Source organism: Variovorax ureilyticus (genome assembly GCF_037889935.1).
In the GTDB taxonomy this organism is placed as follows: domain Bacteria; phylum Pseudomonadota; class Gammaproteobacteria; order Burkholderiales; family Burkholderiaceae_C; genus Variovorax; species Variovorax ureilyticus.
In genome coordinates this window covers 1-57671 of sequence record NZ_JBBKZU010000011.1, presented here as the reverse complement: position 1 = coordinate 57671, position 57671 = coordinate 1, and the positions used below count along the sequence as shown (strand labels likewise).

48 protein-coding genes and 4 pseudogenes (1 of these 52 running past the window's edge) are annotated in these 57671 nt (G+C 64.4%); 29 read left to right on the top strand and 23 right to left on the bottom strand.

The window, feature by feature from the left end; all coding sequences use genetic code 11:
• Both WKW77_RS23245 and WKW77_RS23240 read left to right on the top strand, forming a co-directional pair.
• A protein-coding gene (locus tag WKW77_RS23245) for a site-specific integrase (protein ID WP_340359250.1) crosses the window boundary here: on the top strand, positions 1-592 show its 3' portion. It extends 530 nt beyond the left edge of the window; only the last 592 of its 1122 coding nucleotides appear in the window; the start codon falls outside the window, past its left edge; it ends in the stop codon at positions 590-592.
• Between the two features lie 86 nt (positions 593-678).
• On the top strand, positions 679-942 hold the full coding sequence (locus WKW77_RS23240; protein WP_340359249.1) for a hypothetical protein: 264 nt from the start codon (positions 679-681) through the stop codon (positions 940-942).
• A 689-nt stretch (positions 943-1631) separates the two neighbouring features.
• Here WKW77_RS23240 and WKW77_RS23235 read toward each other — a convergent pair.
• Positions 1632-2156 (bottom strand): thermonuclease family protein, encoded by a 525-nt coding sequence (locus WKW77_RS23235; protein ID WP_340359248.1) that lies wholly within the window; start codon positions 2154-2156, stop codon positions 1632-1634.
• Positions 2157-2765: 609 nt separating this feature from the next.
• Positions 2766-3218, bottom strand: coding sequence for a pyridoxamine 5'-phosphate oxidase family protein (locus WKW77_RS23230; RefSeq protein WP_340359247.1), 453 nt, complete (start codon positions 3216-3218; stop codon positions 2766-2768).
• An 802-nt stretch (positions 3219-4020) separates the two neighbouring features.
• Between WKW77_RS23230 and WKW77_RS23225 the strand changes: the two genes are divergently transcribed.
• Positions 4021-4563 carry an H-NS family nucleoid-associated regulatory protein gene (locus WKW77_RS23225; RefSeq protein WP_340359246.1) on the top strand — a complete coding sequence of 181 codons (543 nt, stop codon included), beginning with the start codon at positions 4021-4023 and terminating at the stop codon, positions 4561-4563.
• Positions 4564-4887: 324 nt separating this feature from the next.
• Here WKW77_RS23225 and WKW77_RS23220 read toward each other — a convergent pair whose 3' ends face one another.
• The 3 genes from WKW77_RS23220 to WKW77_RS23210 all read right to left on the bottom strand — a co-directional run bounded on the left by WKW77_RS23220 (position 4888) and on the right by WKW77_RS23210 (position 6990).
• On the bottom strand, positions 4888-5154 hold the full coding sequence (locus WKW77_RS23220) for a DUF1214 domain-containing protein (protein WP_340359245.1): 267 nt from the start codon (positions 5152-5154) through the stop codon (positions 4888-4890).
• A gap of 166 nt (positions 5155-5320) precedes the next feature.
• Entirely contained in the window at positions 5321-6571 is a 1251-nt protein-coding gene (locus WKW77_RS23215) for a bifunctional alpha/beta hydrolase/OsmC family protein (protein ID WP_340359244.1), read from the bottom strand.
• Entirely contained in the window at positions 6568-6990 is a 423-nt protein-coding gene (locus WKW77_RS23210) for an OsmC family protein (protein WP_340359243.1), read from the bottom strand. Before WKW77_RS23210 ends, WKW77_RS23215 begins: the two co-directional genes overlap by 4 nt.
• An 862-nt stretch (positions 6991-7852) precedes the next feature.
• Between WKW77_RS23210 and WKW77_RS23205 the strand changes: the two genes are divergently transcribed.
• A complete protein-coding gene (locus tag WKW77_RS23205) occupies positions 7853-8500 on the top strand; it encodes an alkane 1-monooxygenase (protein ID WP_340359242.1) in 648 nt (215 codons plus the stop codon).
• 103 nt (positions 8501-8603) lie between these two features.
• Positions 8604-9463, top strand: a pseudogene (locus tag WKW77_RS23200) (transposase); the annotation flags it as partial.
• 62 nt (positions 9464-9525) lie between these two features.
• On the opposite strand, the gene WKW77_RS23195 reads toward WKW77_RS23200, so the two are convergent.
• The 3 genes from WKW77_RS23195 to pdxR form a co-directional block, all read right to left on the bottom strand.
• On the bottom strand, positions 9526-9888 hold the full coding sequence (locus tag WKW77_RS23195; protein ID WP_340359438.1) for a helix-turn-helix transcriptional regulator: 363 nt from the start codon (positions 9886-9888) through the stop codon (positions 9526-9528).
• 84 nt (positions 9889-9972) lie between these two features.
• Positions 9973-10311, bottom strand: coding sequence for a N,N-dimethylformamidase beta subunit family domain-containing protein (locus tag WKW77_RS35000; protein ID WP_422823255.1), 339 nt, complete (start codon positions 10309-10311; stop codon positions 9973-9975).
• Between the two features lie 262 nt (positions 10312-10573).
• Positions 10574-12079, bottom strand: coding sequence for a MocR-like pyridoxine biosynthesis transcription factor PdxR (gene pdxR / locus WKW77_RS23190; RefSeq protein ID WP_340359241.1), 1506 nt, complete (start codon positions 12077-12079; stop codon positions 10574-10576).
• Positions 12080-12197: 118 nt separating this feature from the next.
• Between pdxR and WKW77_RS23185 the strand changes: the two genes are divergently transcribed.
• From WKW77_RS23185 to WKW77_RS23150, 8 genes and pseudogenes are all read left to right on the top strand, one after another.
• Positions 12198-13466, top strand: coding sequence for a 4-aminobutyrate--2-oxoglutarate transaminase (locus WKW77_RS23185; RefSeq protein WP_340359240.1), 1269 nt, complete (start codon positions 12198-12200; stop codon positions 13464-13466).
• 23 nt (positions 13467-13489) lie between these two features.
• A complete protein-coding gene (locus WKW77_RS23180) occupies positions 13490-14599 on the top strand; it encodes an ABC transporter ATP-binding protein (RefSeq protein ID WP_340359239.1) in 1110 nt (369 codons plus the stop codon).
• 43 nt (positions 14600-14642) lie between these two features.
• Positions 14643-15677 (top strand): ABC transporter substrate-binding protein, encoded by a 1035-nt coding sequence (locus WKW77_RS23175; protein ID WP_340359238.1) that lies wholly within the window; start codon positions 14643-14645, stop codon positions 15675-15677.
• Positions 15678-15763: 86 nt separating this feature from the next.
• On the top strand, positions 15764-17023 hold the full coding sequence (locus WKW77_RS23170) for an ABC transporter permease (RefSeq protein WP_340359437.1): 1260 nt from the start codon (positions 15764-15766) through the stop codon (positions 17021-17023).
• Between the two features lie 5 nt (positions 17024-17028).
• Positions 17029-17862 (top strand): ABC transporter permease, encoded by an 834-nt coding sequence (locus WKW77_RS23165; RefSeq protein ID WP_340359237.1) that lies wholly within the window; start codon positions 17029-17031, stop codon positions 17860-17862.
• Positions 17863-17898: 36 nt separating this feature from the next.
• Positions 17899-19362: an NADP-dependent succinate-semialdehyde dehydrogenase gene (gene gabD / locus WKW77_RS23160; RefSeq protein ID WP_340359236.1), complete on the top strand. Its 1464-nt coding sequence runs from the start codon at positions 17899-17901 to the stop codon at positions 19360-19362.
• 496 nt (positions 19363-19858) lie between these two features.
• A pseudogene (locus tag WKW77_RS23155) lies at positions 19859-20164 on the top strand (site-specific integrase); the annotation flags it as partial.
• A gap of 472 nt (positions 20165-20636) precedes the next feature.
• The gene (locus WKW77_RS23150; protein WP_340359235.1) at positions 20637-21590 is read left to right on the top strand and encodes an AraC-like ligand-binding domain-containing protein; all 954 of its coding nucleotides are present in this window, start codon (positions 20637-20639) and stop codon (positions 21588-21590) included.
• A 3-nt stretch (positions 21591-21593) separates the two neighbouring features.
• On the opposite strand, the gene gabT is transcribed toward WKW77_RS23150, so the two are convergent.
• From gabT to capB, 8 genes are all read right to left on the bottom strand, one after another.
• A complete protein-coding gene (gene gabT / locus WKW77_RS23145; protein WP_340359234.1) occupies positions 21594-22910 on the bottom strand; it encodes a 4-aminobutyrate--2-oxoglutarate transaminase in 1317 nt (438 codons plus the stop codon).
• Positions 22911-22945: 35 nt separating this feature from the next.
• A complete protein-coding gene (locus WKW77_RS23140; protein WP_340359233.1) occupies positions 22946-24142 on the bottom strand; it encodes an ABC transporter substrate-binding protein in 1197 nt (398 codons plus the stop codon).
• A gap of 56 nt (positions 24143-24198) precedes the next feature.
• Positions 24199-25266 carry a branched-chain amino acid ABC transporter permease gene (locus tag WKW77_RS23135; RefSeq protein ID WP_340359232.1) on the bottom strand — a complete coding sequence of 356 codons (1068 nt, stop codon included), beginning with the start codon at positions 25264-25266 and terminating at the stop codon, positions 24199-24201.
• A 23-nt stretch (positions 25267-25289) separates the two neighbouring features.
• A complete protein-coding gene (locus WKW77_RS23130) occupies positions 25290-26204 on the bottom strand; it encodes a branched-chain amino acid ABC transporter permease (RefSeq protein WP_340359231.1) in 915 nt (304 codons plus the stop codon).
• Between the two features lie 9 nt (positions 26205-26213).
• Complete coding sequence (locus WKW77_RS23125) at positions 26214-26936, bottom strand: ABC transporter ATP-binding protein (protein WP_340359230.1); 723 nt, start codon at positions 26934-26936, stop codon at positions 26214-26216.
• Positions 26933-27742, bottom strand: a complete 810-nt coding sequence (locus tag WKW77_RS23120) for an ABC transporter ATP-binding protein (protein WP_340359229.1) — start codon at positions 27740-27742, stop codon at positions 26933-26935. The genes WKW77_RS23125 and WKW77_RS23120 overlap by 4 nt, the downstream gene beginning before the upstream one ends.
• A 2-nt stretch (positions 27743-27744) precedes the next feature.
• Positions 27745-29817, bottom strand: coding sequence for a caprolactamase subunit alpha (gene capA, locus WKW77_RS23115; RefSeq protein WP_340359228.1), 2073 nt, complete (start codon positions 29815-29817; stop codon positions 27745-27747).
• An 81-nt stretch (positions 29818-29898) separates the two neighbouring features.
• Positions 29899-31653 (bottom strand): caprolactamase subunit beta, encoded by a 1755-nt coding sequence (gene capB / locus WKW77_RS23110; RefSeq protein WP_340359227.1) that lies wholly within the window; start codon positions 31651-31653, stop codon positions 29899-29901.
• 757 nt (positions 31654-32410) lie between these two features.
• Between capB and WKW77_RS23105 the strand changes: the two genes are divergently transcribed.
• The 8 genes from WKW77_RS23105 to WKW77_RS23070 all read left to right on the top strand — a co-directional run bounded on the left by WKW77_RS23105 (position 32411) and on the right by WKW77_RS23070 (position 41848).
• Complete coding sequence (locus tag WKW77_RS23105) at positions 32411-33592, top strand: FAD-dependent monooxygenase (RefSeq protein WP_340359226.1); 1182 nt, start codon at positions 32411-32413, stop codon at positions 33590-33592.
• A gap of 452 nt (positions 33593-34044) precedes the next feature.
• The gene (locus tag WKW77_RS23100) at positions 34045-34560 is read left to right on the top strand and encodes a hypothetical protein (RefSeq protein WP_340359225.1); all 516 of its coding nucleotides are present in this window, start codon (positions 34045-34047) and stop codon (positions 34558-34560) included.
• Positions 34561-34844: 284 nt separating this feature from the next.
• On the top strand, positions 34845-35729 hold the full coding sequence (locus WKW77_RS23095; protein WP_340359224.1) for a LysR substrate-binding domain-containing protein: 885 nt from the start codon (positions 34845-34847) through the stop codon (positions 35727-35729).
• Between the two features lie 168 nt (positions 35730-35897).
• On the top strand, positions 35898-37559 hold the full coding sequence (locus tag WKW77_RS23090) for an L-lactate permease (RefSeq protein ID WP_340359223.1): 1662 nt from the start codon (positions 35898-35900) through the stop codon (positions 37557-37559).
• A 17-nt stretch (positions 37560-37576) separates the two neighbouring features.
• Entirely contained in the window at positions 37577-38731 is a 1155-nt protein-coding gene (locus WKW77_RS23085) for an alpha-hydroxy acid oxidase (protein WP_340359222.1), read from the top strand.
• Positions 38732-39023: 292 nt separating this feature from the next.
• Entirely contained in the window at positions 39024-40364 is a 1341-nt protein-coding gene (locus WKW77_RS23080) for an FAD-dependent monooxygenase family protein (RefSeq protein ID WP_340359221.1), read from the top strand.
• A complete protein-coding gene (locus WKW77_RS23075; protein WP_340359220.1) occupies positions 40361-41356 on the top strand; it encodes an alpha/beta fold hydrolase in 996 nt (331 codons plus the stop codon). The genes WKW77_RS23080 and WKW77_RS23075 overlap by 4 nt, the downstream gene beginning before the upstream one ends.
• A gap of 114 nt (positions 41357-41470) precedes the next feature.
• On the top strand, positions 41471-41848 hold the full coding sequence (locus WKW77_RS23070) for a cupin domain-containing protein (RefSeq protein WP_340359219.1): 378 nt from the start codon (positions 41471-41473) through the stop codon (positions 41846-41848).
• A gap of 220 nt (positions 41849-42068) precedes the next feature.
• Here WKW77_RS23070 and WKW77_RS23065 read toward each other — a convergent pair whose 3' ends face one another.
• From WKW77_RS23065 to WKW77_RS23040, 6 genes and pseudogenes are all read right to left on the bottom strand, one after another.
• Positions 42069-42776: a GntR family transcriptional regulator gene (locus tag WKW77_RS23065; RefSeq protein WP_340359218.1), complete on the bottom strand. Its 708-nt coding sequence runs from the start codon at positions 42774-42776 to the stop codon at positions 42069-42071.
• Between the two features lie 87 nt (positions 42777-42863).
• Positions 42864-43443, bottom strand: a pseudogene (locus WKW77_RS23060) (aspartate/glutamate racemase family protein); the annotation flags it as partial.
• 27 nt (positions 43444-43470) lie between these two features.
• Entirely contained in the window at positions 43471-44892 is a 1422-nt protein-coding gene (hydA, locus tag WKW77_RS23055; protein ID WP_340359217.1) for a dihydropyrimidinase, read from the bottom strand.
• Positions 44893-44898: 6 nt separating this feature from the next.
• Positions 44899-46086, bottom strand: coding sequence for a serine hydrolase domain-containing protein (locus WKW77_RS23050; protein WP_340359216.1), 1188 nt, complete (start codon positions 46084-46086; stop codon positions 44899-44901).
• Positions 46087-46138: 52 nt separating this feature from the next.
• Positions 46139-47386, bottom strand: a complete 1248-nt coding sequence (locus tag WKW77_RS23045) for a serine hydrolase domain-containing protein (RefSeq protein WP_340359215.1) — start codon at positions 47384-47386, stop codon at positions 46139-46141.
• Between the two features lie 20 nt (positions 47387-47406).
• The gene (locus WKW77_RS23040) at positions 47407-48720 is read right to left on the bottom strand and encodes an MFS transporter (protein WP_340359214.1); all 1314 of its coding nucleotides are present in this window, start codon (positions 48718-48720) and stop codon (positions 47407-47409) included.
• Positions 48721-49032: 312 nt separating this feature from the next.
• Between WKW77_RS23040 and WKW77_RS23035 the strand changes: the two are divergent.
• From WKW77_RS23035 to WKW77_RS23005, 7 genes and pseudogenes are all read left to right on the top strand, one after another.
• A pseudogene (locus WKW77_RS23035) lies at positions 49033-49753 on the top strand (maleate cis-trans isomerase family protein).
• 432 nt (positions 49754-50185) lie between these two features.
• Complete coding sequence (locus WKW77_RS23030) at positions 50186-51085, top strand: LysR family transcriptional regulator (protein ID WP_340359213.1); 900 nt, start codon at positions 50186-50188, stop codon at positions 51083-51085.
• A 174-nt stretch (positions 51086-51259) separates the two neighbouring features.
• Positions 51260-52201 carry a Bug family tripartite tricarboxylate transporter substrate binding protein gene (locus tag WKW77_RS23025; RefSeq protein ID WP_340359436.1) on the top strand — a complete coding sequence of 314 codons (942 nt, stop codon included), beginning with the start codon at positions 51260-51262 and terminating at the stop codon, positions 52199-52201.
• Between the two features lie 79 nt (positions 52202-52280).
• Positions 52281-52967 (top strand): RraA family protein, encoded by a 687-nt coding sequence (locus WKW77_RS23020; RefSeq protein ID WP_340359212.1) that lies wholly within the window; start codon positions 52281-52283, stop codon positions 52965-52967.
• Positions 52964-53890: a hydroxyacid dehydrogenase gene (locus WKW77_RS23015; RefSeq protein ID WP_340359211.1), complete on the top strand. Its 927-nt coding sequence runs from the start codon at positions 52964-52966 to the stop codon at positions 53888-53890. Before WKW77_RS23020 ends, WKW77_RS23015 begins: the two co-directional genes overlap by 4 nt.
• A 10-nt stretch (positions 53891-53900) precedes the next feature.
• Positions 53901-54962, top strand: coding sequence for a cyclase family protein (locus WKW77_RS23010; protein ID WP_340359435.1), 1062 nt, complete (start codon positions 53901-53903; stop codon positions 54960-54962).
• A gap of 90 nt (positions 54963-55052) precedes the next feature.
• The gene (locus WKW77_RS23005) at positions 55053-56018 is read left to right on the top strand and encodes a tripartite tricarboxylate transporter substrate binding protein (protein ID WP_340359210.1); all 966 of its coding nucleotides are present in this window, start codon (positions 55053-55055) and stop codon (positions 56016-56018) included.
• 289 nt (positions 56019-56307) lie between these two features.
• Here the strand turns inward: WKW77_RS23005 and WKW77_RS23000 are convergent, their stop codons facing one another.
• Positions 56308-57039: a GntR family transcriptional regulator gene (locus tag WKW77_RS23000; RefSeq protein WP_340359209.1), complete on the bottom strand. Its 732-nt coding sequence runs from the start codon at positions 57037-57039 to the stop codon at positions 56308-56310.
• A 151-nt stretch (positions 57040-57190) separates the two neighbouring features.
• Here WKW77_RS23000 and WKW77_RS22995 point away from each other — a divergent pair.
• The coding region (locus WKW77_RS22995; RefSeq protein ID WP_340359208.1) for a tripartite tricarboxylate transporter substrate-binding protein at positions 57191-57671 on the top strand (481 nt) is incomplete at its 3' end.

Below are 57671 nucleotides of genomic sequence, written 5' to 3'. Positions count from 1 at the left end.
CTTCGACCTGTACAAGTTGACGAACCAGAAAAAGCGCGGCGCCAAGAGCGGGCCGCGCCGCGCGTCGACGCTGGGTCTCATGCAGTACACCTTGGACACCTACCAAGAAGGGATCAAGGGAGCGTCAATCGCCTCAATCACGCCGAGGCTATGTGCCAAGATCTTCGACACCATCACGACCGGTGGACTGCGCGCCATGCGCGAACGCCCGGGTTGGCACACCCCACCGGAGCCCGAGGACCGGCCCCGGCACCGGCACTACAACGGCATCGAGGGGGCACCCACGACCGCCAACCAGGTCATGCGGACGTTGCATACTCTGCTCGAATTCGCCCGCAATGAGTTTCGCGATGCCAAGACGGGGCTCTACCCGATTCTGGCCATGGCTGCGCAGGCTGGTCTTGCCGGGCACTACTCCGCTCGCTCGCTACGCTCCGGCTTTGTCACCGAGGCGGGCCGGCGCCAGATGCCGCCCGGCGAGGCCATGAAGATGACGGGCCACAAGAACTGGAATGTGTTCATGGGCTACTACCGGGCCGGGGATCTCCTCTGCAGCGCGACCGCGCGGATGCTCGAAGCTCCAGAACGGTAAGAGGACCTTCCCTTCGGGCGAGAAACGACGTTGGCCAGTGGCGACAACCCCGATGCGATCGGTTTTCGGCAAGGCATCATCGGCGCATGGCCGTCGACGACTCCATCCCCCTTCTTGATCCGCTGCTGCCGTCACTGAGCCTTTGCGCGCAGCGTGCCGGCAAGGCGCTCACGAAACTCAGCGAACCGGAGTTGCTCGCCGTACTGGGGATCGAGTTGCAGCGCCGCGGGCTGCAGCAACTGGGCACCCTGCCCAAGCCGCGGATGCGATCGCCCAAGCGAATAAAGCCGATCGAGCGCGAGCAGATGCTTCTGCTGCTGCCGGTCCATGACGACATGGGCGATCGATAGAACGAACCGGCGAAAGGCACGCGCGTGCCTCGTCACAGGGTGTTGCGCCCCCGCAGGGAGAGATTATCAACAGGCAGCACAGCGATGAGTCCTGGCGTGGCCGAGCGATTTCGAAAGAAACGCCTCGACACTACGCCCAGACGCCCAGATGAAGGCCACCTTCCATCGGCGAGTGCACGCGGTCCCTGCCCTCTCCCTCACATCCTTTCGAGATGCATCCACCCGCGGCCAATAAGAAAAGCCCGCGTAAGGCGGGCTTTGCTGAAATTGGTCGTGGGCACTTACGCGACCCACGTCACGGCACATTCACATGCAGGAGTCACCTATAGTTTTTCTCGTCGTGGTGGCTCTTGTCCGACGTGCCGCCGTGAGATTCGGCGTTGCCTGCGCAGGCGCTTCGAGAAAGTTCAGTCTCTCGAAGGACCGAACATTATATCAGGCGCCGCGCGGTGTCCTTTCCCGGCCACCGGTATAGCGGTCGATCAGGTGTCGCTCACAGCGTTCCGGGTCGAGCAAACTTGGAGTGCCTGTTTGGCAGGCATCGCGTTGGGAGCCAACGGGGATGCGGCTTCGGAACGATGCCCGATGGGTTTTCCCCAGGGTCATCCACAGAAGGCGGGGACAGAAACGGACTTTGACACATGGACCAGCGGAAGCTCGGCTGAGGGCAGACCGGCGCGTCACTGAGATCAATGGTCCCGTTGCGCCTTCCGCCACTCCCAAGGAGGCACCGGCTCGGCGTCACGCCACAGGCCCACGCGCTTTGCGCGCGCCTCCGTCTCGGCGTACTCGTACTGGCCGCGCTCCTGCGGTGTCTGCTCCTTGGCGTAGGCGCGATACCACCAGGCCACCCCGACCGTGACCATCGCGAGCCCGGCATCAAGCGTCTTGGGGCCGTTCGGTGCTGACTGCGCCGGGACCATTACACGGCATACGCTGCGGCCGTAGCGGTCGATCTTGCGGCAGTCGAGTTCGGCGTCCTTCATGTAGACCAGATCGGACATCGCCTGCTTGGCGCGTTCCCCGAAGGCTTGCCGCTTCTCGGGTGCATCGATGCCGTTCAGCCGAACCTTGATCTCTTCGTAGCTGCCAGGCTGGCCGCAGCGCGCCTTCAAAGTGTCGCCATCAGGGACGCCGACGATCAGACAGGTTTGAGGGGTCGCGTGCAGGGCGAACGGGAGGGCCACAAGCAGCCAGAAGAGCAAACGACGCATCGCGGAATTTTCGCGGATGCACCGAGGTCATTTCTCGTTCGGCCGAATCTTCAGGTGCTCCCGGTCCCTGGCGGCTCGCAGGCAGAATGGTGCTCAACTGGACCCACCCCGAACGTGCCTCATGGTCTGTTTTCGGTTGCTGCTTGTCGTGTGGCTTGCCTCTTGTGGCGGCCTGGCTCACGAGGCGCTCCGTCTGGCGGTGCACCCTTCGCCACGTGTACGAGGTCAAGCCTGACGGCGCGCTCGAGCAGCAGAAAGAAGATCCAGTCCTGATGCACTTCCAGCGCGTGGGTGAAATGCTGCTCCATGACGAGGCCACTGGATCGGTTCGCTACCTGAGCGCCGAAGCACCGTGTGGAGACTGACCCTCCAGGTCAAGCAAAGGGGTGACGATCACGACCACTCTGCGATGGCGCTCTTCATCGACCCCGCCGGTGGCTCGGTGATCGTGCTGAGAATCTATACCGGCAACAAGGAATCTGGTGCCGCGAACAGGTTCTCTTTCGTGGATATGAGAGGTCGACCGGCACCGGAACTTGCGCGCAGATGGCCGGCGGCTGATGGCGGCGGTCCGCACCTTTTTCGGCAGCGCCCCCAAAGGCGCGCCGGTCAGCAAGTGACGAGATCCGCATGCCCGAAGCCCTTGGAGTAGTCGAGCACCGATATGACCATGGGCGTAACGCGGAACAGGCGGATTTCGTCCGGCGTTGGCATCTTCAATGGAAGAGGCGGCGCGTCCGGGTATTTGAGCGGCAGCATGCGCAGCACTTTCTCCGCTTCTTCACGATCATCTACCATGCGCGCGCGTGCGGCCATCGACAGGCCGGTGATCGCCATCAGATCCGCCGTGTCGTGATCGATCGTCAGCGAGATTCGATCATCCCGCGCCAGGTTCCTGGCCTTCTGGCTATCCAGGCCGCAGAGAAAGTACAGGGTCAGGCCTTCATTCACGTAGCCAACCGTCGTGGCCTGCGGCCAGCCATCAGGGCGCAGCGTTGCGAGGGTCATGATTCGATGCCGATCCAGCAGCACCAGGATCTTTCGTCTGATGTCGTCGTCCATGCTTCGCCTCGGTAGGAAGGAGCAGCGATTGAACGACATTCTGGGATAGCTGGGCCGCGCGGCCTTGACTTCGATCAAGGATCGGGGCCTCAGCTCGGCGACGCGCCGGTGGCCTCCCATCGCGCGCAGTAATCGAGTGCCAGCGAATGCACCTACCAAGTGCCCCTTCGCGACGGCACGGAACGGCTCTAGGTGATCCATCTTCCGGAGAACATAGTGGCGCGCCTTTCGCCAAGCAGGCGGAGGGCGAGTTGCTCGTCGTTGCGCGGCAGGTGGCGATGGAAAAGCGCACCGCCGTCATGCTGACACTCCAGTCTGGTCGCCATCCGGGTTCGGCCCGTGTCGCCTACCGCGGGGCCGATGCAGAGCAGCCGACGGCCACTGTGCTTGCGCAGCCGATTCGCGCGACATCCACCGTCGCCCTCCAGCACGGGGGCACCCCGCGCGGGCCATCGCGCCCGCTTTTCGCCGCCACTCTTTCGCGCCGCCAAGCTGAGTCGGGGTCCGTTATTTTTAAGCCCCCCCGAATCGGGATCATCTATTGGCCAAATTCACAGAAGAGCCAAGCGTTTGTGTCGCGCAGAACGCATGCGGGGCTGATTTCGCCTTCCGACCAAAGCGCCCTACCTATCTGACGAGCCACTGCGCCGCGTCCTGAAAACCGAGGCAATCATTGACGTGTCGGAGGGGCCGCAGCCTGGACGTTCATAGCTTCTTCATCATGAACGCCAGGTAGTGCCGAATAGATTCGTCAGCTTCAAAGGATACAGTCGGGCACGTAGCGACATTGCAGGAGAAAGTCATGGCTCAAACATATCTTCAAGTTCAAAAACAAATCCAGACCTTGCAGCGCGAGGCAGAAAAGCTACGCATGCGAGAGATGAGCGGAGTCATCGATCGCATCAAAGTCGCAATCGCCGAATACGGCATCACGGCCAAGCAACTCGGCTTCAGTTCCGCATCGAGGTCTGTCGCCGTCAAGAAGAATTCAGGCAAGGCTCCGAGTTCAGGCAAAGCCAAGTATGCCAACGGGCAGGGACAAGCCTGGGGAGGTATGGGGCCCCGCCCGGCGTGGTTGCGCGCAGAACTGGATGCAGGCAAGGAGCTCGAGGATTTTCTGGTGGGGAAGGCCTCGGCCAAGGCCAAGCCGGCTTCCAGCAAGACTCGGCCTGCGGCGACAAAGCCGGTTTCTGCCAAGGTCTCAAAGGGCGCACAAAAGCGTCGCGCGAAGAAGCAGTATGCGGACCCGGCGAGTGGCAAGAGGTGGGCAGGCATGGGGCCTCAGCCTAAATGGCTCAAGGACTTGGTCGCCTCTGGCAAAACGCTCGAGGAGCTCGCGGTTTAGACCAAGGAATTCCGCGCCTGCCGCGAATGTCTGCAGTTGGCGGGTTGCAGCTGGCTGTCACGGAGAAATGCCGCAACCCTTCTTGGCAAGGGTGGGTCAACAAACCGTTGAGGGCTCGCCAGGGAATGGCTCTTTCGCCAAACCACCGATAGGCGAATCGTCATGCACGCAAAAAGCCCCGGCTGTTTCCAGTCGGGGCAACAGGTCGGTGGTCGACCTTGGAGAAAAATTCCCACGAGAGGACTCATCATGGGTTCTTTGGCGGCGCCTTACAACGGTGCTCTCCGCTTAAGGCGACGCAGCGCCACCCGAATCGGAACTACTTCACACCGAACCAATTATTTTCGGCTTACAAACCCGTGCTGCGGGCGGACCGCTCCGGCCGCATTCTGCTGCACGAGCAATTGGCTCCAGCGGACCCGCGGGAAACCGCGCCAGCAGCCAATTGGTCTCCTTTGCATTGCCAGGCGACTTCGCGCTCACGTAGAGCGTGAGAGACCCGTCGCTGTTGCGCTCCAGGTTCTTGTTCTCGGTGCCGGGCGAATAGCGCTTGAGAGGGTTCGGGTGGAAGAAGTGATGCTCGTTGTACATGGTGAGCGACCCAGAAGCCGTTCACCGGCGGGTCCTGCCCGGGCTCGAACCGGATACAGTCCTCACCTTCAAGGACTGGCGTAGCCGCTTGTGGCGCAAGTTAGATGGCGGCGGAGCGCCGACTCCTGGCGACCCGTGTCTCCGAAACGAACCCGACGGCCACTTTCTAGTCTTCCGTCATGTCCCGGGCGTGCTGGCCAGCCTCCTCCACGCCCGCAAGCCGGATGATCTCGCGCACCTGCTGCGTGCTGACGCGGGCGCCTTGCTCAAGCGAACGGTGGACTGGACAGCGCTCGGCAATCTCCATCAGTCGCGAGCGTTGTTCGTCCGTCAGGTCGCCCTCCAGCGCGACTTCGCGGCGGAACTCGTCAGGCGGCTCTTCCCCTCGCGTCCGTGCATGACCCACACAGACGCGCACGCGCTGCAGAGGCCACGCCTTGTGGCGAGCGTACATTCGGATCGTCATGGCGGTGCACGCGCCCAAGCCGGCACACAGGAGATCGTAGGGGGTGGGCCCCGATCCCAGCCCGCCCACCTCGATCGGTTCATCGGCAAGAAAGCGCACCCCGCCCGCCAACACCTCGACCTGGAAGTCGCCTTCGCCGGTCTCTTCGACCACCACCTCGCCTGGCTCGATGGCACTTCGAGGAGGCGGCTTGCCAACGTAGCGCGTGGCCCACGCTGCAATGACCTCCGCCGCGTAGGCCGAGTCCGCGGACCGCGTGAGCAGGTGGTCGGCATCGTCCAGGGACACGAAGCTCTTCGGGTGCAGCGCTGCCTGAAAGATCTGCCCCGCGTTCTCGATGTCGACCGTGCGATCCATTGGCGCATGAATGACGAGGAGGGCCCGTCGCAGGTCATGGATGCGTTGTGCCTGATCGTGCGCGCCGAGATCGTCGACGAAAGAACTTCGGATCTTGAACGGCCGCCCCCCCAACTTCACTTCGGCCTCGCCCTTTTCCAGAAGCTTCTCGAGATCGTCGCCGAACAACCGCGTGACGTGCTGAACGTCGAAGGGAGCTCCGATGGTCGCGATGGCCTTCACGTTCGGCAAATCGGCCGCTGCGGCCAATACGGCGGCCCCGCCGAGGCTGTGGCCAATGAGCAGGGTTGGTTCGATGCCCGCATCCCGCATGGCCTGCGCTGCCGCCACCACATCTTTCACGCTACCGCTGAAGGTGCTGTCGGCGAATTCGCCACCACTCTGGCCCAGCCCAGTGAAGTCAAAGCGCAGAACGCCCAGTCCCTGGCCAGCGAGCGCACGACCGATGCGAACCGCTGCGAGCGACTCCTTGGTGCAAGTGAAGCAATGAGCAAAAAGTGCGTAGCCGTGCGGCGACCCGTCCGGCAGGTCGAGCTTGCCGACCAGCCTCGCCCCTTTCTCGCCTTCGAACTCGAACACTTCGTTGCGCATCATGCGCCTCCGGGCTGATCGAGCACCGTCCGGATCTCGATGCCTCCCTTGAGCGCTAGCGTGACGGGTGTCTTCTCGCTCACCGCGAGCAAGCGAGCGGTCTGCGCCTCGTCGATCTCGCCACGCAGCGAGATGCTCCGGTCGATGTGGAACTTGGCGCCTTGGCGAAAGATCTGCGCTCGCACATCAATCGCGGTGAGGTTCCAGCCTTTGTCTTGCGCGTACATCCGCAATGTGATGGCTGTGCACGCTGCCAAGCCCGATAGCGTCAGCGAAAACGGCCCGGGCCCGGCATCTGAGCCGCCGTGACTGGAAGGCTCATCGGCCAGCAGCCGGTGTTTGCCGGCACGCAGGTCGACTGCGAAATCGACTTCGCCGAGATGGGCACTCACGCGTCCCACGAGGGTCTGTTCGTCTGTCATGCACAAAGAGTACGCCCCCGGCTGGTGTGCGTCCAGCGCAAAGGACGAGCATGAGACGCCTCACGTTGACCCCTGGTGCCGTGCTCGACAAGTTTGATGCGCCGACGTTCACGGCGCGGGCCATGATCGGATCCTTCTCAAATGAACAGATCGACGTCTTGCACGTCAGCGAGCCTTTCACCGGCATACCGAGCGAATGGCGACTCAGATCACCGACCCGGATTTCTAGGCATCGTCGCCTTCGTCCATGGCGCACCGAAACGCCAGGTTCGCCGCGAGTGCGGGTGGCGGCTACATCGGCGGGCAACGCTACGGTGAGCTAGGTGTCCCCAAGACGAAAGATTGCCTTACGGGGCGGTTGGGCGAAGAATGGCGAGGTCTCTCCGAGGTGCCTCAGCATGACCAAGCTGTATCTTTCCGTCGGTCCCGACGGCCAGCGCGTCGAGTACCGCGACAGGAAGCGCTGGTGGTGGCTGCTCTCCGTGGTCTATCCGCTGTAGCCGTTCACTGGCATTGCATTGCACGCTGCCACCGGCTACGAGATCGCCCTGGGCCTACCGTTGCTGATCAGCTACGGCCTGATGCCGCTGCTAGATGTGCTGATCGGGGAGGACCAGAACAATCCACCAGAGGCCGTCGTGCCGCAGCTTGAGCAAGAGCGCTACTACCGCTGGCTCACGTGGCTCACGGTACCGCTTCACTTCGTCGCGCTCATCGGTTGTGCCTGGTGGGTGGGAACGCAGAACCTGTCGTGGTGGGCTGTGCTGATGCTCGCTTACGTGGCGGGCACCGACTCGGGGCTGGGCACGGGCGCGGGCACCATCGCTCGGTATCGACGCCCGAGGACCACGCGAGCGCGCGCATGGGCGAGAGCATCCATCGCTTCGCGTGCCGGGAGCTGCCGGGTGGCATCCGCCGCGCATGGACATTGGAAAAGGAGCGCCTCGCCCAGCAGCGGAGGTCGGTCTGGAGCGTGCACAACACCATGCTCCAGAGCTATGCCGTGACGGCGGTGTTGCAGGTCTCGCTGATCATCGCTTTCGGATGGGTGATGGTGCCCTTCCTGATCGTGCACAACATGGTGGCGTGGTGGCAGCTCACGTCGGCGAACTATGTCGAGCACTATGGCCTGCTGCGCGAGCGACTGCCGAATGGCAAGTACGAAACGCCGCAGCCTCACCATTCCTGGAACACCAACCACCTGGTCACCAACCTTGCGTTGTTCCACCTGCAGCGGCACTCGGACCACCATGCGTACCCGTCGCGCCGCTACCAGTCCCTGCGGCACTTCGAGGATCTTCCGCAACTGCCGAGTGGCTACTTCGGCATGTTTCCGCTCTCGTATGTTCCCGCGCTATGGTTCCGCGTGATGGACCCGCGGCTACTGGCACTGCCGCATGTGAATGACAACCTGGCGCGCGTCAACCTCGACCAGGATCCGGAACGCCGCGCGAGGATTCTTGCCAAGTACGCCGCCGCTGGAGAAGCGCGCAGGAGTTTGCAGGCTTGAGTTGTGGCGTCGGGGGATTGGCTTGCTGGACTGCTGCTTCAACGCCAGGTTCGTACAGCAGCGAGGCTGTGTGAAAACGGTTGAAGGATTCACGCAACTCGCCCGGCTGAGCGTAAAGGTGCACGATCTTCGGCAGAAGATGAAGGCGTTGCGCGGCATGCGCGAGCAGGTTCGGGCGGCGCCTGACGGCCAGGTCTCCTGACCGACCCCGATGCCCGTGCAATGACCACACACAGCAACACCGGCATGGCGATGGTCGGCTACAACGTGCAGGCGGCGGTCGACGCCAAGCACCACTTGGTGGTGGCCCATCAGGTGACGAACACGGGCAGTGACAGGGCCCAGCTCAGCAAGATGGCGCATGCTGCGCGCGAAGCCATGGGGAAGCGGCGCTTGAAGGCCATCGCAGACCGTGGGTACTTCAGCAGCGCGCAGATCAAGGCGTGCAGCGATGCGGGAATCGAAGCGTACGTCCCCAAGCCAACGACCTCCAACGCCAAGGCAGAGGGCCGGTTCGACAGGGCAGACTTCGTGTACATCGCTCGCGACGATGAATATCAGTGCCCCGCTGGGCAGCGCGCGATCTACAGGTTCACGCGCGAGGAGAGCGGCCTACAGATGCGCCGATACTGGACCAGCGCCTGCCTTGAATGTCCGATGAAGGCGCGCTGCACACCCAGTGACTACAGACGAATCTCACGATGGGAGCATGAAGACGTTCTCGAGGCAATGCAGCGACGCCTTGATCGCCAGCCGGATGCGATGTTGACGCGTAAGAAGACCATCGAGCACGTCTTCGGCACGTTGAAACACTGGATGGGCTGGACGCACTTCCTGACGCGTGGCATCGAGAACGTGAGTACAGAGTTCAGCCTCGGCGTGCTCGCTTACAACCTCAAGCGCGTCATCTCGATCTTGGGTATCGCCAAAACGATGAAGGCGATGAGGCTGGCGGGTGGGTGACCACCCATTTATGTCGTAAACGGCCCCTTCCAACCTCAAGCGAGCATCTCGGCCTCGCCGTACTACTGGACGACCACCATGGCCGGCGATCGCCTACTGGCGCGCGTGACCGCCATGGCGGCCGTTCTCACACAGGCTCCAGCAGCGTTTGCGGTCCTTGACTGCCACGGCGTGAATTCACGCTGTGAGGCCCGACACCGGTCGCTCAACAGCGATGGACGCCCCGGCATCAACCGCCGGTCCCGAGGCATTGCAGTCATAGCCCTGCCCTTTGGCGACCGTGCCCTGGAAGTATCGAATTCGGAAGGCGTCTGCTCGAACTGACTGATGAACCAGCGGGTGAACGAGCTGAGCTGGCCATAGCCGAGCTCCTCCAAAACGCGCGTGAGGCTGTAGTCGGGCTGGGCCAGATAGCGCAACGCCAGGTCGCGCCGGGCTCATCCTAGGCCCACGTCGTAACGGTCGATTTTCGATGCCGACTGCCCCGCCGATGCGAACGTCATGGTCGCCTATGCGTTCGGATTGAGAGATACCTTCGACCGCGAAAGCCATGCGAGGGTGCCTGCGTCTTCTGTCAGCAGGTAGTAGCCAGCATGGTCGTAGACCATGGCAGCGAATCCAACATCAATTAGCTTCTGCGGCGCGAAACCGCTATGGCGCCACAGGGCACCTGGTTCCCCCGTGCAGGCAAGGCGCACCTCACCCGGCTGTGGTTCTCGCGTTCGCGTGCCAGCCATACCGCGTCGCACTTCGACCGCGGCCGGAGCATTCGGAGGAAAGGCGCATCGCCAATAGAAACCATTGGCCGCAAGTGTGAGGTGTCCCCCACCGGCGTTCTGGAAAGCCATGAGTTCGCCGACGGCGCTGCACCTGAGCAGCGGGGACCAGCCAGCGGTAGAACTCCACGGCCTGCACTGCCTCAGGTTCTTCGTCTTCTTGTAGATCATTGATGCCCTTGAACGCCGCAGCGAATGCGTTCCGTACTCGACGGTATCCAAGCCAGTTTCCTCTGCCCACGTGTGGAGGATCCACCCATACCGACGCGTCGGACGGAACGCTTGTTCGGGTAATTGAGTTTCCGCTCGCTGATCGCATTGGGTGCTCTCCAATTCATGCCGCCTTGCGCCGCGGCTCGTGCGCCGCGCCGCTGATCTCTTCCACCACGTCGGCCAGGATCTCGAATGCCGGCCCGATCTTCTCGCTCGGCACGCAGCCGTAGCCCAGCAGCAGCCCGGCCTGGGCGGCCTTGGCCGTGCTGTAGTAGGCGCTCAGGGGCCGGGCGATGATGCCGCGCTCCATGGCCTTGCGGCACACCGCCCAGTCGTCGCGCAAATGCGGCAGGCCCAGCACCAGATGCAGGCCAGCCTCATCGCCCATTACGGGCAAGACCTTGTCGAAGCGGCGCTCGACGGCGGCGATCAGCAGGCTGCGCCGCTCGGCGTACAGGCCGCGCATGCGCCGGATATGCGAGGTGAGGTAACCCTCGTTGATGAACTCCGCCAGCACCGCCTGCTGCATCAGCTGGCCTTCGCGGTAGAGCTCGGCCAGGCCGAGCGAGAACAGGTCGGCCAGCGGCGCCGGCACGGCCATGTAGCCAACGCGCATGCCGGGAAACAGGGTCTTGCTGAAGCTGCTCAGGTAGATCACCTGCCCGTTGTTGTCCAGCCCCTGCAACGAGGCCAGCGGGCGGATGCCGAAGCGGAATTCACTGTCGTAGTCGTCCTCGATGATCCAGCAGTTGTGCTGGCGCGCGTACTCCAGCAGCATGCGCCGCCGCGCCAGGCTCATCACCATGCCCAGCGGGTACTGGTGCGAAGGCGTGCAGATGATCAGCCGCGGTGGGCTCGCCAAGTGTTTCGCGTCGGGGTTCATACCCTCGGCGTCGACCGGTATCGGCGTCAGCTTCAGCCCGGACGACAGCAGGATGCCGCGCAGCCCCCAGTAGCACGGCTCCTCGATCCACACTTGGTCGCCCACGTCACAGAGCAGGCGCACCGCCAGGTCCACAGACTGGTGGATGCCCGTCGTGATGACGATCTGCTCGGGCTGGCAGTTGGCCGAGCGGGCCACGCGCAGGTAATCGGCCAGGGCGCGGCGTAGCGGCCGGTAGCCGCCACCGGGCGCGTAGGTCAGGAGTTCAGGCTTGGGGTCGCGCCAGATGCGGGCTTGCAGGCGGTTCCATGACTTGAACGGGAACTCGTTCACGTCCGGCACGCCGGGCATGAAGGCACCCCACTGCAGTTTGGACACGCCGCTGAGTTCGATGGTGCGCTTGCCGCGCGCCGACAGCTGGTGGCGGTCGCGCACGGCGCGGCGCGACGCGCCGCCCTGTCCTTCGTCCACGCGGTCGGGCGAAGTGTCGGCCACGTAGGTGCCGCTGCCGCTCTGGGTTTCGACGTAACCCTCGGCCAGCAGTTGCTCGTAGACCTGGATCACGGTGTTGCGCGCAATCGAGAGATCGGCACCCAATGTGCGCGAGGACGGCAACTTGGCACCGGCGGCCAGCCGCCCGGAGAGGATGGCCTGCTGAAGCAGGCGGAACAACTGGCGGTAGGCCGGCTCCTCGGCAGCGGTGTCCAGACGCTCAAGCAGCCAATCGGACAGGATGGAGTCCATGCTTACCCCTAGAAAGTGGTTCCATGAGAACGCTCGAAATGGCTCTTCAGTATAGGACCGAAAGTCTCGACACTGCGGCCACGCTTCAACCGATGCCAGCCGAACCGAGGACCACCCAATGAACAACCAGACACTGCAACAACGCAAAGACGCCGCCACCCCGCGCGGCGTGGGCGTGATGTGCAACTTCTACGCCGACCGCGCCGAGAACGCCGAGCTGTGGGACGTGGAAGGCCGCCGCTACATCGACTTCGGCGCCGGCATCGCCGTGCTCAACACCGGTCACCGCCACCCGAAAGTGGTCGCCGCGATCCGCTCACAACTCGACCGTTTCACCCACACCGCCTACCAGGTCGTGCCCTACGCCTCGTACGTGGAACTGGCCGAGCGCATCAACAGCATCACACCTGGCACCCATGCCAAGAAGACCGCGTTCTTCAGCACCGGCGCCGAGGCGGTGGAAAACGCCGTCAAGATCGCCCGTGCCGCCACCGGCCGCCCCGGCGTGATCGCCTTCGGCGGCGGCTTCCATGGCCGCACCCTGCTTGGCATGGCGCTGACCGGCAAGGTCGCCCCATACAAGGTCGGCTTCGGCCCCTTCCCCAGCGACATCTACCACGCGCCCCTGCCAAACGCGCTGCACGGCGTGACGGTGGAGGCGGCATTGAAGGCCCTGCAGCAGTTGTTCAAGGCCGACATTGACGCCACCCGTGTGGCGGCCATCATCATCGAGCCGGTGCAGGGCGAAGGCGGCTTCTACATGGTGCCGCCCGAATTCATGCGCGCCCTGCGCGCGGTGTGCGACCAGAACGGCATCCTGCTGATCGCCGACGAGGTGCAGACCGGTTTCGCCCGCACCGGCAAGCTGTTCGCCATGGAGCACTTTGACGTGCTGCCCGACCTGATGACGCTGGCGAAAAGCCTGGCCGGCGGCATGCCGCTGTCGGCGGTGTGCGGCCGCGCCGAGCTGATGGACGCCGCGCAGCCCGGCGGCCTGGGCGGCACCTATGCGGGCAACCCGCTGGCGGTGGCCGCAGCGCATGCCGTGCTCGACGCGATCGCCGAGGAGCGGCTGGTCGAGCGTGCGCAAGGCCTTGGAGAGAAGCTCAAGGCCCGGCTCAACCGCATCCGCAAGGAAGTGCCGCAGATCACCGACGTGCGCGGCCCTGGCGCCATGGTGGCGGTGGAGTTCAGCCACCCCACCACCGGCGAGCCCGACGTCGAATTCCTGCGCAAGGTGCAGTCACACGCGCTGGCCCATGGCCTGCTGTTGCTGAGCTGCGGCACCTATGGCAATGTGATCCGTTTCCTGTTTCCGCTGACCATCGCCGACGCCACCTTCGACGAGGCGCTGGACATCCTGGAAGGCGCGCTGCGCCAAGTCTGAAGCCAACCCCGGGGACCCTCATCATGCGCAACGACAACCCCAGCGACAACGACGTCCTCGTCAGCTTTCGCGGCGTGAAGAAGACCTACGATGGAGAAAACCTGGTCGTCAAACAGCTCGACCTGGACATCTACCGTGGTGAATTCCTCACCTTGCTCGGCCCTTCGGGTTCGGGCAAGACCACCTGCCTGATGATGCTGGCCGGGTTCGAATTCCCCACCAGCGGCGAGATCCGGCTTGACGGCAAGCTGCTCAACCGCGTGCCGCCGCACAAGCGCAACATCGGCATGGTGTTCCAGAACTATGCGCTGTTCCCGCATATGACGGTCGCCCAGAACGTGGGCTACCCGCTGCAGGTGCGCGGCATCGGTGGCGAGGCGCGCCGGCGCCAGGTGCACGAAGCCTTGCAGATGGTGCGCATGGAAGCCTTCGGCGAACGTTTCCCGGCACAACTGTCGGGCGGACAGCAACAGCGCATCGCCCTGGCCCGCGCGCTGGTGTTCAAGCCGAAGCTGGTGCTGATGGACGAACCGCTCGGCGCGCTCGACAAGCAGCTGCGCGAGCACATGCAACTCGAACTCAAGGCGCTGCACCGCCAGCTCGGCGTGACTTTCGTCTACGTCACGCACGACCAGGGCGAGGCACTCACCATGTCGGACCGCGTGGCCGTGTTCGACCAGGGCATCATCCAGCAGATCGATCCCGTCGGCGCCTTGTATGAAACCCCAGGCAACGCTTTCGTGGCCGGCTTCATCGGCGACAGCAACCGCCTGCAAGGCCAGATCGACCAGCGCGACGGCGACCGCTGCACGCTGAAGCTGCCCGGCGGCGATGTGCTGTTCGGCATGCGCATTGGCGAAGCGACGCCGGGCCAGTCGGCCACCGCCAGCATCCGCCCCGAACGCATGCGGCTGGTGGACGCAGCCGACACCGCGGCAGCCGTCAACATCCTGCGCGGCAGAGCCGCCGGCATCATCTATTTCGGCGACCACGTACGCCTGCAGTGCGACTTCGCCGACCAGCCGCAATGCTTCGTCAAGGTGCCGCTCGACACGCCCGCGCTGGCGAGTCTCGCGCCGGGGCAACCAGTCGCCCTCGCATTCGAACCCGCACACCTGCGCATCTTCTCCTGAGTCTTCTTCCCGCCGCCCCCGCCAAAACTGAAAGGCAATCACCATGCAACGCTTCACCCTCTACTCCGCCGCGGCTGCCGTGCTGCTGACCTGTGGCTCGGTCAGTGCCAAGGACCTGACCGTCGTCAACTTCGGCGGCGCCAACGGCAATGCCCAGAAAGTGGCATTCAGCCAGCCCTATGAGAAACAGACCGGCAACAAGATCGTCGGTGTCGAGTACAACGGCGAACAGGCCAAGGTGAAAGCCATGGTCGAAGCCAAGCGCGTGACCTGGGACCTGGTCGAAGTGGAAACCGGCGACCTGGCGCGCGGCTGCGACGAAGGCCTGTACGAGAAGCTCGACTACAGCAAGATCGGCGCGAAGAGCAGCTTCATCCCCGGAGCCCCGCAGGAATGCGGCATCGGCATCTTCGTCTGGTCCACCGTGCTGGCCTACGACAGCGACAAGCTCAAGACCGCGCCCACCGGCTGGAAGGACTTCTGGGACGTGAAGAAGATCCCCGGCAAGCGCAGCATGCGCAAGACCGCGCTGTACAACCTCGAATTCGCCTTGATGGCCGACGGCGTGCCCGCAAAGGACGTGTACAAGGTGCTGGCCACCAAGGAAGGCGTGGACCGCGCCTTCAAGAAGCTCGACGAGATCAAGCCCTACATCCAGTGGTGGGAAGCCGGCGCGCAGCCGCCGCAGTTCCTGGTGGCTGGCGACGTGGTGATGAGCACCGCCTACAACGGCCGCATCGACGCCGCGCGCCGCGAAGGCAAGGCGCTGAACGTGGTGTGGGACGGCGGTATCTATGACCTCGACTACTGGGCGATCCCCAAGGGCTCGCCCAACAAGGACCTGGCGCTCGATTACATCGCCTTCAGCGTGGCGCCGGCGCAGCAGGCCGCCTATGCGAAGAACATCGCCTACGGTCCGGTGAACCAGGCCGCCATCAAGCTGCTAGACGCCAAGACCCTGGCCGACATGCCTAACGCGCCGGCCAACAGCAAGAACGCGGTGCTGTTCGACGGCACCTTCTGGACCGACCACGGTGAAGAGCTGCAGCAGCGCTTCGCCGCCTGGGCTGCCAAGTAAGCCGGTCACTTGTCAAGACTGCCAAGATGAGCGCCGTCATCGCCCTGCCGCCATCGCCGCCGGGCGGTGCCGCGTCCGCCCCGACCATGAACGACGAGCCCACCTCCACTACAGCGACGGCCGCCAGCCAGCGGCAGCTCAAGCAGGAGCTGCGCCGCGCCGAGATGCGCAAGAGGGCATCAGCGCTCGCGCTGATCGCCCCGCTCGCGCTGTTTCTGCTGGTGGTGTTCGCCGTCCCCATCGCCGCGCTGCTGCAGCGTGCCGTATCCAGCCCCGAGATTCCGAACGCACTGCCGCAAACCGTGGCCGTGCTCGCCAAGTGGGACCGCCGGGCTCTGCCGCCCGATGCCGCCTACAGTGCCTTGGCCACCGACCTGGCCACCGCCCGCCAAGGCAACAGCGCAGGCGAACTCGCTCGCCGGCTCAACAACGAGATCAGCGGCTACCGCTCGCTGGTCATCAAGACCGCGCGCGCCATGCCGGTCGACAGTGATGCGACACACGCCAGGGAAGCCCTGATCGCCATCGACCCGCGCTGGGGCGAATTGCCCTACTGGCAGGCCATCGCCAAGAACGGCAGCCGCACCACGCCCTTCTTCCTGCTGGCCTCCCTCGACCTGCAGCAGGACAACTTCGGCAACATCCACAAGGCTCCGCCAGAAAGCGCCATCTTCCTCGACATCTTCGGCCGCACGCTGTGGATCGGCGCGCTGACCACCGGCCTGGCGTTGCTGATCGCGTTTCCGCTGGCTTATTGGGCTTCCACCCTGCCGGCGCGCCAGGCCAACCTGGTGATGATCTGCGTACTGATCCCGTTCTGGACGTCGGTGCTGGTGCGCATCGCCGCCTGGGTAGTGCTGCTGCAGCAGTCGGGCCTGGTCAACACCGGGTTGATGGCGCTGGGCATCACGAACGCGCCACTGGCACTGCTGTTCAACCGCACCGGCGTGACCATCTCCATGGTGCACATCCTGCTGCCATTCATGATCCTGCCGCTGTACAGCGTGATGAAGGCCATTCCGCCGACCTACCAGCGCGCGGCCATCTCGCTGGGCAGCCACCCGTTCGCCGCGTTCTGGCGTGTCTACGTGCCGCAGACCTATGCCGGCATCGCCGCCGGCGTGCTGCTGGTGTTCATCACCGCCATCGGCTACTACATCACGCCCGCGCTGCTCGGCGGGCCGGGCGACCAGATGGTGAGCTACTACATCGCCTACTTCACCAACCAGGCCGTCAACTGGGGCATGGCCTGCGCGCTCGGCGCCCTGCTGCTGGTCGCCACACTGGTGCTGTACGCGGTCTACCAGCGCATCTCCAAGACCAATGCCAACGCCAATGTGAGGTGAACCCGATGCGCACGCTGCTCCCCACCTTCCCGCCCTACACCTCGCTGGCCGAGCGGGTCTGGTACTACGCACTGCGTGGCCTGTGCGCGCTGGTGCTGCTGTACCTGGTGCTGCCGATCCTGGCCATCGTGCCCCTGTCCTTCAGCGACAGCAGCTTTCTGGCCTATCCGATCACCGGCTTCTCGATGCGCTGGTACCAGAACCTGTTCGAAGCCGAGGAGTGGATGCGCGCGGCCAAGAACAGCTTCATCGTGGCACCGGCCGCCACCCTCATCGCCACCGTGCTCGGCACCTTGGCAGCCACTGGCCTCAGCAAGGCCGAGTTCCGCGGCAAGGGCCTGCTGATGGCCGTGCTGATCTCTCCGATGGTGGTGCCGGTGATCGTGGTCGGCGTGGGCATGTATCTGTTCTTCGCGCCACTGGGCCTGTCGGACAGCTACACCGCGCTCATCCTGGCCCATGCCGCACTCGGTGCGCCGTTCGTCGTCACCACTGTGCTCGCCACGCTGCAGGGCTTCAACCACAACCTGGTGCGTGCCAGCCTGAGCCTGGGTGCGGGGCGTCTCACCACCTTCTTCCGCATCACCCTGCCGCTGATCGCGCCGGGCGTCATCTCGGGCGCGCTGTTCGCTTTCGCCACCTCGTTCGACGAAGTGGTGGTCACGCTGTTCCTGGCCGGTGCCGAGCAGGTGACGCTGCCGCGCCAGATGTTCACCGGCATCCGGGAAAACATCAGCCCGACGATTGCCGCGCTGGCGACCATCCTGATCCTGTTCTCCACCTGTCTCCTGCTCGCGCTCGAATGGCTGCGCGGTCGTGCCGCCAGACGTGGAGGGTGATGCGCGCCCCCCGACTTGATTGACTGAAGGATTTGTATGTTGAAACTCCGCAAGCCCGAACTCTTCCGCCAGCAGGCTTACCTGGATGGCCGCTGGTGCGATGCAGACAGCGGGTCCAGCTTTGCCGTGACGAACCCGGCGACCGGCGACGTCCTCGGCCATGTGCCCCAGATGGGCGCAGCCGAGACCCGCCGCGCGATCCTGGCCGCGCAGGCCGCCTGGACGGGATGGCGCCGCAAGACGGCCAAGGAGCGCAGCGCCATCCTGCGCCGATGGAATGACCTGATGCTGGCCAACGCCGACGACCTGGCTGCCATCATGACGGCCGAACAGGGCAAGCCGCTGGCCGAAGCCAAGGGCGAGATCGCCTACGCTGCGTCGTTCATCGAGTGGTTCGCCGAAGAGGGCAAACGCGTCAACGGCGACACGCTCCAGTCGCCGGCGAATGACAAGCGACTGCTGGTCGTGAAGGAGCCGATCGGCGTCTGCGCCGCCATCACGCCCTGGAACTTCCCGGCCGCGATGATCACCCGCAAGGCCGGGCCCGCATTGGCCGCTGGCTGCACCATGGTGCTCAAGCCCGCCGAAGGCACGCCGTTTTCCGCGCTCGCGCTGGCGGTGCTGGCCGAAGAGGCCGGTGTGCCGGCCGGCGTGTTCAGCGTGTTGACGGGCGATGCACGCGCCATCGGCGGCGAACTGACCGCCAACCCGATCGTGCGCAAGCTCAGCTTCACCGGCTCCACCGAGGTCGGCCGCCTGCTGATGGCGCAGAGCGCGCCGAGCATCAAGAAACTGTCGCTCGAACTGGGCGGCAACGCGCCCTTCATCGTCTTCGACGACGCCGACCTGGACGAAGCCGTGACCGGTGCCATTGCCTCCAAGTACCGCAATGCCGGCCAGACCTGCGTCTGCGCCAACCGCTTCTATGTGCAGGACGGCGTGTACGACGCTTTCGCCGCCAAGCTCGTCAAGGCCGTGCAGGCGCTGAAGGTGGGCGCGGGCACCGAGCCCGGCGTCGAACAGGGCCCGCTGATCGACGAAGCTGCGGTGGACAAGGTCGAGTCGCACATCGCCGACGCCCTCGCCAAAGGCGGCAAAGTGTTGACCGGTGGCAAGCGCCACGCACTCGGCCATACCTTCTTCGAGCCCACCGTGGTGGCCGACGCCAGCACGGACATGCTGGTGGCACGCGAGGAAACCTTCGGCCCGCTCGCGCCGCTGTTCCGCTTCCGCACCGACGCCGAAGTGGTGCAGATGGCCAACGACACCGAGTTCGGCCTGGCCAGCTATTTCTACAGCCGCGACATCGCCCGCATCTGGCGCGTGGCCGAGGCGCTGGAATACGGCATGGTCGGCATCAACACCGGCCTGATCTCCAACGAGGTGGCGCCTTTTGGCGGCGTGAAGCAGTCGGGTCTGGGCCGCGAAGGCTCCTCATATGGGATCGACGACTACGTGGTGGTGAAGTACCTGTGCATGGGCGGATTGAAGAGCCTTTGATAACCCACGCTTCACGGCTGCGTCGTGGTGCAGTCCAGAGCGGGTTACTGCCAATCCCCGGGAGGGACCCGCAAGGTATCCCATGCAAGCATCTCAGTTCTGGGGTTTGCAATGCAGCCGCGCGGCTGCGCCTCAAACGACTGGAATCAAGCAATTTCCAAGGCGTGCTTGACCGCCCGGTCAGGCCATCATGCCAAGCAAGGCGACGGCACCCCAAAACCACGGCACGTCTGCAAAGGGCGCCCACCTGCCGATAGCCGCCCCTTCGAAGTCCCAGTGACGGCGTCTGGATGCCGATCGTGAGCGGACCGCTGTGTCAGGTATCAGCGGGCCTTACCGGACGTCACATTGCCTACAGTGAGCATGTGGCGACGTCGCCTCTTGTTCTGGGCTTGTCGGTAGTATTCAAGATGGTGGACGGCTCCAGAGAGCAGCCGCAGGTGGCTGCGGCCTCGGTGGAGGATGGCATTGCCATCCCATTGAGAAGGAGTGCATCATGGAATCGCACAACACCTCCGCCCGTGGACCTTGGAACAAGGGAAAGCTGATTGGCCAGAAGGCACCGCTCAAGGCAAAAGAAGTCTGGGCCATTCGAACACATTTGGAGATGCGCAAGCGTGTCCGAGATCTGGCACTCTTCAACCTCGGCTTCGACAGCAAGCTACGGGGCTGTGACCTAGTCTCGCTGTGCGTGCGTGACATCTGCCATGGCGACCGAGTGGCCAATCGCGCAACGGTCATGCAACGGAAGACTCAGCGGCCAGTTCAGTTCGAGATCACCCAGACAACCCGCGACTCCTTGACTCGAGAGCACCGTCAGGTACCTTGGCATCGAGGTCGACGACGCTTTGGATATTGCTGAACAGCTCGACGTGTAGATCGTGCCAGGCGCGGTCAGTTCGCGGCCGCTTCGCGGCGGACAGGAGTAGTTGGCGGTTCCTGTCAAACTGGCCGCACACGCTGCACAACGGTATTCGCCAGTTCGCGTGGCCTGACCTCCTCGTAAGCGACGCTACCGATGATTTGCTGCCGTCCGCGACGCCCCTGTCGCGCCAAGCGAGATAGAAGAAGTCCTGGCGCCCCATTCATCCTGAGAAACCTGCGGACTTGCTCCACGCGACGATGATTTCAGCCTGCGCTCGGTGTGGCGCAGGAACTTGGGACTAGGGGTTACTACCGCCACCGGAGCTCGGGCATCCATCGTCCTGCCCTGCATAATTCACAGAGTCCTTCCTGCGGCCGCTCGCCACATTTGTCAGGAGCGGAGGGCCACGATGCACAAGAGCTTCTCGACCAGAGACCTCCCGGAAAGCCATGAGTTTGGCTACTGGCGCGATGTCATTGCCGATGCTTATTTCAACCTCCAGCTGTCCTTCCCCGACGCACATCATTTCGACGGGCAGATCGACATCTGGGACCTGAATGGCCTACAGCTCTCGCGGCTTCAATCCAGCGGGCTTGTCTACCGCCGACTACGACAGCATTGCGCTGTGCAAGAACGCCAAGTGCTCGTGACCGTGCCATTCAAAAGCGAAGTCGAGTTCTCGCAGCTCGGGCGCACCACACGGTGTTCGCCAGGCCAGTTCCTGCTCGAGTTGAGCGAGGAGCCTTACGACTTCGGCTATGGGCAGGACAACGCGATGTGGGTGCTCAAGGTGCCCGTCTCGGCCCTGAAGGCGCGCATCGGGGAGCCGAGCCGGTTCTGCGCGCGGCAGTACGACAGCCGGCAGGGCGTTGGGCGGCTGTTCAACGACTATCTGCAGCTGATGGCGAATCATTGCGAGATCGACCACGATGCCAGTGTGCGAGGGCTGATGGCGACCCAGCTGATCGATCTCCTGGCGATCAGCCTTCAGCAGCACCCGGACGCGCTTCAGTCCTCGCAATCGGCGGTGCGGGACGCGCACCTCGCGCGAATCGAGGCCCATGTACGCCAGCATCTGTCCGATCCCGATCTGTCCCCTGAACGCATCGCACAGGCGAGTGGCATATCGCTGCGCTATCTTCACCTGTTGTTCAAGGACACGGGGCAATCCGTCTCGCAGTGGATCCGCGAGCTGCGCCTTCAGTCGGCCCATGAGGCGCTCAGCCGCGCCAATGGACAAACCTCGGTAGCGCAGATCGCTTATGGCGCGGGCTTCAGCGACCACGCCCAATTCACTCACGCGTTCCGAAAGAAGTTTGGACACGCGCCAAGCGACATGCTGCGTCCGGTGCGCGGCAGGTAACTCCTATCTCGGCGGGATGGCGGCGAGCGACGCCTCGAAGATGTCGAGGCCCTCGTCGAGTTGTTCATCCGGAATAGTCAGGGGAACCATCACCCGCACGACGTTGCCGTGGTTGCCGCAGGTCAACAGGAGCAGACCACGACGGGCCGCCTCGCTCTTGAGTGCTGTAGCGATGTCGGCGGCAGGCTGATCGATCTGGCCGGCATGACAGAACTCGATGGCAGTCATCGCGCCCAGGCCGCGCACGTCCGCAATGCACGGATATGCCATCGCCATCCCACGCATCCGCGCACGCAGGCGCTCGCCGATGGTCCGGCTGCGACGCAGCAGGCCCTCGGCCTCTATCGCATCGAGCACCCCAAGTGCCGCGGCGCACGCCAGCGGCGAACCTGCGTAAGTGCTGCCCAGCCCGCCGGGCGGCACGGCGTCAATCACGTCCGCGCGCCCTACCACGGCAGAGATCGGCGTGCCGCCGCCGAGCCCCTTGGCCAATGTGATGAGGTCGGGAACGACGCCCGAATGCTCGACCGCAAACATGCGCCCAGTGCGACCGATGCCAGTCTGGATCTCGTCGGCGATCATCAGGATGCCATGCCGGTCGCACAACTCGCGCAGCGCCGCGAGGAAGCCCTCTGGTGCCGGCAGGTAGCCACCCTCCCCCTGCACCGGCTCCACGATCAGCGCCGCCACGCGAGCCGCCTCGACGTGGTGCTTGAACAACCGATCGATGGCCGAGAGGCTGTCCGACAGCGTGATGCCGTGCACCTCGCTCGGATAGGGCACATGGTAGACATCTGCAGGCAAGGGCCCAAAGCCCGACTTGTAGGGTTCCACCTTGCCAGTGAGGGCCATGGTCAGCAGGGTGCGCCCATGAAAGCCGCCCTCGAAGGCGATAACCGCCTGCCGGCCGGTGGCGCGACGCGCGACCTTGACGGCGTTTTCCACCGCTTCGGCACCGGTGCTCATGAAGAAGGCTTTCTTAGGGCCTTCCCCGGGCGCGAGTTGGCACAGCCGCTCGGCCAGCGCGACATAGCTCTCGTAAGCCACCACCTGGAAGCAGGTATGGGTGAAGTGCTCCGCCTGTGCGAACAGAGAGCTCATCACCCGCGGATGGCGATGGCCGGTGTTGACGACTGCAATGCCGGCACAGAAGTCGATGTAGCGTCTGCCCTCGACGTCCCAGACCAGCGCATTGTCGGCGTGCGCCGCGAAGATCGCGTGGGCGTTGCCGATGCCGCGCGCCACGCTGGTATGTCGTCGCGCCATCAGCACGTCGTTGGTTGGCGATGGCACAGAGATAGGCTGGAGGATGGCGTTCATGATGGATTGGTAGCTTGGATGTTGGAGGGTGGCATTCACTTCTTCAGCAGTACTTCGAGCGGAACGGGCTTCGAGATCGTCCAGTCGTCCACGATGCCTGGCTTGCCGGTCTTGACCTCGGCGATCAGCAGGCGCGCCTGGTTCTGATGGTGGATTTCGCTGGTGAAGGTGCGCGACCCGAAGAGCGTCGGTTCAGCGCGCATCTTTTCCAACTCGGCGGTGACCTTCGCGGCGTCGAGGCTCTTCGCCCGCTCGACGGCCTTGGCCCACACCTCGATCAGCGTGTAGCCTGGATAGACGTAGGTGCTCGAAGGCCGCGCACCGTATTTCCTGGCGAAGGCCTTGTTGAACTCTTCGACTTTCGGATTCGGATCGTCGCCATAAATCGAGCCCTGAACCGGCACGACGAAGTTGGTCAGCCCAGGAACCGTTTCCAGCCAGTAGCTGCCGTCGACCGCCGCGCCGTTGAGAATGATCGAGTTGATGCCGGCAGCGCGAATCTGGCGAACCGCGCTGGCTGCGCCCGGGATGTACGAGCACAGCATGATTGCGTCGGGCTCCTTGGGCAGCGCCTTGATGCGCGAGACCTGCGCGGCAATCGAAGCATCACCGTTCTTGAAGGTGTCGCGCCCGACGATCGCGGCGCCCTGCAGCTGCGGGAACATCCAGTCGAATCCCGTACAGGTGCCTTTGTTGTACTCGATGGTGGTGTCGAGCAGAACGAAGGCGTTGCGCACATGGCGCTTGTTGTAAGACCACTCGGCCATCGTCGCGCCCTGCACGGCCGCGAGCACCGACGAGCTGAAGGCGTTCTTGCCCACCCCCTGAATGCCGGCCTTGACGTCCTCCGCGCACAGGAAGAACGAGACCTTCCCCTTCTTCTGCGCTTCGAGGGCCGCAGGCGCACCGAAGTCGTAGTCGCAGCTCACCACAACCAGGTCCGCGCCCGCGTCGAGCAACTCCAGACCGGCTTTGGCACTTTGCGCGCGATCGGTCTTGGTGTCGGCCTCGACGACCTTGATCTTGCGCCCGAGCAAGCCGCCGGCCGCGTTGATTTCGTCGATCTTCAACAAGGCGGCGCGACGCGCCGGCGTGTCGTAAGCCTCCATCCATCCCGACTTGGCATTGGCGAAGCCGACGACGATGTCGCCGTTCTGCGCAGAGGCGCCGAGCGCCGCCGCACCGAGGACCAGCGTCGCAGCCAGCGCGCGCATCGATTGCTTCAGTGACATGTGATCTCCTTGAATGAACGAAATGCCCCGTGCTAACGAGGCAGAAAAGATGGCCGTCAGGCCGAACGGGGGGAAACGAGGGGAACCGCCACAGGGCTTTGCGTATTGGTCGCGGCGCAGCGCCAGCCAAACTCATGTCGTCCGAGGAGGCCGCGCGGGCGCAGAATCAGAGTGACGATCATGGCCAGGCCGACCATGATCTCCTGGGTACCGTTCGGCGCCTGAAGCAGGTACGAGCCGATGGAGAATCCCTTCTCGAGGCGCACCAGAAATTCGATCAAAGCCGAGATCACCACGGCGCCGGTCACCGCGCCCGAGAGGCTGGAGACACCGCCGATTACCAGCATGGCCAGGCAGACGAAGGTGCGCCCGAGGTAGTACGCGTCAGGGTTGACCACCCCGAGATACTGCGCATCGAGCGCACCCGACAGGCCGCAGACGAAGGCGCTGAGCACGAACGCCACCAGTAGCTGCCAGTAGGCGTCAACTCCGCAACTGCGCGCCGCGACTGGCTCCTCGCGCACGGCACGCAACGCCAGCCCATGGCGCGACACCGCATGGGCATGGGCAATGGCGACAGCCGCGCAGGCAAAGCCAAGCGCCTCCCAAAGGCCCACCGGAGTCGGGATGCCGACGATCGAGCTGGTTCCGGCGGTCACCGAGTCCCAGTTGGAATAGACCACGTTGAAGATGGCAAGCAACGAGAAGGTCGCGATGGAAGCAGCGATGCCGACCAGTCGCAGGATCACGCTGCCCACTGCCAGTGCCACGAGCGCGGCCAACAGTGCTGACACCAACGAAGCCGGAATCCAGGGAAGCGCGGCATGCTTGAGAAATCCGGGCAAGCCGGTCAGCACGTACTGCTTCAGGCTGGGATCCATCGAGGTCCAAGCCACACCGTAGGCGCCGACGCCCATGAACGCGATATGGCCGAAGCTCATCACGCCGGAATGGCCAATGAAGATGTAGAGACCGACGACCGTGACGACACGGATCAGCATTTCCGTCGCAGTGCGTTGCAGCCCATCCGAGCCGAGAAGCGCGACCGAGGCACTTATGACGAACAGCCCAAGGCAGAGGATGACCGGAGTCGAGAGGCGACGATGATCAATGGCAGATGACATGACAGGCTTTCGTGTATGGGGACTCAGATGCGCTGGCGCATTGCACCGGTCACGAACAGCCCGTTGGGCCGCCACAGCAGCAGTGCGATCACGGCCAGATAGACGAAGGCATCCCGGAAAGGGCGCGCGTCGAACGGCAGTCCGGCCTGCAGCAGTGTGCTGGCGACGCCGATCAGAAGACCGCCGAGGACCGCGCCGAGCAGGCTTCCCAAGCCGCCGATCACGGTAGCGACGAAGGCCACGAGCATCATCGGAGCTCCCATGCGGACGTCGACCAGGCCCGTCTGGTTCACCATCAGCAATCCGATCAGTGCGGCCAAGGCGCCGCTCATCGCGAAGGCGGCCAGGATCACCCGGTTGGCGCGTACGCCCAGCCCGCGCGCCATGTTGAAGTCTTCGGCCGCAGCACGCATTTCAAGGCCGATCCGCGTGCGCCTGAGCATCCATGCGAGGCCCGCCAGCAGCACGATGGCGACGCCCACGGTGAGCAACTGCAATGCGGGAACGCGTGCGCCAAACAGGTCCACCGGTAGGTTCAGCGCCGGCCAGAGATTGATCGCCTTTGGACGGCTGCTGTGCATCACCAGCAGGATGTTCTGGATGACGAAGCCGAGCGCGAACGAAGTGACCATGGTCGCCGCCGGTGCTGCGCGACGCAGATGACGGAACACGAGCAGTTCGCACGCGACAGCAAGCGCTGCCCCGGTACCGAGCATGCCGGCCACCAGCAACGCAGTCGGCCAGGCGCCGACGAGGAGCGGCGCCACCGCTTCGGTGGTCGGAGTCACCAGCACGAACACCGAGAACGTGATGAAGTCGCCATGCGCGAAATTGACCAGCCGCATCACGCCGAAGATCAGCGCGATACCCAGTGCTCCCAGCGCGTAGAGGCTGCCCGTGCTGAGCGCGTCGAACAGGTATTGCATCAAGGTGTTCATCGCATCTCCTCAGACGGCCTCGAGCCCGAAATAGGCTTGCCGCATCGCATCGGCCGTCAGCGTGCGCGGGTCCCCCTCCAGTACGGAACGGCCCTCGCGCAGCATCAGCATGCGTGCACCCGTCATCACGGCTCGGGTTGAGCTCTGCTCGACGATCAACAGGCTGAGCTGCCGATCGCGCCTTAGCCGCATCAGCGCCTCGTAGACCTGGTCGGTCACATTGGGCGCAAGGCCGAGCGAGGGCTCATCGATCGCCAGAAGCCGGGGGCCTGCCATCAAGCCGCGGGCGATCACCAGCATTTGCTGCTGTCCACCCGACAACAATCCCGCCTGCACGTGAGCGCGATCTCGCAGCATCGGGAAGAGCTCCATCACGTACTCGAGGTCGGCCGCCACCGCGAGCCTGTCGCGCCGCATGCCTGTGCCGATTCGCAGGTTCTCGAGCACGGTCATTGATCCGAAGGCTTGGCGCCCCTCGGGCACCATCGAAAAGCCGAGCGCCGCAATCGTCTCAGGAGCGCGTCCCGTGACCAGGTGGCCGTCGAAGTCAATGCGGCCCGCACCCGGCTTGACCAGCCCAGCGATCGCCTTCATCAGCGTCGATTTGCCGGCGCCGTTGGGGCCGGTGACCATCAGGGTCTCACCGGCTTCGAGGGTCAAGTCGAGGCCACGCAGTGCGGCAATACCGCCATACCGGACTTGCAGGTCGCGGATCTCCAGCAGATAGGTCATGCGGCAACCTCCCTTTCTCGTTCGACGGATTCGACACCGCCATGCACATCAGCAGTTGTCCCCATGTAGGCATGGCGCACACGCTCGCTCTGGCTGACAGTGCGCGGATCTCCCGACTCGATCACCTGCCCCGAATCGAGAACGACGATGTGGCTGCAGGTGTCCAGCACCATGCGAACGTTGTGCTCGATCAACAGCACGCCGCAGCCCAGTTCGCGCACCAGCCGCGCGATGAGCTCGCTCAGTTCCCCGGCCTCGTGCTCGCTCATGCCTGCGGCGGGCTCGTCCAGCAGCAGATAGCGCGGGCGCCCGACGATCGCGCGAGCGATTGCGATACGGCGCTCGTCGGTGTACGGCAGCGCGCCGGCTTGCTGGGCGGCCAATGCGCCGAGTCCCATCGCTTCGAGCACTTGCGACGCTTCCACGCGTGCCACCCGACGTGACAGGCCGAGTCCGATGCCGGTCACCTCGAGGTTGTCGAGCACGCCGAGGTCACGGAACAGTCGCCCGCCCTGGAAGGTCCGGGCAATCCCGCGTCGACGGAAATCGACCGCGCTAACGCCGGCGAGCGACTTGCCGTCGAGTCGGACCTCGCCGTCGCTGGGTGCCTGGAATCCGGTCAATATATTGACCATCGTGGTCTTGCCCGCGCCGTTGGGCCCGATCAGGCCGACGATGGTCGCAGGAGGCACGCGCAGATCGACTGCGTTCAGGGCGCGCAGCCCGGCAAAGGCGACGTCGATGCCGCAGGCCTGCAGCCCTGCAGCGGTCGCTCCCGGCGCGGAAGGCGCAATCGGGTTGGCCATGATCACTCCTGCGCACTGATCACGTAGCAGCCGGTGGAATCCAGTCGCGCCTGCCAGCCCGGCTGTACCACGATCGTCGTGGTTGGTTCCTCGATCACCGACGGGCCATCGATGACGTCGCCAGCGCCAAGTCGCGTGCCGTCGTAGACAGCCGTCGAGATCGCGGCCGCATCGGCCCCGAAGATCATTGGCCTGCGCGTCCTGATCGCCTCGGACGCCTGATCACCCTTGGGCAGTTGCGCAGGACTCAACAGATCGGTCTTGCCGAGCACTGTCGTCTCGATGTTGACGATCTCGATCAGGCTGTCGGGCTCGTCGTACGTGAACAGCTGCCTGTGCAACCGGTGGAAGGCTGCCTTGATCGACTCGATGGTGACGGTGCCCACCGCGATGTCGCCGATGTCGACCGAGCATTCATGGACCTGGCCGACATAGCGCATGTCGATGCTGCGTTTGAAGGCAATGCGGTCGCGCGAGATGCCTTCCGAATTCAGCGCGGCCGCGCCGTCGCGCTCCAGTTCGATAAAGCGCTGCTCCACACGGGCGAGGTCGGCGCGCTCGTCGAGCCTCATCGGCATCGCGGCCATGTAGTTGTACTTGACGTCCGAGAGGATCTGGCCGAATGCACACAGACCCGACGCCAGCTTGGGCACAAGCACCGTGCGGATGCCGATCTCGCGCGCCAGCGCCGTGATGTGCAGCGCGGTCGCACCGCCGGCGCCGATCAGTGCGAAGTCGCGTGGGTCGTACCCACGCTCGATCGACACGCGGCGTATGCCATTGACCATGTTGTTGTTGACGATGCTGAAGATGCCATAGGCGGCCTTCTCAACGGTGATGCCGAGCTTCTCGGCCACATGCATCGCAATCGCCCCGCGCGATGCCGCGGCATCGATGGGAAGACGTCCTCCCAGCAGCGATTCGGGGTTGAGGTAACCGAGCGCCACGTTCGCGTCAGTCACCGTGGGCAGCGTGCCGCCGCGCTTGTAGCAGGCCGGACCCGGAGTGGCGCCGGCCGATTGCGGACCGACATTGAGCACGCCCATGCTGTCGATCCAGCCGATCGAGCCGCCGCCCGCGCCCAAGGTCTCGACCTGGATCATGGGCGTGCCGATTCGATAGCGAAGGAAGTCGTTGTCCTTCGTGACATTAGTCTTGCCCTGGTGCGTCAGGGTGATGTCGAAGGAGGTGCCGCCCATGTCGACGGTAATGAAGTTCTCGAAGCCCAGGGGCTGCGCGACGTGCCGGCCGGCCATCGGTGCCGAAGCTGGACCGGAATTGATAGCGTTGACGGCGCGCGACACCATCACGCCGCGCGAAGCCATGCCACCGTTGGACTGGAAGTAGCGCACCGGCACCCGAGTGCCGTTGTCCTGGAAGAACTTGTCTATGCGGGTGACGTAGGTGTTGAGCACCGGTCCCAGGTAGGCGTTGACCACCGCGGTAGAGGTGCGCGTGTACTCGCGCATTTGCGGGAACACCTCGATGCCGACGGAGACATACGCCTCGGGCAGCATCTCACGCACGATCTGCGCAGCCCGCCGCTCATGCTGGTCGTTGGCCACGCTCCAGAGAAACGAGACCGCCACCGCCCGCACGCCCTCGCGCCTGAACACTTCGCAGGCCTCCCGAACGTCCTGCTCGTTCAGCGGCGTGCGCACGCTGCCGTCGGCGAGCACGCGTTCGCGCACCGGCACGCGCAGGTGTCGATCGACGAGGATCCGCGCGGGCGGATAGGCGTCGTCGTAGCGGTAGCCCTCCTCCTTGTGACCCAGGCGGATCTCCAGCGAGTCCTCGTGGCCTGCCGTGCAGATGAGGCCGGTCTTGACGCCCTTGTGCTGGATGAGCGCGTTCAGCCCGACGGTGGTTCCGTTCACGCACAGGTCGGTCTGGCCCAGGATGTCGGACATCGGGATGCCCAGCTTCTCGGAGATCTGCGCGAAGCCTTCGGCGATGGCCCGGGTGCCGTCCTCCGGGGTCGAGGTGGCCTTGAAGAGATGGATGCTGCCCTTGCTGTCGGCCAGCACGAAATCGGTGAAGGTGCCGCCGGCATCCACGCCAAGTCGATATGTCATGTCTTACTCTCTCGAAGTTGAGGGGTGAGCTCTGCCAGGCCGCGACGCACCGGGCGTGCGGACCGGACGGGAGCGGGAGGATCAGCGCCGGGCGCTGCGCTCAGGCGTTGGGCGGCCGGCCCAGGTTTCGGCATCGACGATCACGCCGTACTCCTGCTCGGCGGCTTGCGCCGAGACATAGCCATTGCGCACGTCGTGGACGACGCTGTCGATCTCGCGCTCCAGGGGTGGGCCCCAGCCGCCGCCGCCGGGGTTCACGGTGGAGACACGCTCTCCGGGCCGGATCGTGAGGATGGCGTTCTTGCGCATCACCTCGACCACCTCGTCACCCTCCTTGCGCTCGACGCGGCCGAGCTTCAGGTCGGCGCGCGCGCTTTCCGCGCCCTGCGCACCCAATGCCGGATAGTGGCGGCCTTCACCGAAACTGATCACCGTCATCTCATGGTCGAGGGGCTCGACCTCCCACGCGGTGGCGCAACCGCCCCGATGCTTGCCCGCTCCGCCGCTGTCGCTGACCAGACCGTAGCGGTGGATCTGGATCGGGTACGAGTGCTCGAGGATCTCGATGTCGCCGGAGGTCAGCGCGCCAAAGCAGCACTGGGGACCGACCGCGTTCCATCCGTCCTGGTGCGCGGTAGCGCCGGCTCCGCCGATCAGCGACGCCAGGACCATGGTCACGTATTCCTCTTCATTGCGCGTATCGCGCCCGGCGATGTTGATGCCGCTGGAGTGGCACCATGAGCCCACCGCGCGCTCGGGTGATGCCTGCTCCAGCGCGAGGCGCACCGCGTCGGCGAGCGTTTCCATCGGCGTAGTCGTGCAGTTCACGTGCGGCGCAGGTTCCGCTGCGTTACATAGCGTGCCCTTGGGGCCGAGATCGAGATGGATACAGCGGTACAGGCCCTCGTTGTAGGGGGGCGCGACTTTCGCAAACATCATTACGCCCAAATACACACCGGAGTGCGAGTTGCCCTCGTAGCTGTTGATGAAGTAGGGCACCTGCGGCGGGCTGTCGATGCGTATATGGCAGTTGTCGCCCTGAATTCTCACGGAGGCTTTGATGCAGAGCTCGCCCAGACCATGCCCGGCATCCTCCAACACCGCGCTGGCCTCATAGGTGCCGTCCGGAACCGAGGCGATCAGTGCGCGCATCGACCGCTCGGCCATGTCGAGCAGTTCATCGACGCACGCCTGCACCTCCGTGACGCCGTACTTGTCGAGCAGTGCGACCAGGTTGCGCTCGCCGATCGAGACTGCCCCGTATTGCGCGCGAAGGTCACCCTCCCAGTCGCGGCGCGAGCGCACGTTCGAAAGCAGGAAGTTGATCACGTCGTCGCGCGGCCGCCCCTTCTCCCACAGCTTCACCGGCGGGATGCGCAAGCCCTCGGCATAGATCTCTTTTGCATCGGGGTTGTAGCCCGCTGGCACCGGGCCACCGATGTCGGTGACGTGGCCCTTGCAGACGCTCCAGAAGACCAGCTCGCCGTTGTAGAAGACGGGCTTGTACATGCAGCAGTCGAGGATGTGGCTGCCCATCATCACGGGGTCGTTGTGATAGATCACGTCGCCTTCGTGAATGTCGTCGCCGAAGTACGCAGCGACCGCCTTCATTGCCGGCATCAGGCCACCTAGATGGATCGGGATGTCCTGCCCTTGCAAGATCATCTCGGCGCGGTGGTTGAACAGCGCGTTGCTGTAGTCGTGCGCGACATTGAAGACACTCGAGCGTGCCGTCTTCTCCAGGGTCAGCGTCATCTCGCGCTGGGTGGTCTCGAGTGCTCCGCGCACGACTGCAAGGGTGATCGGGTCGACTTTCGTCCGGGTTCGATTGTTCACTCGGGTTCTCCTGCTAGGTGATGGTTCGCGCTTTCGCGTTCTCTCGGCATCACGCCTGCGCAGCCGCCGCGCAACGCGTGAGATGGATCTGCTCGATCGACCGGTGAATCAGCCCACGCGTCGCATACCTCAGGTAGCCATGAATATTGCGTCTGGGGATGAGGATCCTCAATGCCGACTCTGCTGCGGTAGTGACCATGTTGGGCTCCGGTGATGACTGCTTCGTTCGTGCACCAAGAGTAGGTTCAGGGTCGACGTTTCTCTTGTGGCTGCGCGCACAAGCGTTTGCGCCAGAGCGCACACCGGGAAAGCACCTAGACGCGATGCCGCATCGATGTTGCCGAGCACGCAGGCTTCTGCCGATAGACGCGGGCTCGGTCCAGAGACTTGCGCACCCCTCCCCCATAGACGCGATCAGCTCTACCGAGCAACGCTCAGGCCCCGCCGAGGGGTTCCCGCCGCGATGCGAAGGTTCCACGCCACGGCAAGACCGCAAAGGGCACCAACCCGCAGTTCCCCTGCCCTCCCGAAGGACGGTTCGCGCTGCAGAACGGCATTCCCCGATCTGCTTTTTGACGGCAATTCCGGGCCCCAAAACGGTCAAGGCTACCGGATCACAGCGGCCATTTGCGATCTCCCGACCCACCACAGTCGCGCTCCCCCTGCATAGCGAGAAGGGAACTCATCGTCAATTGCCGTTGCCCGCTGCCCGTCACGCTCGCACAATGCCCTGTTGAATCATTTTCGATTGGGTTGAATGGCATCTCGACCGAACGTCCTGATCATCGGAGGCGGCATTGGCGGCTTGTTTGCCGCCAATGCGCTGATCGGCCAGGGAATGCGCGTTTCTGTTTATGAACAGGCGTCCGCACTGGGCGAGATCGGCGCTGGGGTGTTTGTGACACCGAATGCGGTGCGTCACTTGGAGCGTGTGGGCCTCGGGCCCGCCGTCGAGAGATGGGGTGCGCGAGTCGGTCCCGGCTCCTGCTACTTTCGCCACGACGGTACGCCGATCGCCCCGGTGCAGGTGTCGGACACCTCCGGCTGGAACGCGACCTATGGCATGCACCGTGCCGACTTCGTCGAGCTCCTCGCTGCCAACCTGCCCGCCGGGATCGTCCATACCGGCCATCGTGCTATCGGCTTCGAGCAGACCGACAACGCAGCCCGCGTCGAGTTTGCCAACGGCGCCACCGCCGAGGCTGACGTTGTCGTTGGCGCTGACGGCATACATTCCGAACTGCGTTCCTACGTCTTTCCGCCCTCGAAGCCCGTCTTCCACGGCACCGCTTCATATCGAGGTCTGGTCTCGCGCGAGCGCCTTCCGAACTGGCCGATGGATCGTTGGCAAATGTGGGCCGGTCCATCCAGGCATTTCCTGGTCTTCCCTGTTCGTCACGGAACGATGGTGAACTACGTCGGTTTCGTGCCGGCCGATGAGGAGATGAAGGAATCATGGTCCGCGCCCGGTGATCCAGCGGTGCTGCGCAGCGAGTTCGAAGGTTGGGACCCGCGCATCGCCGATGTGCTGCAGCAAGTCGACAAGACATTTCGCTGGGCACTCTACGACCGTGAGCCGCTACCGACCTGGACCAAGGGCCGGTTGACGCTGCTCGGCGACGCGGCACATCCGATGTTGCCGCATCTGGGTCAGGGGGCCAACCAGTCCATCGAGGACGGCATGGCGCTCGCGACGATTCTGGGCCAGGTGGACACGTCGAGAGTACCGGCGTCGCTGCTTGCCTACGAGCGACTGCGTCGCAAGCGCGTGGCGGAGATTCAGCTTGGTGCTCGACAGAATGGACTGCGTCTCGACTCGACCGACGTCGATCTCCGTGTCCGTGACGCGGAGATCGCCGCGCACGCCGAATTCCGCAAGCGCCTCTATACCTACGACGTGGTGCCGGATGCGCACGCCGCCGCGGCAGCGCTGCTGTAATAGATCTCTCTTGGCGCCTGCGGGACCGGCCTCATCTGGTCCGGGGTGCTGCCCGTGGCTAGCGCCGCGAGCGCTTCGATACGCAACCACGCTTTTCATGACCTACGCCAAGGGTGCGTTGCCGAGCAGGCTTCGCCACCAAAGCGTGGTCATCCGAATAGTCAGGGGAGAGCGCGCGGAATCATCGTGCAGGCCGGAACTGACTGAGGGCGCCGACTACTGCCCCTTATGCTGACGCTTGAGTTGAATCCGAGACCTCCGGTCCTGGTCCGCCAACCGTTCGTGGCGCCCTCGGGGCTTTGGCGCGTGGCGTCGTCTTTCGGCGGCGGCCTTCCACTTCCGAGACAGGGTTTGCGCTTTCGGCCGGGCGCCCTCCCCTGCCGGATCTGTTCACGTCCTAGGCTGTGCTAGCGCTGCTTGCGCTGCCGCCAGACGAGACACAGAATCTCCTCATGGACTCCACTCAGGTGAAGAGCCTTATTTCTCAAATCTTGCGGGAGCAAGGTCTTCCAGGGGTGCTCGCATTTTTGAACGACGCAGTTCCACTACGCTACACCGCGGTCCACCGGTACGCCGGGCGCCTGGTGAAGAGCGTTTGCTTTCATGACGCCTTGGGCAAACGTCGGCCGTCATTCCTGTCTGTACTCCCTCTGGACAGGAGCCTCGCGCAGTTCGTCAAGCCCGGAAGTCCCTTCCGCACGGATGATTCATCGAAGGACCCGCGGCTCGTTGGCCATGCCTACGAGCATGTGATCTTCTCCTACCATGGAACCGCCCTGGTGTCGCCAAGTGGCCAGCCGTGGGGCGTGCTGTGCCATTTCGATCTCCAAGCAGGCTCTATTTCCGATCGTGCGTTCGAGGATCTGGAGACAGTGGCGCCCATCGTTGCATCGTTTGCTATCGATCCCCATCGGCGATTCATTGAGGCCGGTCACCCACCGGCTCCAACCGCGGACCAGGCGCTTTGAAGCATGGGCGCGCGATCGGCACGCTCTCGCGTCCGCAATCACGCTGAGGCGCCATGGGCACGAAGCCGCAGATTCGCCCTGCTCTTCCGAAGGACGACTGCACAACGGCAGTCGACTGTCCAATCATGGAGATGGCTCGGCTCCCAGTTCTGTCTGGCTGCTATCTCGCGTGGAAGCCACTCTCCTCACGTTGACATATTGCGTCACTCTGTCCCTGAGCCGCCCTTGAATCCACGATGTGGATGGAGAGGCTTCACAATGCGGCTTTCCAGCGCTCGACTGCCATGCCCCCGCCACGCATCCCGCCCATTCAAGGCCTGTTGGCCTTCGAGGCGGTGTCGCGCCTGCGCAGCGTGACACTCGCGTCCGAAGAACTCAGCGTGACGCCGAGCGCGGTGAGCCACCGCATCCGCCAGCTCGAAACGCAGCTCGGCGTGAAGCTTTTCGCGCGTAACGATTTCAGCCTGAGCCCCGACGGCGCCGCCTACCTGGCGCGCGTTCGCGAGGCCTTGGCCGCACTGCAGCAGGTGCCCAGCCAGGGTGAAGCGTCCGGCACGGTCCGGCTGCGCGTGGCGGTCACGCCCACCTTCTCTCGCCAGTTGCTGCTACCGCGACTGGCGCTGTTTCGCCATGCCTATCCCGAGATCGAGCTGAGCCTGCAAGTGGCCATTCCGGTGCTGAACCTGACCGCCGAAGAGTCCGACATCGAGTTGCGGTTCGGCACCGGGCCCTTTACCGACCGCGAGTCCATGCACCTGCTGTCGGACGAGGTGTCCCCGGTCTGCAGCCCGGACTATCTGAACGAGGCAGGCCCCTTCGACAGCTTCGAGACCACAGAAGCCGTCTCGCGCGCACGGCTCATCCGCACACCACTGGAGCCCTGGCGCACTTGGTTCAGGGCCTGCGACATCACGCAGGCGGAGCCTCGCGCGGGCGACCAGTTCAACGACCTCGGCCTGGTGCTCGACGCCGCCGTCGCCGGCTTCGGCGTGGCCTTGATGCGGCTCAAACTGGGCCAGGCCTGGCTCGACAGCGGACGGCTCGTGCGCCTTTCGCGCAGGAGCGTGCGTTCGCCGCACGACTACTTCCTGTGCTGGAAGCCGGGCACGCTGGAGCGCTGGGAATGCGCGGCCTTCGTCGAATGGCTGCGCCAGGCATTGCGCGACTGAGGTCGATCTTGACGCGGCGCTGACGCCGTTTGAAAAAGCTTCACGCAACGGCCCAGCGCTTTTCACGCCGGTCCAGGACCGGCGTTCCTACAGTTCGGTGCCACGTGCTGCCGCGACCGGCCGACGGCCTGCGGCACTCCCGAACAACGACACCGGAGACAACGAGCCATGACCTGGCAGCAAATCTACGACCCCTTCGGCAACATGATCATCTCGACCGCGCTGGCCGCGATCCCGGTGGTCGTGATGCTGGCGTGCCTCGGCTTCTTCCACATCAAGGCGCACATCGCCGCCGGCCTGGGCCTGATCGCCGCCCTCGTGGTGGCCGTGTTCGCCTACGGCATGCCGGCCGACATGGCCGGCCGCGCGGCGCTGTTCGGCGGCTTCACCGGCCTGCTGCCGATCGGCTGGATCGTGCTGAACATCATCTTCCTGCAGCAACTGGCCGAACAGAACGGCAGCTTCAAGGTGCTGCAGGACTCGCTCTCGGGCATCACCGAGGATCGCCGCATTCAGTTGCTGCTGATCGCCTTCTGCTTCGGTGCGTTCTTCGAAGGCGCAGCGGGCTTCGGCACGCCGGTCGCCGTCACGGCTGGCATCCTGATCGGGCTGGGCTTCTCGCCGCTGGCGGCCTCGGGCCTGAGCCTGATTGCCAACACGGCTCCGGTCGCCTTCGGCGCGCTCGGCACGCCGGTCATCACGCTGGCCAAGGTGCACGGCTACGACCTGATGGAAGTCACCGCGATGATCGGCCGCCAGCTCCCCTTCTTCTCGCTGCTGGTGCCGTTCTGGCTGATCTGGGCCTTCGCGGGCCGCAAGGCGATGATGGAAATCTGGCCGGCGATCCTCGTGACGGGCCTCTCGTTCGCGATCCCGCAGTACCTGGTGTCCAACTTCATCGGTCCCGAGCTGGTGGACATCATCGCCGCCATCGTCTCGATGGTGTCGTTGGTTCTCTTCCTGCGCGTGTGGCAGCCCAGGAAGATCTGGACTTCGCCTTCGCTTCGCGGCCACGACGCCAGCGCCGCCGAGGCGAAGCCGCCGGCACCCGTAGTGACCCATAGCCGGGGGGCGCTGGTTCGCGCCTGGACTCCGTGGCTGATCCTGTCCGTGTTCGTCTTCGTCTGGGGGCTGCCCTCGGTCAAGACCGCGCTGAACGGCATCTTCGCGCCCTCGTTCCCGATGGCCGGGCTGCACAACATGATCCAGAAGATGCCGCCGGTGGTGCCCACGCCGCATCCGGAAGCCGCCGTCTACGTGCTCAACCTGCTGTCGGCCACCGGCACCGGCATCCTGCTGGCGGCCGTCGTCGGCGCACTCTTCATGAAGTACTCGCCGCTGGACATCGTGCGCACCTTCTTCCGCACGCTCTGGCTGGTGCGCTATTCGCTGCTGACGATCGTGCTGATGCTTGCGCTCGGCACGCTCACGCGCTACTCGGGCACCGACACCACGCTCGGGCTGGCCTTCGCGAACACCGGCGTGCTCTATCCGTTCTTCGGCACGCTGATGGGCTGGATCGGTGTGGCCATGACCGGCTCCGACACCGCGAGCAATGTGCTCTTCGGCGGCATGCAGAAGGTCGCGGCCGAGCAGCTGGGCCTGTCGCCCAACCTCATGGGTGCAGCCAACAGTTCGGGCGGCGTGATGGGCAAGATGATCGATGCGCAATCGATCGTGGTCGCCTCCACCGCCACGCGCTGGTTCAACCACGAGGGCGACATCCTGCGCTACGTGTTTTTCCATTCCATCGCACTGGCCTGCCTGGTCGGCATCTTTGTGACCCTGCAGGCCTACGTGTGGCCCTTCACCCTGATGGTGATCCGCTGAACCGGGAGACATCCGCCATGACCGTCATCACGACCATCGAAGACCTGCGCGTGCTCGCGCAGCGCCGCGTCCCGCGCATGTTCTACGACTATGCCGATTCCGGCTCCTGGACCGAGAGCACCTACCGGGCCAACGAAAGCGACTTCCGGAAGATCAAGCTGCGCCAGCGCGTGGCCGTGAACATGGAAGGCCGCAGCACACGCAGCACCATGATCGGGCAGGACGTGGCCATGCCGGTGGCCATCGCGCCGACCGGGTTCACGGGCATGCAGCATGCCGACGGCGAGATCCTCGCGGCGCGGGCGGCCGAGCAGTTCGGCGTTCCGTTCTCGCTCTCGACCATGAGCATCTGCTCGATCGAGGACGTGGCCGCCCACACCACGGCGCCGTTCTGGTTTCAGCTCTACGTGATGCGTGACAAGGATTTCGTCGACCGGCTGATCGATCGCGCCCAGGCCGCCCGCTGCTCGGCCCTGGTGCTCACCCTCGACCTGCAGGTGCTGGGGCAGCGTCACAAGGATCTGAAGAACGGCCTGTCGGCTCCGCCCAAGCCGACGCTTGCCAACCTGATCAACCTGGCAACCAAGCCGGGCTGGTGCATGGGAATGCTGGGCACCCGGCGCCGCACCTTCGGCAACATCGTGGGCCACGCCAAGGGCGTAGGTGACCTGTCTTCGCTCAGTTCATGGACCGCGGAGCAGTTCGATCCCGCATTGAGCTGGGCCGATGTCGAGCGAATCAAGAAGCGCTGGGGCGGCAAGCTCGTCCTCAAGGGCATCATGGACGCAGAGGATGCGCGTCTTGCGGCCGCAAGCGGCGCCGATGCGCTGATCGTCAGCAACCACGGCGGGCGCCAGCTCGACGGCGCGCCCTCGACCATCGAGGCGCTGCCGGGCATTGTCGAAGCCACACGGTCGCATCCGATCGAAGTGTGGCTCGATAGCGGCGTGCGCTCGGGGCAGGACGTGCTCAAGGCCCTGGCACTCGGAGCCAAGGGCACGATGATCGGCCGCGCCTTTCTCTATGGCCTCGGCGCGATGGGCCAGGCAGGCGTCACCAAGGCGCTCGAGATCATCCACAAGGAACTCGATGTCACGATGGCCTTTTGCGGCCACACCGACATCCGCAACGTGGATCGGAGCATCCTGCTGCCGGGCACGATCCCGGGCTGAGGACATCACCGGCGCTGGTGCGGAATTACATGAGGATCAGAACCCGCTGCAGATCCGGCACGGCTTGATGCCAGCTGCGCGAACCATGTGCTGTAAGGCGCTCTACCCAATTCAGTGGATACCTGACCGGCGCAGTCATTGCTAGACTTATCCAGCGCCGAAGGGGTGGTGAGAGCGATGGCGGATGCCGCCCGCGGACAACGGCGCGGCTTGAATGCGGCACGACCTGAGTGTTGAACGTGGCTGATCGGAGCAGACTGATCGGATCGGTCCTCTTTGGAGGAGTGCCCGTATGACGACACGTCTCGGTGATACCGCTGCCGTCCTTGGCGCCGGCGTTGGTGGATTGGCAGCGGCCGCGGCCCTCGCACCTTTTTTCGACCGAGTGGTCGTCCTCGAGCGCGACGTGCTGCCCGACGGCGTCGCGCATCGCGACGGCACACCGCAGTCGCGACACGTCCACGCCCTGCTGGCCGGTGGCGAAGGCGCGCTGAACGAACTGCTGCCTGGATTCACCGGTGATCTGCGCGCAGCCGGTGCGGTGCCTCTCAGGGTCGGATTGGATGTTCAGTATGAACGCCCGGGCTTCGACCCGTTCCCGCGACGCGACCTCGGCTGGGTGTCGCACGCCATGTCGCGCCCGCTGATGGAATCGGTGCTGCGTCAGCGTGTCCGAGGCCTGCCGAATGTCGAACTGCGTTCCCGGTGCCGCGTCAATGCGCTTGTTGCACGGGATGGGCGAGTGCGCACGGTGTCCTTCGAGGCCGCCGGCGCGCCGCCGCAGATCTTGGATGCAGCCCTGATTGTCGACGCCACTGGTCGTGCCGTGCCGACCCTCGACCTGTTGGCCACGCTTGGCGAACCGCTGCCGGAGGAGACCTCAATCGGTGTAGACATTCACTACGCCAGCGCAGTGTTCGCAATGCCGCAGTCCTGCAGCGACGATTGGCTTGGTGTGTTTCACTTCCCTAACGCGCCGCACGAAACACGGGGCGCCCTCCTGCTTCCAATGGAGCACCGGCAGTGGATCGTGACGCTCGGCACCCGGTTCGACGACAAGCCCCCGAATGAGCGCGCAGGCTTCATGCGCTTCTTGCGCGAGTTGAGAAGGCCCACCCTGCATGAAGCGCTGTGCGACGCCGAATTGTCCGGCGAGATCAGGCAGTGGGCTTTCCCAGCCAGCGTGCGGCGGCATTTCGAGCGCCTGGGCCGATTTCCCGGCAGCCTCATCCCGCTCGCCGACGCCATTTGCCGCTTCAATCCGATCTACGGACAGGGCATGAGCGTGGCGTCGCAAGAGGCGCTCCTGTTGTCGCAGCTGCTCGCCAAGGCACAAGAAGCGGACCTGGCCGATGGCACGTTGGCCCAACGCTTCTTCGCGGGGGCGCAGGGGGTGATCGAGACGCCATGGGCGATGGCGGCGGTGCCGGACCTGGTGTACCCCGCAACACGCGGCGAGCGCCCCGTCAACTTTGCGGCGACATTGCAGTTCGCGCAGGCACTGACGCGGTTGGCAGCCAAGGATCCGGATGTCCACAAGTTAACGATCCAGGTCCAGCACCTGCTCAAACCCAACACCGTGTACCGCGAACCAGCGCTCGTGCAGCGCGTCTTGCAGGAGATGTCGTCATGAGCGGCCCCACCCACCGCACCGTCCAGACCAATGGCATCCGGATGCACATCGCCGAGCAGGGCAGTGGCCCGACGGTGCTCCTGTGCCATGGCTTTCCGGAATCCTGGTACTCGTGGCGACATCAGTTGAAGGCGCTGGCGGACGCGGGCTTTCATGCCGTTGCACCCGACATGCGCGGCTATGGCGGGTCCGACGCGCCCCAGGCGATCGACGGGTACACCCTGCTGCACCTGGTCGGCGACGTTGTCGGGCTGGTCGAAGCCCTCGGCGACAAGCAGGCTGTGATCGCAGGACACGACTGGGGAGCACCGGTTGCCTGGCATGCCGCACTCCTGCGGCCCGACGTTTTCCGAGGTGTCATTGGCCTGAGCGTGCCCTACCGGCCGCGCGGACCGGTTGCGCCGACAACGCTCATGCCCCAAACCGACGAGGCCGTCTTCTATCAACTCTACTTTCAGGCCCCAGGTGTTGCCGAGACCGAATTTGAGCGTGACCCACGACTGACGGTCCACGCAATGCTCTTCGGCGCGTCCGGCGATGCGCCGCGCCGCGATCCGAATGCGCCGGTCGGGATGGTGCCTCGGGGCGGCGGCTTCCTTCGCAACGCCATGAGCCCACTTCCGCTACCGAAGTGGTTGACGAAAGACGACATCGACTTCTACGCCGGGGAATTCGCGCGAACCGGGTTTCGAGGAGGACTCAACTGGTATCGCAACATCGATCGCAATTGGGAGCTCCTGTCGCCGTTCCATGGCGCCAAGGTGACAGTACCAGCGCTGTACATGGCCGGCGACCGCGACTTGGTTGTCGCATTCAGGGGCATGGACCAGCTCATCGCGAATCTGAAGAACTTCGTACCCCAGCTGTCACAGACCATCATCTTGCCGGGATGTGGTCACTGGACGCAGCAGGAGCGCGCGGATGACGTATCGAACGCAATGGTGAAGTTCCTGCGCGAACTACACGGTCCTGGGGATAATCTTCGGAGCTGAGGCTGCTGGCGTGTTCACTCAAATGAGACTTCACCACATTGGCGAGCAGAGCAGTCTGCTGCTGCATAGCTCGCATGCAGGTGTCTATTCGAGACAGCGAAAAGGAACAGTCCTGTGACGCGCGCCTCTGAACTGAGCGGTGCTCACACATCCCCGAAGCATGCGGTGAGCTCGGTTCGGCTGCTGACCAGTGGGCCGAAGGTTCAAGCACGCGAGTTCGTGGTGGAGGTCGGTCAGACGGTCAAGTGGCACTCTCACTCGAGGATCACTGATTTTTGCTTTTGCCTCGAAGGCGTGGTCGTTTTCGAGGCGGCGAACACAGAGGGCCGAACTTGTCGCGAGCAATCGCTCCAACCTGGCGAACACTGCACGATCGAGGCCGGCATCGTGCATCGCCTGCGCGCTGGCTCGGTCACTTGCAGGTACCTACTGGTTCAGGCCGGGGACAAGTACGACTTCAACGAAGCGTCAGAAGCTTGGCTGCCGACCTGAGAACGACCTAGCGTCCGTCGCACTGCCATCGCACGGGTGTCGGTCGTGCTCGAACGACCGCTCATTGGGCGACCAAGATCACCAGCTACAGCCGCTCAGGGCACGGACCCGCCCATCCATCCTCCCCTCCAGAAGGACGCTTTACGCCGCGATCCCGTCTTCGCCTGCAGGGCCGCGCTGCGCACCCAGCCGAACCGGCAGGTCATCCAGAAGGCTGCGGTCAGCCCAGGACCGACTCGAGGTCCACTTCCTCGCTCTCGCTGTTGAGGTCCAGGCTGTCCTCGATGTGCTGCAGATGACGCAGCATCAGCTTGCGCGCGAGAGGCAGGTCGCCCGCGCGTATCGCCTCGACGATGGCGCTGTGCTCGTCGACCCGGCAGCTGTTGGCAGTGGGTGCGTCGTACAGCGAGATGGTCAGGCAGGTGAGCGTGGACAACTCCTTCATGGAGCGCGCCAGCAGGGAGTTGCCCGCCAATTCCGCCAGCAGGGTGTGAAACTCGCCTGACAGCCGCACCACCGCATGCTTGTCGTTGGTCCGACGGGCTTCTTGCTCGCGACCCAAGTGTTCCAGCAGGCCGCGGAGCTTGTCCTCGTCGAAGTTCTGCGTGAGCCGCTCCAGCACCCCGGGCTCGATCAGGCGCCGGGCCTCGAACACGTTGCGCGCCTGCTCCACCGTAGGCTTGGCAACGAACGCGCCGCGCTGGGGAACCAGTTCCACCACTTGCTCGTGCGACAGGCGCGCCAGCACCTCGCGGATCCGCGGGCGATTGGTGCCGTAGATTGCGGCCAGTCGGTCCTCTCCAAGCTTGGTGCCGGGCACCAGCCGATGTTCCAGGATGGCGTTGGAGATGTTCTCGACGATCTCGTCGACGCTGAGTTCGCGCTTGGGCGAAGCCGCCTTCTTGCCGGGCTTGTTGCTGGATGCCATGGCTGGATTATCGAGCCGTCCGAAGGGGCACAGAAGCTCGGGCCCGCCCCATCAACGGCCCGAGTCGCGCGCCAGGAGCCGCTCATGGATCTGTTCCTTGATGGAGCGCCCCAGCCCTGCCAACGGTGCGCCGGCAATGACGATCACGTCAGCCCCGTCCTCGTCGATGGCGGACTTGCACAACGCGCGAAGCGTCTCGCCGTAGTCCGCCTGCACCGCGCCGATGCTGCGCAGGCGCGTATCCAGGCAGCGGATGCTCGCCAGTCGGCCTTCAAGGCCTTTGGCCTGCACTACTTCACGATACCAGGCGGTGATGCGCCGCGAGATTGCGACGATGGAGAAGCGCCTGCCCAGCAGGCACGCACTGATCAGCGCGGCCTCGGTCAGGCCCACCACCGGGATGTCCAATGCCTCGCGCAGCCCATCGATGCCTCGATCGCCGAAGGCGGCCACCACCACGGCGTCGAAGCCATGGGCAGGCTCGCCGGCCAACTGCGCGGTGGCGTAGGCGCCGATGAGCGATTCAAGGCGGGTCGATGTAAGCCACGCCGAAGGGAGCGGTCAATACCGTCACCTCGGTGCTCGGCGCCGCGGCGCGGCGCGCCTCGGCCTCGATCAGGTCGCTCACGCTCTGCGAGATGTTGGGGTTGATCAGCAGAAGGTTCATCTTGCGTTCACTCCTTGTGCGGGCTCGCTAGGCGGCTTGTTTGGGCAGCAGCGTCGGGCGGCCGCGGCGCAGGAACTCGCCGCGCCCGGCGCGCGGGTGGAATTCGCCGTCCCACACCACCTCGCCGCGCGACAGCGTATAGGCCGGCCAGGCTTGCACCTCGATGCCTTCGTAGGGCGTGTAGTCCACATCGTGGTGCAGGTCGGCGTTGCGGATGGTGCGCTGGCCTTCCTGCCAGATGACCAGATCGGCGTCGGCACCCACCGCGATGGTGCCCTTGCGCGGATGCAGGCCGTTGGCCTTGGCCGGATTCGTGGAGGTGAGCTCGACGAAGCGGTTGAGCGTGATGCGCCCCTGCAACACGCCGTGCGTGTAGAGCAGCGAAAGCCGTGTCTCCAGCCCCGGGATGCCGTTGGGGATGTGGCGGAAGGCCACTTCTTCGCCGCCAGGCTTCTTGCCTTCAGGTGCGTCGTACTTGAAGGGCGCATGGTCGGAGCTGAACACGGTGAACAGGCCGTCGGCCAGGCCGTTCCATATCACTTCCTGGTTGGCCTTGTTGCGCGGCGGCGGGCTGCACACACACTTGGCACCGCGGTAGTCGTCGTCGATGCCCAGATCTTCCGCAGTGAGGAACAGGTATTGCGGGCAGGTCTCGGCAAACACGTTCAAGCCGTGCGCGCGCGCCCAGCGGATCTGCTCCACCGCCTCGCGACCCGAGACGTGCACGATGAGGATGGGTACGTCCACCAACTCGGCCAGCGAGATAACGCGGTGGGCAGCCTCGCGCTCCACCAGCATTGGCCGCGAATGTGCATGAAAGCGTGGCGCGGTGCGACCGGCCGATTCCAGGCGCTTGGTGAGCCACTCGATGCAGTCGGAGTTCTCTGCGTGGATCATGGCCATGGCGTCGTGGCGACGCGCGACTTCCAGCACGTCCAGGATCTGCCCGTCGTCGAGCTTGAGGTCGTCGTAGGTCATGTAGATCTTGAACGAGGTGTAGCCCTCGCGAATCAGCGCGGGCAGTTCCTCGGACAGTACCTGCGGCGTGGGGTCGCTCACGATGAGGTGGAAGGCGTGGTCCACATGGGCCTTGCCTTCGGCACGCTGGTGGTAGTCCCGCACCGCGGCACGCAGCGACTGGCCCTTCTCCTGGGCGGCGAAGGGAATCACCGTGGTGGTGCCGCCGCAGGCCGCGCTGCGGGTGCCGCTGTCGAAGTCATCGGCCATGCGCGCGGGCGGCGCCATGGGCTGGTCGAGGTGGCAGTGGGCGTCCACGCCGCCGGGTGTGACCACTCGGCCCGCGGCGTCGATCTCCCGCGTGCCGGACGGCAGGTCCAGGCCCAGTTGCACGATGCGGCCGCCGCGAATGCCGATGTCGGAATCGAAGGTGTCACTGGCGGTCGCCACGCGCGCGTTGCGCACGACCAGGTCGAATGGATTGTTGCTCATGGGAACTCAGAGTCTTGGGGTGTCGGTGGGGTCGGCCGGCGCAGCGGGCTTACCTTGGTGCTGTGCCGCCAACTGCAGTTCCTGCGCGAGGGCCTTGCTACGCGCCGCGCTGGGCACGGCATGCGCCTTGTTGTCGAGCGCAGGCAGGACGAAGTCCTTCACCATCCTGCGGATGGCCAGCACGTTCTGCGACTCGCGCAGGCCACCTTCAATGGGCAGCATGCTGGTCATGACCACGACGGCATTGCGCTCGGGAAGGCTGACGATGAACTGGCCCTTGAAGCCCATGGCATGGGTCTCGGGCTCGGTCGCCACGATGTCGTTGATCCACCAGTACATACCGTACCAGGGCGCCGATGATGGCGCAGTCATCGTGCGCACCCAGGCCTGCGAGACCAGCTGGCGACCGTCCCAGCGGCCGCCGTGCAGCACCAGCATGCCCAGCTTAGCCATGTCCACAGCACGCAGGCGCAGACCCCAGCCGGAGGAGACCAGGCCCTTATCGTCAGCGCGCTCCCACCCGTAGTGCGTCATTCCCATGGGCTCAAAGAAGTGCGACCTGACGTAGTCCGGCAGCGGCATACCGGCGTCGGCGCCCAGGGTGGCACTGGCCAGGATGGGGTTGACATCGGTGTAGTCGAAGGCGGTGCCGGGCGCGACTGTGGGCGTAGTTTCCGCGGCCAGTTTGAGTCGGTCGGGCGCACCGTAGTAGATCGGGTCGTCGGTAGGTTTGAAGTTGTAGACGAGGCCGGTGGACATCGACATCACATGCCGCAGCTCGATGGCCTGCTTGTCCGCCAGCGCATCCTTCAAGTCGGGCCGGGCCTTGGCGAGGATGGGCGCCACCTTCTCGTCGAGGCGGCTCTTGCCCTCATCGATCAGCGCACCGGCAGCCAGCGCCGTGACGTTCTTGGTGATCGAGTACAGCTCGTAGTTGTGGTCGCGCGTGAGGCCCTTGGCGTAACGCTCGTAGATCAGCTGGCCGTCCTTGACGACCAGGAAGCTGCGCACGTCGAGGTTCTCATTGCGGATCGTCTCGGACAATTGCACAAGCGGACGCGAATCCACGCCCACGCTCTCGGGCGAGGCGATGGGCAAGTCCGTGGCTTGCGCAATCGCCGGCACGGCGGCGGACACCACCGTGAGGCATAGCGACAGGGCGCATGAACTGCGAGTGAGGAGTGTTTTGGTCATGGTTCTCGATTCCAGGAAGTGATCGGATGAGGGCTCGACGGCGCGCAGCGGCTCAGCGCTCCGGCCCGTCGTTGAAGGCCAGATCGGTGCCCGGCACGCCGCGGCTCTGGCTGGCCAGCGCGAGTTCCTTCTCCAGCGCCTGCTGCGCCGCCACGCTGGGCTGCGGACGCGGCAGCGTCTGCATGGAAGGCAGGATGTAGTCGTTGACCATGCGCCGGTACATGTTCAGGTAGGTGCCGGTACGCAGTCCGCCGTCGGTGGGCAGGATTGCGGTCATGACGACCACGGCCTTCTCCTCGGGCAGCACGGTGATGAACTGGCCCTTGAAGCCCATGGCGCCGAACTCGGGTTCCGACTCGACGATGTGATTGATCCACGTGTAGTAGCCATAGTCCCGCGCGGTCGCGCCGGCCTGCGGCGTGGACATGCGGCGGATCCAGGCGGCCGGCACGACCTGCTGGCCCTGCCAGCGCCCGTCGTCGAGCATTAGCTGGCCCAGCTTGGCCATGTCGACGGCGCGCAGCCGCAGGCCCCAGCCGCCCGACACGGTGCCGGTCTGGTCGGCGCCGGTCCACTTGTAGTTGCGCATGCCCAGCGGCTTGAACAGGCGCTGCTCGGCGTAGGCGTCCTCGCGCTGGCCCGAGGCCACGGCAATGGATGCTCCCACCAGCACCGGGTTGGCATCGGTGTACTCGAAGCGCGTGGCCGGCGGAATGCGCGGCGTGGTGCCCAGTGCCACCTGCAGACGATTGGGTGCCTGGAAGTAAAGCGGATCGGAACCCTCGACCTGCTTGTAGAGCAGGCCGCTGGACATCGCCATGAGGTTGCCCAGGCTGATGTCCTTCTTGTCGGCCAGCTGGCCTGTGAACTCAGGGTGCGCACGGCCGATCCAGGCGGCGGCCTTGTCGCCGACGGCGATCCTGCCCTCGCCCTCCAGGACACCGAAGGTCAGTGCCGTGATGGTCTTGGTGACCGAGTACAGCTCGTAGTTGTGCTCGCGTGTCAGGCCGTTGCTGTAGCGCTCGAAGACCAGCTTGCCATCCTTCACGACCAGCAGGCTGCGCACGTCGAGCTTGTCCTTGCGGATCCACTCGGACATGCGCACCAGCTGCGCCGAGTCGACGCCCAGGGCCTCGGGCGTTGCCGAGGGAAAGTCGGCAACTGCTTGGGCCAGGCCCGAGGCGGCGGCCGATGGCGGCGCGGCGGAGTTGCCGTCGCCCTGTGCGGCGCAGGCAGCCAGGACGGAGGCGAGGGCGGTGGCGCAGGCCGCGGCTAGCGGACGACGTGCAGCAGCTTTCATGGCGATCTCCTTTGAGGTGTTCAGACCGGCAGCTTCTTGCCGTAGTCGATAAGCAGCGTGGAGCAGATGAACAAGCCCGCGCCGGCGGCGGCGAAGAGCATCATCGCCAGGTCGTAGGAGCCGGTGGCCTGCACGATGACGCCCACCAGGATCGGCACGCCGATGCCGGCGCAGTTGCCGCCCAGGTTCATGGTGCCGCCCAGGAAGCCCACGCGATTGCGGGTGCCCAGCAGCGAAGGCACCACCCAGAACAGGCCGCACCAGCGCAGGAAGAACAGCGTGACCGACAGAAGCACGACCACGGTGACCGGGTCCTTGAAGCGAGCCACGTTGTAGATCGCGATGGTGGCAACCACCGAGGCAATGGCAAAGAGCGTGCGCAAAACCTTCGCCTGCGAAGCACCGGAGGCGCGCCACTTGTCGGCAATCCAGCCACCCACCATTTCGCCGACGAACCCGGAGAAGAACATGATGAACACCGCGCCGCCCATCTCCTTGATGTCCAGGCCGTGAACCTTCGACAGGTAGGTGGGCATCCAGGTCAGAAGACCATAGAACAGCGCGTTGAAGCACATCCAACCGAAAAACATTCCCCAGACCGAGCGGTACTTGAAGAAGTCCAGCACGCGACCGCTGGCGTTGGCCGGTTCGGCTGCCAAGTCGGCGGCGTGGGCCGCTTCGATGTAGGCGGCCTCGGCCTCGTTCACACGGGGATGCTGGCGCGGATGGTTGCGGATGTACCACCAAGCGAAGAAGCCGGCGACCATGGTGCCCACGCCGGCCACCACGAAAGAGGTGCGCCAGGATTCGAAGTGGGAGATCAGGCCGGCGATCACTAGCGCGCCCAGGGCAGCACCCAGGGGCGCACCTCCGTCCAGCAGCGTAGCGCCGCGGCCGCGCTCGTTCTGCGTCATCCAGATCGCGTTGAGCTTGCCGCCCGCAGGGTAGATGGGCGCCTCGGCGGCGCCCAGGCCCAGGCGGGTGACCAGCAGCGGCACCCAGCCGGTGCACAGCGCTGCAATGGCCTGGAAGAAGCCCCAACCGACGGTGGCGCCGACGATCACGCCGCGCGGGCCGAAGCGGTCAGCCAGCATGCCGCCTGGGATCTGCATGAAGGCGTAGGTCCAGAAGAAGGAAGACAGCAGCAGGCCCTGGATCGCCGGACCGATGTCGAATTCCTTGGCGATCAGCGGCATTGCCACCGAGAGCGAGGCTCGGTCGATGTAGTTGATCGAGATGAGCATCAACATCATCAAGAAGATCTTCCAGCGCACCTTGGTGGGTGCAGCGGGTTGATCCGTGGCTGCGGCCGCAACCGTCATCCGAGCTTCCATGGCGTGTCTCCGGGAAATGAGGGCGCGCTTGCGGCGCCGCAAGGTTGTGTTGTGTGGTGGCTCTTGGGCCCTGGCTGCAGCCGGCTTTCCGACCACCAGCAGATTGGCTTCGGTCAGATTTTGATTGTCAACATTTATGTTGACATCATGGATTACACCTACGCCAAAAAATGATCTTGAGGCGCTTTTACAGCTCCCCAAAACGACTGAAATCACGAATAACTATGAGCTCTTCCGCTGTCGACATTTATGTCGACATTTAGTAGATCAATCACTCAAGATCGCCTCGTTGACACCAGAGACCTTTCAACAATGACCCACCCCGTTCGCCTCCGGCGTGCTGACGCCCTCCTCCAACACCGCGCTCGAGCCGCTCAAGTCCCCCTGGCGCCAGGAGTTCCCGGCTGCAGCGCCCACTTCTCGCGCCTCACGGTCAAGGAGATCTCGCTGTCGGAACAGGCCTGGCCAGTTCGACGACAGCAAGATCCTGGCCGCGGCCGAACTGCGGGCCGATGCCAAGGTGGATGTGATCGGCTGGAGCGGCCCGCCGCCGGCTGGCGCGGTTTCGACGTCGACTTGCAGCTTTGCGAGCGCATCGCCGAACGCACTGGCATGCGCGCCCCCACCGCCGTCCTAGCGCTCAACACCTTGATCGAGCGCATGGGCCTCCGTCGTGTCGCACTGGTGTCGCCCTATACCGGCGACGTGCAGGGGCGCATCGAACTACGAGGCCATCGGCGTGCAGGTGGTCGCGGAGCGGCACCTGGGCATCACGGTGAACCACGACTTCGCGCTGGTTGAGCAGCAGCGGCTCTGCGAGATGATGGGCGATGCTGCGCGTGAAGGCGACCCGCAGGGCGTGGTGACCTACTGCACCAACCTGCGCGCCGCCCCTCTGGCCCGACGGGCCGAGGCCGAGTACGGCTTCACTCTGCTGGACACGGTGAGCACGACGGTGTGGGGCATGTTGCGGTCACTCGAGGTGGACACCCGCGGCATCCGCGGCTGGGGCCGGCTGTTCGAGTTCGCTTAAGTGAAGCGAAGCAATTCGGCGGGGCCGCGTTCGAGGAGTGCCTGTCCGCAAAGGGCACGAAGCTGCAGATCTGCCCTGCCCCATTGGCCCACCCCTATCGTGCAGAGCCGACATGGGCGGAGTTGGACGATCCACTCAAAGCGGCGTTCGAGCATCGTGATTGCTTTGTGGCGCCAGTGCAGTCCTATCGCCCCTTTCGCTGACGCCCGCATGGCGCACTACGCGTCCCTGCAAACCTCCAGAACGATCTTGCCCATTGACGAGCCGGATTCGGGACACGCATGTGCGGCCGCGGCCTGTCGAAGTGGGAAGCCTACGTCGCGGCTAGACTTTCCCGTAGGCTAGGCAGCCACCCGCCAGCCGCATGGCAATCGTCCGCGCTTAGAGCGCGACTCGCCATCGCAACACAGACCCAGCTGAAAGGGAACGCGTGTGGACTTGCGCGATTTGAGGTACTTCGAAGTCATTGCCGAACTCGAGCACATGGGGCGCGCGGCGGAACGCCTGCACAAGACCCAACCAGCCCTGACGAGCTGCGTACGGCGCCTGGAGGAAGCATATGGCGCCACACTGTTCGAAAAGACTGGACGCGGCATCCGACTGACTATTGCGGGGCGAGCGCTCCTGAAGTGGGCCCAGCGGACCCGATTCGACGTCGAAAGTGCTCGCCGCGAGATCGGCGACATCGGTCAAGGGCTCACCGGCCACGTCAAACTTGGAATCGTCCCCACCGCGGCGCAGTTCCTGTTGCCACCGGCGGCGCGGGACCTGCTAAAGGAAGCGCCTGGAGTGACGGTGCGAACGACGGTGGCGTTGGGCGACGTCCTTGCCCCGCTTCTGCGTAGCGGCGACATCGACCTTCTCGTCGGCACGGAAGGCCCGAGCGAACCGGGCTTCACCACTCGCCTGTTGGCAGAGGACCAGATTGTCGTGGCCGCTATCGCGAGCCATGAGTTGTTCTCGAAAACAAAGGTCACGCTCCGGGACCTCACGGACTACAAGTGGGTCTTGCAGCCGCAAGGAGCCCCCATCCGCGACTGGCTGGACCAAACCTTCGACCGGCATCACCTGCCGCGTCCCGTCGTCCAGGTGGAAAGCACGATGCTGCTGATGCTGCCCACGTTGATTGGCGAGACGGGCCTGTTGAGCTTCATCTCTCGCCTGCATTTGCAGGAGGGCAGTTCGGGGGCGAGGTTGCGCGAGGTGAAACTGCGCGGCACCACGATGCGGCGTCGCATGGTGGTGACGTTCCGGGAAAGCGGCTACCTCTCGCCGGCCGCCCAGCGACTGATTGCACTACTGGCCAAGCACGCCCGGCTGCCTGCCGAATAGGCAAAGTCAAATTTATCGATTCCAAGAAAAGTTCGATTGGACCTAAAGGAGCGGCCAGCGAATACTTGAACTCCATAGAGGTGCGCTTTTGAACGCACACACAACTCCGGAGACATCAAGTTGAACTCGTTCCGTAACGTTTGCGCGCTAGGCACCCTTGCCATCACCGCCAGCATGCTGGCCCTTGCCCTTACCTCAGGGGCAGTCGCAGCAGAGACATATCCGGCTCGCCCCATCAAGCTCATTGTTCCGTTTCCTCCGGGCGGAGGCCCTGACCTGATTGCTCGGGAAGTGGCCACTACGGTCACAACGCAGCAGGGCTGGACCATCATCATCGACAACAAGCCTGGGTCTGGCGGGAACATCGGCATGGATGCAGCTGCCAAGGCGGCCCCTGACGGCTACACGCTCGTGATGGGGCAGACGTCGAACATGGCCATCAATCCTTCGCTGTATGCCAAGCTGCCTTACAACCCGCAGAAGGACTTGACCCCGGTTGGTCTCGTCGCCAGTGCCCCATTGGTCATCGCGGTGGCCAGCAACTCGCCCTACAAGACGCTCGCGGACCTCATGAACGCGGCCAAGGCGAATCCCGAAGGCATCAACTACGCGAGTTCCGGAAGCGGCACAGTCGCTCACCTGGCGACCGAGCAACTCCAGCGCATCGCCAACGTCAAGTTGACGCACGTCCCTTACAAGGGCGCGTCGCAGGGAGTCACTGACCTGATCGGCGGCCAGATTCAGATGTACATCTCGTCGGTTGTCACGCTGAGCGGCCACATCAAGAACGGGAAGATGCGCGCCCTCGCCGTGACCTCTGTCAAGCGTTCTGCTGACTTGCCGAACGTTCCGACCGTGGCGGAGGCTGGGTACAAGGGCTTTGAGGCAGTGACATGGTTCGGCATCGCCGCGCCTGCCGGTGTGTCCAAGGACGCTGTCGGCAAGCTCAACGCCGCGTTCAACAAGGCACTCGAGACACCCGACGTCAAGAAGAAGCTCACCGAGCAGGGTGCCGACGTACTAGGCGGAACCCCCGAGCAATTTGCCGCCCTGGTGCGGGACGAGACGGGCCGCTGGGCCAAGGTCGTCAAGGAATCCGGCGCGAAGGTCGACTGACCTTCTTCTTTCCCTCCCGAGACGACCCTGCGTGTGCAGGGTCGGGGCCAACCTCACCCTTCTTTTTGGAATCTGAACCATGAGCAACGTACCCGACATCATCCGTGACTTCGACCGCGTACCCGCGAACATCGTGAAGGAAGCGTCGACCTTTCAGCCTGCCATCCTGGCGGATGTCGCCGGACGGCGCGGCGCGATGCACGGGCGCATCAAGGCCCTGCGTCCGAACATGAAACTCGCTGGCACGGCCCTCACGGTGGAGGTGCGTCCCGGCGACAACCTCATGATTCATGCGGCGATGGCCATGGCAAAGCCTGGCGACGTGCTCGTCATCGATGGCAAGGGAGACCAGACGGCGGCGCTGATGGGAACCATCATGATGACCGCCTGCAAGAAGCTCGGGATCGCCGGCGTCGTCATCGATGGCGCGGCGCGCGACAGCCTGGAAATCGAGGAGATGGACTTCCCCGTCTTCTCCGTAGGAACCAACCCCAACGGTCCGACCAAGATGGTCCCCGGCCGTATCGGCCATCCCGTCTCCGTGGGCGGGGTCATGGTGCACGCAGGCGACTTCGTCATCGGCGATGCGGACGGCGTCGTGGTGGTCGAACGGGAGAAGATCGAAGGCCTGATTCCACCTGCGGCCAAGAAGGTCAAGGACGAGGCAGCACGGATCGAAGCCATCAAGGGCGGCGACACCAATGCCAAGTGGCTCGCATCGGCGTTGCGCGCGGCGGGCGTGCTCAAGGAAGGGGAAAGCCTGTGAGCACCATCGTCATCACGGCAGAAGCGATTGCGCCAAGCGCTGTCGCACTCCTGCAAGGCTACGAACTGGTCTACACGGGCAAGACGCCCACACCCGAGGACATCGTCGCCCTCTGCAAGCACCACAACCCCGTGGCCATGGTCGTGCGCTACGGCAAGGTGGGCGCGGATGCCATGGACGCCGCGCCGGCCCTGCGGGTCATCTCCAAGCACGGGTCCGGCACCGACAACATCGACAAGATTGCGGCAAAAGAGCGCGGTATTGAAGTCGTGGCAGCAGTCGGCGCCAACGCCAACGCAGTCGCCGAGCATGCGTTTGCCTTGCTTCTGGCTTGTGCCAAGTCGATCCCCGCTGTCGACGCACGGATGCACGCCGGCTACTGGGACAAGGCCGCTCACTCGAGCTTGGAACTCTCCGGCCGCACGGTCGGTATCGTAGGGTTGGGAGCCATCGGTCGACGCTTCGCGCGCATAGCAGAAGGCTTTGGAATGCGAATCGTCGCTTTTGACCCCTTTGCGCAATCGGTGCCGGACAACGTGACGTTGGTCGACCTGGACCAGTTGTTCGGTCAGTCCGATGTCATCTCGCTGCATTGCCCCCTCACCGACGCCAACGAGGGGCTGTTGAATGCGACGACCCTCGCACGCTGCAAGCCGGGCGTCATCATCGTGAACACCGCACGTGGCGGATTGATTGATGAGAAGGCTCTTCTGGATGCGGTCAGCAAAGGCCATGTCCGCGCGGCGGGCTTGGACAGTTTTGCCGGGGAGCCCATGGCGCCTGGTCATCCGTTCCAATCCCAAAGTGGCTTCGTGTTGAGCCCTCACGTCGGGTCGGTGACGTCGGACGCCTACATCAACATGGGTGAGTTGGCCGCCAGGAACGCCCTGGCCGTGCTGGCAAAGCAGGCTGAAGCAGCATAAGGAGCGCGCCATGCAGCGATGGAAACATGCCCCGGAAGGGAGCAGCTGGGGTGAGTTCGGCACGGATGACCAGCGCGGGCGCATGAATCTAGTCGACAGCACGAAGGTCCTGCAGGGCGTTGTCGAGGTGAAGCTGGGCAAGACGTTCTGCCTGTCCTTGCCCCTGGACGTGCCAGGCGGAATGACATTGAATCCCCGCCGCATGCCGGCGCAGACCTTCTCGACCCTTCGCGACGGCAAGAGCGCCGGCGCACAGGGGTTCTGCTGGTCCTACCTGGATGAGGACGCGACGCTGACGGATGTGGTCTGTGACGAAGTGCTCGTCATGAACACGCAGTACTCGACGCAATGGGACAGCCTCGCTCATATGGGCAGCCGTTTCGATGCGGACGGCGATGGCCAGCCCGAGGCCGTCTTCTACAACGGCTTTCGAGCTGGCGTGGAGATTCGCTCGTCCAAGGAGGACGAGAAGGCGCCTGCGGAATGGATGCGCTTTCCGTCTCCTCGTGCGCAGGCATTGGGCATCGAAAACCTGGCGGAGCATGGTGTCCAGGGGCGCGGCGTGATGGTCGACCTGGAGCATCACATCGGACGCCGCCGCGAAGTCGTCGGCTACGACCGGCTCATGCGCATCCTCGAAGACGACCGTGTGGAAATCGAAGCCGGGGACATGGTGTGCATCCATACCGGCTTCGCCGACACGCTGCTCGCGATGAATCGCCAACCCGACCTCAAGCGGCTTCACGAGACGGGTAGCGGACTGGATGGCAACGACGCCAGGCTGCTGAACTGGATTGTCGATGTCCGCCTTGCGTGCCTCCTGGCAGACAACCCGGCCGTCGAACTGGTCGTGCCCCGCCTGATGCAGCCAACTCCGATTCGCGGTCCGCGGCTACCCCTTCATGAGCATTGCCTGTTCAAGAACGGCATTCACCTTGGTGAGTTGTGGCATCTCACGCCGCTGGCGAGGTGGCTGCGTGAGCATGGCCGCTCCCGCTTCCTTCTGACGGCGCCACCACTGCGATTACCCGGCGCCGTGGGCTCGCCCGCCACACCGATTGCGACTGTTTGACGCCGGTCAACCGGAATGGCTCTCTGCGGCTCAATAGCCCGCATCGGGAAGCCATTGCCGAACCCATCACCTTTTCACTGGAGACAAGAAATGAATCAATGGATGAAGCCCGTTCTGACCGCAGCCATGATGGCACTTGGCATGGGCGCAGCGCACGCCGAATGGCCGGACAAGGCCGTCAAGCTGGTGGTGCCCTACCCTGCAGGCGGTGCTGCGGACACCACCGCTCGCATCCTGGCGCAGTATCTTGGCGAGCGGCTGAAGCAGCAAATCATCGTCGACAACCGTCCGGGCGGGAGCGGCACGATTGGAGCCTCTTACGTCGCGAAAGCGCCTGCCGATGGCTACACGCTCCTGCTGGACGCGACGTCCTACACGGTCAATCCGAGCCTCTTTCCGAAGCTCAACTATGACCCGGCGAAGGACCTCGCACCGGTGTCGCTCATCATGCAAGTTCCTCTTCTCATGGTCGTTCCCACAGGCTCTCCGTATGCCAGCGTCGCCGACGTCGTGAAGGCCGCCAAAGAGAAGCCAGGCAAGTTGACTTTTGCGTCGGCCGGCAGCGGTGGTGCGCAACACCTTGCGGCCGAACTGTTTTCCCAGAGCGAGAAGATTTCCATGACGCACATCCCCTACAAGGGAGGTGCGCCGGCGCTGACGGACCTGATTGGTGGTCAGGTCGACCTCATGTTCAGCGCGACCACCGCGAGCGGCAATTTTGTGAAAAGCGGCAAGCTCAAGCCGCTGGCCATCACATCGGCCAAGCGACTTGAAACTTGGTCGCAGGTTCCGACTGTCGCCGAGAGCGATGTCAAGGGATTCGAGGTGAACGAATGGAACGGCCTGTTTGCGCCCGCGGGTACGCCGCGTCCCATTCTCCACCGTCTGGAGGCGGAGACCCGTGCCGTTGTGGCCAGCCCTGCGGTAGCAAGTCGCTTCGCGGAGATGGGAGTCCAGGGCGTTGGCTCCAGTTCGAAGGACTTTGCTGCGTTCGTGAAGTCCGAGACCGCCAAGTGGGCCGGCGTCATTAAGGCCGGAAATATCAAGGCCGACTGAGCACGTAGTCGGAAAGGGACGCTTCTTCCGCTCAACAGCGTCCCGGTCGGCCAATGACCGCTTCCAGCGCAGCTTGGAATTCCGCTACGGGCACGCTGAAGACTTCTTCTGACCAGCGTGAACGGCAGGTCTCCGCTCTCAAGCAGCCCCAGCCTACAGGTAGACATTCACTGCGAAACGGTACTCGGCATTCGTCGAAGCTTGTGGGTTTCCACGCGGACAGGCGCCGGATTGCTTTGTTCAAAGGGCAAACAAGGCGGTGCCTCTGCGGCCTAGCCCACGGGTACAACTACCGCTTGATGACTGCCTTGTAGCTGAAGGAATCGCCCCGGAAATACAGCTCCGAATAGCAAAGGGGCCGGTCCATCACGTCGTGCGGCGTAAAGCGGATGCGCAGGACCGGTTCGTCTTCGCCGATGCCCAACTGACGAGCGCGCGTCTTACCGGCACGCATCGCACTGGTCTCGATGTGTGTCGAGCGAAGCCGGAATCCCAGGCGCGCTTCGAGTAGCGTCATCACGTCGTTGGCCTCAGTGTCTTCGAGCTGAAGCGCCTGGATGAGATCAGTCGGGCCGTAGGTGACGCCGACAGCGAGCGGCCGGTCGTCCACGAAGCGCAGCGTGGTCACCGCGGTCAGCACCGTACCGGGCTCGATTCCCAATGCCTCAACCGCTGCCGCCGGAGCGGCCACCTGCCGCACCGACAGCGTTCGCCCGTGCGCCTTGCGTCCCTGCGCCCGCATGTGCTCATAGAAGCCGGTGAGCCCGCCCAGACGCGGCAGTTCGTTCGGCCGGGTGACGAAGCTGCCCTTGCCGTTGATCTTCTGGATGAAGCCACCCGCATGCAACGCCGAGAGCGCCTGCCGGACCGTGATGCGGCTCACGCCGAACTCGCGCTCCAGCTCCAGCTCCGACGGCAGCTTGTCGCCTGCGGCCAGGCAGTTTTCCAGAATCCGTTGGCGCAGCGCCGACTCGACTTGTGCAAACAGCGGCAATGAGGCGGTCGGGGCTTTGGCTTCCATGGTGGCGTGGGCGAAAGAATGAGTCGGTACTGCGAATCATCGCCGATCGACCTATCATAACAGCTTAGGTGAAATCCCTATCACCTGTCATGACAGGTGAGGCGCATCATCCGATCCGTTCCGAAGTCCAACCTCTGCTGGAGACGCCACAGTGACCAGGTTCTTCCTTCCCGCACTCCTCGCCGCCGCGTCCGCATTCGCGTTCGGCCCCGCACAGGGCCAGGAGTCCTATCCCACCAAGCCGATTCGCGTGATCGTTCCGTATGCCGCAGGCGGCGTAGTCGACGTGCAGACCCGCGCCGTGACGCAGCGCATGGCCGCTGAGCTGGGCCAGCCCATGGTGGTCGAGGCGCGACCGGGGGCAGCCGGCAACATCGCGGCCGAGTTCGTCGCTCATGCGCCGGCGGACGGGTACACGCTGCTGGTCTCGGCGCCCTTTCTCATCAATAACCCGTTGATGGAAGACAACCTGCGCTGGCAGCAGAAGCAGTTCGCACCGGTGGGCCGCTTCTCGCTGTCGCCCCCGATCGACACTTCAAACTCCCCCACCCGTGGACACTCAAATTCCTCCAGGCAGGACGAGGGTTGCATTATTGATCTGTCAGGCCTCCGCGGCGATCGCCAGGCGCGCG

Coding starts and splice junctions, on each gene's coding strand:
- WKW77_RS23125 (WP_340359230.1), bottom strand. CDS start 26,936: ATGACCTATCTGCTGGAGATCCGCGACCTGCAAGTCCGGTATGGCGGT.
- WKW77_RS23140 (WP_340359233.1), bottom strand. CDS start 24,142: ATGTCACTGAAGCAATCGATGCGCGCGCTGGCTGCGACGCTGGTCCTC.
- WKW77_RS23230 (WP_340359247.1), bottom strand. CDS start 3,218: ATGGACGACGACATCAGACGAAAGATCCTGGTGCTGCTGGATCGGCAT.
- WKW77_RS23040 (WP_340359214.1), bottom strand. CDS start 48,720: ATGGAAGCTCGGATGACGGTTGCGGCCGCAGCCACGGATCAACCCGCT.
- WKW77_RS23085 (WP_340359222.1), top strand. CDS start 37,577: ATGACCGTCATCACGACCATCGAAGACCTGCGCGTGCTCGCGCAGCGC.
- WKW77_RS23150 (WP_340359235.1), top strand. CDS start 20,637: ATGCACAAGAGCTTCTCGACCAGAGACCTCCCGGAAAGCCATGAGTTT.
- WKW77_RS23010 (WP_340359435.1), top strand. CDS start 53,901: ATGCAGCGATGGAAACATGCCCCGGAAGGGAGCAGCTGGGGTGAGTTC.
- WKW77_RS23240 (WP_340359249.1), top strand. CDS start 679: ATGGCCGTCGACGACTCCATCCCCCTTCTTGATCCGCTGCTGCCGTCA.
- WKW77_RS23005 (WP_340359210.1), top strand. CDS start 55,053: ATGAATCAATGGATGAAGCCCGTTCTGACCGCAGCCATGATGGCACTT.
- WKW77_RS23210 (WP_340359243.1), bottom strand. CDS start 6,990: ATGACAGACGAACAGACCCTCGTGGGACGCGTGAGTGCCCATCTCGGC.
- WKW77_RS23105 (WP_340359226.1), top strand. CDS start 32,411: ATGGCATCTCGACCGAACGTCCTGATCATCGGAGGCGGCATTGGCGGC.
- WKW77_RS23165 (WP_340359237.1), top strand. CDS start 17,029: ATGCGCACGCTGCTCCCCACCTTCCCGCCCTACACCTCGCTGGCCGAG.
- WKW77_RS23135 (WP_340359232.1), bottom strand. CDS start 25,266: ATGTCATCTGCCATTGATCATCGTCGCCTCTCGACTCCGGTCATCCTC.
- WKW77_RS23025 (WP_340359436.1), top strand. CDS start 51,260: ATGCTGGCCCTTGCCCTTACCTCAGGGGCAGTCGCAGCAGAGACATAT.
- WKW77_RS23170 (WP_340359437.1), top strand. CDS start 15,764: ATGAACGACGAGCCCACCTCCACTACAGCGACGGCCGCCAGCCAGCGG.
- WKW77_RS23095 (WP_340359224.1), top strand. CDS start 34,845: ATGCCCCCGCCACGCATCCCGCCCATTCAAGGCCTGTTGGCCTTCGAG.
- WKW77_RS23080 (WP_340359221.1), top strand. CDS start 39,024: ATGACGACACGTCTCGGTGATACCGCTGCCGTCCTTGGCGCCGGCGTT.
- gabT (WP_340359234.1), bottom strand. CDS start 22,910: ATGAACGCCATCCTCCAGCCTATCTCTGTGCCATCGCCAACCAACGAC.
- WKW77_RS23075 (WP_340359220.1), top strand. CDS start 40,361: ATGAGCGGCCCCACCCACCGCACCGTCCAGACCAATGGCATCCGGATG.
- WKW77_RS23100 (WP_340359225.1), top strand. CDS start 34,045: ATGGACTCCACTCAGGTGAAGAGCCTTATTTCTCAAATCTTGCGGGAG.
- WKW77_RS23090 (WP_340359223.1), top strand. CDS start 35,898: ATGACCTGGCAGCAAATCTACGACCCCTTCGGCAACATGATCATCTCG.
- WKW77_RS23185 (WP_340359240.1), top strand. CDS start 12,198: ATGAACAACCAGACACTGCAACAACGCAAAGACGCCGCCACCCCGCGC.
- pdxR (WP_340359241.1), bottom strand. CDS start 12,079: ATGGACTCCATCCTGTCCGATTGGCTGCTTGAGCGTCTGGACACCGCT.
- WKW77_RS23180 (WP_340359239.1), top strand. CDS start 13,490: ATGCGCAACGACAACCCCAGCGACAACGACGTCCTCGTCAGCTTTCGC.
- WKW77_RS23225 (WP_340359246.1), top strand. CDS start 4,021: ATGGCTCAAACATATCTTCAAGTTCAAAAACAAATCCAGACCTTGCAG.
- WKW77_RS23175 (WP_340359238.1), top strand. CDS start 14,643: ATGCAACGCTTCACCCTCTACTCCGCCGCGGCTGCCGTGCTGCTGACC.
- WKW77_RS23205 (WP_340359242.1), top strand. CDS start 7,853: ATGGGCGAGAGCATCCATCGCTTCGCGTGCCGGGAGCTGCCGGGTGGC.
- WKW77_RS23065 (WP_340359218.1), bottom strand. CDS start 42,776: ATGGCATCCAGCAACAAGCCCGGCAAGAAGGCGGCTTCGCCCAAGCGC.
- WKW77_RS23220 (WP_340359245.1), bottom strand. CDS start 5,154: ATGTACAACGAGCATCACTTCTTCCACCCGAACCCTCTCAAGCGCTAT.
- hydA (WP_340359217.1), bottom strand. CDS start 44,892: ATGAGCAACAATCCATTCGACCTGGTCGTGCGCAACGCGCGCGTGGCG.
- gabD (WP_340359236.1), top strand. CDS start 17,899: ATGTTGAAACTCCGCAAGCCCGAACTCTTCCGCCAGCAGGCTTACCTG.
- WKW77_RS23120 (WP_340359229.1), bottom strand. CDS start 27,742: ATGGCCAACCCGATTGCGCCTTCCGCGCCGGGAGCGACCGCTGCAGGG.
- WKW77_RS35000 (WP_422823255.1), bottom strand. CDS start 10,311: ATGGCTTTCCAGAACGCCGGTGGGGGACACCTCACACTTGCGGCCAAT.
- capA (WP_340359228.1), bottom strand. CDS start 29,817: ATGACATATCGACTTGGCGTGGATGCCGGCGGCACCTTCACCGATTTC.
- WKW77_RS23215 (WP_340359244.1), bottom strand. CDS start 6,571: ATGATGCGCAACGAAGTGTTCGAGTTCGAAGGCGAGAAAGGGGCGAGG.
- WKW77_RS23235 (WP_340359248.1), bottom strand. CDS start 2,156: ATGCGTCGTTTGCTCTTCTGGCTGCTTGTGGCCCTCCCGTTCGCCCTG.
- WKW77_RS23050 (WP_340359216.1), bottom strand. CDS start 46,086: ATGACCAAAACACTCCTCACTCGCAGTTCATGCGCCCTGTCGCTATGC.
- WKW77_RS23045 (WP_340359215.1), bottom strand. CDS start 47,386: ATGAAAGCTGCTGCACGTCGTCCGCTAGCCGCGGCCTGCGCCACCGCC.
- WKW77_RS23130 (WP_340359231.1), bottom strand. CDS start 26,204: ATGAACACCTTGATGCAATACCTGTTCGACGCGCTCAGCACGGGCAGC.
- WKW77_RS23020 (WP_340359212.1), top strand. CDS start 52,281: ATGAGCAACGTACCCGACATCATCCGTGACTTCGACCGCGTACCCGCG.
- WKW77_RS23000 (WP_340359209.1), bottom strand. CDS start 57,039: ATGGAAGCCAAAGCCCCGACCGCCTCATTGCCGCTGTTTGCACAAGTC.